This window comes from Pandoraea sp. NE5 (genome assembly GCF_024363545.1).
Taxonomy (GTDB): Bacteria; Pseudomonadota; Gammaproteobacteria; order Burkholderiales; family Burkholderiaceae; genus Pandoraea; species Pandoraea cepalis.
In genome coordinates, this window is the sequence record NZ_AP025517.1 from 3,998,917 (window position 1) to 4,056,587 (window position 57,671).

A 57,671-nucleotide genomic window follows, 5' to 3' on the forward strand; every position below is an offset into this window, starting at 1 on the left:
TGCCCCCAGGAAGGCCGATGCGTGCGTGCGGGCATCGGGGGCGTCAGCGACAGGAGCGTATCGGCCGGCCGTGTGAACGAAGCCGGCCTGGACAGACGAGCGGGGGCGGGGCTTAACTCAGCTTGCGGCTGTGTTGCAGGCGTTCGAGCACATGAATGCTCAACCGCGCCGTGTGGCTGCGCATGGCGTTATAGGCGGCTTCGGCGTCGGCCGCGAGCACGGCCTCGACGACGCGCTCGTGCTCGTCGAACGACACGGCGAAGCGCTCTTCGACATCGGCTTGCGCCGCGCGGAAGGGCGCCAGACGTTCACGATGACTGTCGATCAGCGCCATCAACGTCTTGTTCTGCGTGCCCGCGCTCAGCAACTGATGGAACTCGCGGTTGAGCGCGAGATAGCCGGCTTCGTCGCCCGCATCCATGCACTGCTTGCTCTGGATGTGAATCATCTCGAGCTGCTTCTTCTGCATCGCGCTCATGCGCTGGGCGCTCAGCCGGCAGCACAGGGCGTCGAGTTCGCACATCGCTTCGAGCATGTCGGACAGATCGTCGACGCTGATGCTCGCCACCACGCCGCCCTTGTGCGGGGTGAGTTCAATGAGGCCGCGTGCATTGAGTTCGCGCAGCGCTTCACGAATGGGCGTACGCGACGCCTTGAAGCGCTCGGCCAGCGCGACTTCCTCGAGCTTCTGTCCCGGCGGCAGGCGTCCGTCGATGATCTCGCCGGTCAACACCCGGCAGATTCGTGCGGCAATGGTTTCGGCCATGCTTGTCTATCTCGCTCCGTGGATGTGTCTTTTTGATGCGATTGTATACATGGAGATTATACGAGTATTCTCCTTCGCCACTATGTCTGGAGGCGTCATCAGGACGCCATTCCCGGATGGAAAGCGCAGCAGGGTGATCCAAGTGCATTCAAAAATACGTTTTTGGATGCAATATGCTGAGATAGTATACATGAACGTTTGCCGGGTGTTCCGGCACGCGTCGACACCTCAATTCGAAGGAGACATCTCATCATGGCCAAACTGCGTCACATTGCGCTTTCGGTGCCCGATCCGTGGAAGGCGGCAGCGTTCTATATGCAGGCATTCGACTTCAAGAAAGTGGGCGAGACGGACTCGTCGCTCGCTCGGGGCGTTTATCTGTCTGACGGCGTCATCAACCTGGCGTTGCTCAATTACAAGAACGACGAAGCCGCAGGCGATCGCGGCCGCGAGTATGTGGGGCTGCATCACATCGGGATCTGGGTCGAGGATGTCGAGGCCACGCGTACGAAAATCGAAGCTGCCGGGGGCCGCTACTACATGGGCGAAGTGCCGGTGAAGAGCAACATCTTTTATGAAGTGAAGTTCTTCGATCCGAATGGCGTGATCTTCGATGTCACTGCCCACGGCTGGGGCGGTGCGTCGAAGGACGGCACGGGCAAGAACAACGCGCCAGCGCTGCGTCACGAAGGGCTGCAAGCCGATCGCACGGGGCTCTGATAGCACGCCGTTCTCGCTCGGCGCCAGGGTTCGCAACACCTGCCTCTGCCCGCCGGACGCCACGCGCCGGCGGCGCTCAGCGACCAGCGCTCACGGGCAAGTGGCCATCCGGGGTGACCCGCTATAAAAAAATCGATCGTTTGTATAAACAAATAGCGGTAGAAATTCAATTTCTTTGCTATGTATAATAATTCGACTGATTGTATACATGTAGCGCGGGCGGCAGACACCCGGTCAGGGGCGCCGCGACAAAAACGAGAAAACTCAGGAGACAGCATGAAGAAGCGAGTGTTGTGTGCATTGTTGCTGGGCGCACTGCAGGGCGGTGCGTACGCGCAATCGACCGGGGGCGTGACGCTTTCGGGGTTCGTGGACCTGAACGTCGAGCAGTTGTGGGGATCGGGGGCCAATGGCGGCAAGGTCACGCGGGTCTCCAGCGGCGGGCTGAACAACTCTCGCTTCAATTTGAGCGGGTTCGAGGACTTGGGCGGCGGCAACCGCGCATTCTTCACGTATGAGCCCATGTTCTCTGCCGCGAACGGCACGCAATCGGCGCAGGCGCGCCAGTCGTTCGTTGGCCTGAAGGGGGCGTGGGGCGAAGTGTCGCTCGGCCGTCAGTTCACGCCGTCTTACTGGATCGCCGGTTACGCCGACCCGAGCTGGGCGGCGGACTTCAGTATGGTCAACAACATGGAGTTCTTCTACGCGTCGTACCGCGTCGACAACGCCATTCAGTACAACACGCCCCGCTGGCATGGGCTGATGGGCCGCTTCATGGCCACCACCGGTGTAGGCGACGGCACGCGCTCGGGCCGATTCTATTCGGCCGGCCTCGATTACCGCAACGGCGGCATCTTCCTGGGCGCCGTCAGCGAGTTGCAATATACGCGCGACATCTACTCGTCGAGCCAGATCCACTCGTCGCGCGACAACTACTTCTCGGCCACCTACAAGTTCGGCAGCGTCGAGCCGACCCTGATTTATCACACGTACAACGGCTACTACGCGTACCCGCCGTATGTCGCATTCAACGTGCGCGGCTGGGATATTCAGGCCGGTGTGCGGTATGCGCTGACCGACCGTCATCGCTTCTACGCGAGCTTTGTCCATCGCCAGGACGACGACAACAAGGCGCTCTCGAACGGCAACGGCTTCGTGATCGGCTACATGTACGGCTTGTCCAAACGCACCACGCTTTACGCCACCTATGCCCGTGTGCAGCACAGCAACGACACAACGGTGCATTACCCGGTGACGTTCCAGGTCACGCCGACCGGCACACAGAATCCGTCGGGCGTGCAGTTCGGCATCCGCCACGCGTTCTGACGCGTTCCGATCGGCGACATCACGCCGCCAGCGCCTGACTGACGCGCTGGCGAGAAGATTTTTGAGACGAAGGAGGAAGACATGTTTCGCAAGCCCACACTCGGCGTTTCGTTGACCGCGACGGCATTGCTCGCGGCGCTCACGATGACGCTCGCGGCCCACGCGTCGGCACCGGACAGCGCGCCGGCGGCGCCCGCTGCCACGCGGTCGGACACACAGCCCACCGGTACGCCCGGTATGCCGAACGTCAAGGATCCTTACCTGGCGGGATGGTTGCGCCTCACGCCGGATCGGGAGCCCAAGCCGCTCAAGGCGGGCGTCGATTACGGCATGGATCCGGCAACGGGCAAATTCATCTGGCCGAAGGCCACACCGGAAGTGCACACCGGTCAGCGCTTTCCGGGTGAACTGACGACGTGGGACAAGAAAAGCTACACCAAGAACGTGAAAGTCCTGGCGTTCTACCCGGGGGTCAATTCGCCGTTCCACGCATGGAACAACATCGCCGACTTCAACGGCAAGCGCTACCTCTATATTCACGATCGCGACTACCTGCGCATCATGGACGTGACCGATCCCGCGCATGGCAAGGTGGTGTATTCGACCGGCGGCGTGTGGGGCCCGAAGGGATCGAGCGAGAAGTTCGATCCGAACAATGTGCACGGCTATCTGGGCGGTGCCACCATCGTGTGGAACAAGACACGGCGCAAGCCGATTCTCGTGGCGTCGTTCGAAATCGGCCGTTACGGCCTGATGACCGACAAGTCGAAGCAACCGGACAAGGTGGCCGCGCAACGGCACTACAACTCGCTCAAGGGCTTCAAGGTCTTCGAGATGGATGGGCCGCTACCGTCCGACTGGAAGCTCATCGCCACGCGCACCACCGACTACCAGCATCCGGACGCGCCGGTCGGGCAGCAGCAGGGCTCGGGCTCACTCGATTCACCGGAGTTCTACGGCGGCAAGTACATGATTCTCTCGTCGGCGCCGGACGACAGCTACGCACTCACCGAGTACCCGAACTATCTCTACTCGCCGGGCTACCAGGTGTGGGATATGTCGGATCCGGCCAATCCGAAGTTCGTCTCGCAGATCTCGGTGCCGGGGCAGATTCTTGGCAATGCGGCGCACGAACAGGCCTATTTGCAGAATCCGCGGGCGGGTAATCGCACCTCGTGGATGGGCTCGCGCATGCCGATCTTCCTGCCCAAGCCGCTGGAGCAGGGCGGCAAGGTGGGCTTCGGCGCGATGGGGGGTCTGGGGCTGTGGTCGTTCGACTTGTCCGATCCGGCGCATCCGAAGGTACTGGGCAACGTGAATACGGCGCCGAGCTTCGCGGGCACCGAGTACGACAATGCGGACGTGAGTCAGTACGAACGCACGGGGTACGTGCTGACCAGCGGCTACCCCATGAACCGCGACTGCTATGAGCCGTACAAGGACATCTTCGTGGTCGATGCGCGCAACCCGGCCAAGATGAAGGTCGCGGCGAAGCTGCCCGAGCCCGACGTCCCCGAAGGGGCGCCGTTCACCAGCTTCTGCCAGCGCGGCGGCAACTTCGGTCCGAAGCGTTCGAATTCGATCGGCCAGCCGGGCGCGTGGCGCCAGGGCATCGTGCCGTACTCGTTCTACAACGCGGGGGTGCAGATATTCGACGTCAAGGATCCGGCCAAGCCGCGCATTGCGGGCTACTTCGTGCCGGGGCTGGCCGACGAGTCCGAGCTGCCCGTCTACACGCTGGGCAAGGGGGTGCTCGCGATGTACACCGAGTACGACCGCAACATCATGTGGGCCTTCACCGAGAACGGCGCCTACGCCCTGTCGAGCCCGTTGCTGGGTGAGCCCGTGATGGGCGCACCGGCAAAACCCTGGCCGGCACGGTAAGCACAGTGTCAAGGCGGCACGACGCGTCGTGCCGTCGCCGCGCACGACTTCACAGGGCCTCCAAAGCGTGAAGTGTTGAGGCGGGCAACCTCCGAAGGTCTCCTGGTTGCCCGCTTCTTTTTTCACCTGAACGCGTTATCGCGCGACATGCCGCGCCACCGCATTGACGGGGGACGCCAGCGGCGCGCCCGCGAGATGGGCGTGAAGGCTGGCGAGCAGCGCGTCGATCTGTGCGTGCAGGGCGGCCGGCGAGCGTCCCGAGACATGCGGCGTCAGCACAACGTTCTCCAGCATGCGCAATGCCGAAGGCACCTCGGGTTCGTGCTCAAACACGTCGAGCGCGGCCCCTGCAATCACGCCGTCGCACAGAGCTTCGATCAGGGCCACGGTATCGACGACGCTGCCGCGCGACACGTTCACGAGAAAGCCGTCGGCGCCGAGCCGCGCCAGCACGTCGGCGTTCACGAGGTGATGTGTCGCGGCACCGCCCGGGCAGGCTAGCACGAGAAAGTCGCTGGCGTCGGCCAGGGCGCCGACGTCAGCGACATGGTGCCAACGGCAGTCGCGGCGCGGTGTGCGCGTGTGATAGCGGATGGACATGCCGAAGCCTTCCGCGCGCGTCGCAATCGCGTGACCGATGTGACCCAGGCCGACGATGCCGAGTCGCGCGCCATGCAGCGTCGGGCGCGGTGCGCGGTGGTTCGCCCAGCCACCGGCCTTCACGGCGCGATCGAACGTGATGAGGCCGCGTGCGGTGGCGAGCATGAGGGCCAGGGCGTGATCGGCGACGGTCTCGCCGTTGGTGTTGGGCGCGTGCGCGACGGCGATGCCACGTGCGGTGGCGGCGGCGACGTCGATGTTCTCGTAGCCCGCCCCGAAGGCGCAGACGAGCTCGAGCTTCGGTAGCGCATCCATCTGCACGGCCGTGAGGCCTGTCGTGCCATTGGTGAGCACGAAGCGAACGTTGGACGCATTGGACATGAGGCGGATGACGTCGGCCCGATCGACGGCCTCGCAATCGGCGTCGATCTCGTGCAGACGCAGTCCCGCGGCGATCAGTCGCGCGCGGGTGATCGGCGCAAGCGGGATGAGGGAGAGGAGTGGCGAAGCATCGGTCATGGAGGCCTTCATCGTGAGGATCGTTTGGATAGGAAAATAAAATACAAATCAGTTGCTATGTATACACATGCTATGTATTGTATCTTCACATGGCAATCAAAAAAACGACCGATGCGCAACGCGCGACGTCGGTTCCCTGAGGGAAGACAAGGAGGAAGGTGTGACCTGGTTTGGACTTGCAACTTATGAATCGCTGGCGCCGGGCGCCGTTGCCGCGCGGCGTACGGCGCTCGTGCAACATGGGCATTTGTACGATCTGGAAGCCGTGCTGCGCCACATGGGCACGGACGTGGACGATGCGGTGCTGGCGGCGCACGATCTGACGGCGCTGCTCTCGGACTGGGATGTGCACGGCAAAGCGATCAACGCCGCCGTGCGCCGTGCGCTGGACGCGGGTGTGCCGGCGAAGGTCGGCGCGCTGGCGAGCGACGCCTATCGCCTGTGCGTGCCCTATCAGCCGGGCCGCATCTTTGCAACGGCCTCGAACTATTACGAGCACGCGGCCGAAATGGGTACAAAGCTCGCGCCGCGCAGCGAGAGTTCGCCGTACATGTTCATGAAGGCGGAGACGAGCGTGACGGCGACCGGCACGGACGTCGTGCTGCCGCCGCATGCGCAGCGCGTGGACTGGGAGGTCGAGCTGGCGGTGGTCATCGGCCGTCCGGGACGGCATATTCCGGTCGAGCAGGCGCATGAATGGATCGCGGGCTATACGGTCATCAACGATGTCAGCGCGCGCGACCTGAACCGCCGCACCGACTATCCGTTCACGCACGACTGGTTTCGCGGGAAGAGTTTCGATACCTTCGCCCCTCTGGGGCCGTGGTTTGTGCCGCGCGAGGTGATTCTCGATCCCCAGCAACTGCGCATGACGCTGTCGGTGAATGGCGAAATGATGCAAAACGACACGACGGCGGGGATGATCTTCAACATTGCGGAGCAGATCGCCTACCTGTCCGACATTCTCACGCTCAAGCCAGGCGATCTGATTGCCACGGGCACGCCGACCGGTGTGGGCATGGGACGCGGCGTCTATCTCAAGGCCGGCGACGTGATGGTGGCGGGCATCGAGGGCATTGGGGCCATCGAGAACCGCGTCGTGGCGCAGCAAAGATAACAACGGCCGCTCAGGTAGCGGCCAGGAGGAGGCGGCAATGGAGCAGTGGCAGTGGGCAAGGCGGTGGTGGACGGTGCTTGCGTGTGCCGGATCGATCGGTGCCATGGGAGCGATGGGGGCGATCGGCACGGTGAGTGCGATCGGTGCGGGCGCGCTGTGGCCGACGCCGGCCGTCGCACAGGAGAAGGTCAAGTTCAACCTCTCGTGGCTGCCACAGGGCAGCACCGGGGGGGTGCTCGTTGCCATTCACCAGGGCTTTTACCGCGAGGCAGGCCTCGAAGTGTCGGCGGTCGTTGGCCATGGCGGGCAGCGCACCGTCAATGAAGTCGATCAGGGCCTGTTCGAGTTCGGCTACGGCGATCCGATCAGCGTGATGCTCAACCGCGCGCAGGGCGGGAAGACGAAGATGGTTGGCGCGATCAATGCCGTCTGGCCCGGCGCGATCTGCTACCTCGTCAAACCGGGGCGGACCCTTGCGAAGCCCGCCGATCTCAAGGGGTTGTCGATGGGCGGCGGCGGGGCGTCGCCGTTACAGAACATCGTGCCGGCCTGGCTCAAGGCCAATGGCTTGCCGCCGACGGCGATCAAGCTGTTGCGGCTCGACCCGTCGACGATCAATCCGTCGTTTCTGCAAGGTCGCGTGGATCTCACCGAATGCTGGGAAGGCGCGAACCTGCCGGTGCTCAAGTCGCTCGCGGCGAAGCAGGGACGGGAGATCGGATCGCTGCGCTACCGAGATTTCGGGCTCGACATGGTCGGCAACGGCATCGTCACGACCGAGACGATGATTGCGAAGCAGCCTGACGTGGTGCGTCGCTTCGTGCAGGCCACCTATCGCGGCTATGCGTGGATGCGCGAGCATCCAGAGGCGTCGGCGGGTGTGATCGTGTCGCAGTACCCCATGCTCGACAAACAGGTCATGGTCGAACAGATTCGGCAGATCGGCGTGCTGGAGACCGACCGCGAAACGCAGGGGCACAAGGCGGGTTGGCTGCCGGTGGCGCGCATGGCGACGACCGCGCAGTTCGTGCGCGACGCCTTCAACCTGCCCCCCACACTGAAGGCCACCGACCTCTATACCAACCAGTTCGTCGAATGACGGTCGCGCAATCGCTGCAATGCAAGGAGTCGAGATGACAAGCGTCAAACCCAAGCTCAACCCGAAGCGCCTTGGTCACCTGGTGTTGGTGGTGCGTGATATCCAGAAGTCGGCGAAGTTCTACACCGAAGTGCTCGGATTGACCGTCTCCGACTGGATTGGCGACCAGATGGTGTTCCTGCGCGCGGGCACCGACCACCACGATCTGGCGCTCTCGCAGATTCCGAAGGATTCGCCGGACATCGACGATCTGCCGCGTTACGGCCGTCCCGGCATGGAGCACTTCTCCTACCTCGTCGACAGTGTCGAGGAGATGGAGCAAGCCGTGGCGGTGCTGCGTGCGCATGACGTCGAGATCGTGCGTGGGATCGGGCGTCACGGGCCGGGGGCGAATTATTTCCTCGTGTTCAAGGACCCGGATGGCAACAACGTCGAGTTGTATTGCGAAATGACGCAGATCGACGACGACCACCCGTACGAAGCGAAGGTGTGGGAGCGCTCTATCGAGAGCTTCGACCGGTTCCGCTTCGAACGCTTCGTCGTGCCGCCCCCGCCGGGCATGGTCAAGGACAAGTCGGGCGGAAAGACCTAGCCAGCCGAAATTCCGGAGGAGACATCGAATGAAACGCATCGCACAGACGATCGTATTTTGGGGCGTGCTGCTCGCCCTGTGGGAATTGGCCGTGACGTACTTCAAGGTGCAGTCGTACCTGATGCCGCCCCCGTCGGCGATCTTTCGCGCGGCCTGGGAAGTGCATCCGCAAATGCTGGAGGACACCTGGATCACAACGGTCGAAGTGTTGACCGGCTTCGTGGCGGCGGTGGCAGGTGGGCTCGTGATTGGCGTCGTCATCAGCTACAGCGCGTTTGCGCGTCGCACGTTGTACCCGCTTGTCACCGCCTTGCAGAGCATGCCGAAGATCGCGCTCGCGCCGCTGATGATCGTGTGGTTCGGGTATGGGTTTGCGTCGAAGCTGGCGTCGACCTTCCTGTTCGCGTTCTTCCCGGTCGTCGTGGCGACCATGGGCGGACTCGCCAGTGTCGCGCGCAACCTCGACGAGCACTTCCGCGCGTTGGGCGCGAGCCCGTGGGACACCTTCTGGCGGCTGTACCTGCCGGCGGCGCTGCCCGCGTTCGCCGATGGCCTGAAGATCGCCATGCCGCTCGCGGTGATCGGCGCCATCGTCGGCGAGTTCATCGGCTCGGAAGCGGGGCTGGGGCATCTGATCGTGTTCGCATCGGCGGCGGCGCGCACCGACGTCATGTTCGCGGCCATCCTCATGGTGACGCTGCTGGCGGTAGTGCTCTACTGGGTGATCGAGCGTCTGGCGCGCTTTGTCTGGTGGCGAGGGATCAACGTATGACGATCTCGACGACTACGGTGACGCCGTTCCCCGCGCCGTCGCGCCCCGCCGGCGACACGAAAGTGGCACCGGCGGGCGCCGCGCAGGTCCACGACGCCATGATCGAAGTGCGCCACATCGACAAGACCTTCGCCGCCAAGCAGCGCAAGGCCTCACCGGTGAAGATACTCGACGACGTATCGCTCTCGATTGCGGATCGCGAGTTCGTGTCGATTCTCGGCGCGAGCGGTTGCGGCAAGAGCACGCTGCTGCGCATCGTTGCCGGCCTTGTGCCGCACGATGGCGGCGAGGTGCGTGTGGCGGGCCAGCGCGTGACGCGGCCCGCCCCCGAGATTGGCGTGGTGTTCCAGACGAGCAATATGTTGCCGTGGCTCACGGTGCGGCAAAACCTGCTGCTCGGCACGCGTCTGCGCAAGATTCCGAAAGCCAAGAGCGAGCCGCGCGTGGCGGCGCTGCTGGAAATGCTGGGGCTCGCCCAGTTCGCCGATCATCATCCGCACGAATTGTCTGGCGGCATGCGCCAGCGCGCGTCGATCGGCCAGATCCTGGCGCTCGAACCGAAAGTGCTGCTCATGGACGAGCCGTTCGGTGCGCTCGACGCCCTCACGCGCGACAACCTGAACGTCGAACTGCTGCGCATCTGGCAGGAGCACCGGCAAACGGTGTTGCTCGTCACGCACAGCATCGAGGAGGCGGTGTTCCTGTCGGATCGCGTGATCGTGATGTCGGCGCGTCCGGGTAAGGTCCAGCAGGAGGTCGTGATCGATCTGCCGCGTCCGCGCTCGCCGCAGACGATCAAGCAGCACCCGCGATACGCCGGGTATGTCGCGCAGCTCTCGCAACTGATGGGGGTCTATTGATGACCGGACAGACGATTGCGGCGACGGCAGACGGGTGGGCCCGAGCGCGATCGCACATGCGCGCGCTCGGGCCGCGCTGGGCCGACGATATCGCTGCCGGACGGCGCCTCGTGCTGGAGACCTACACGCCGCTGCTCGCGCAAGCGTCGACCGACGCGTACACCGTCGTGCGTGATCTGGCCTATGGGCCGCATGCGCGGCATCGGCTTGACGTCTATCGGCCGGCGTCGCGTTTGCGCGAGCCTGCACCGGTCGTCATCTTCGTGCATGGCGGCGGGTTCGTTCGCGGCGACATGAACGCCAATGCGCAGATCTACGGCAACGTGCCCCGATACTTCGCGCGTCACGGTTGCGTGGCGGTCAACGTGGAGTATCGGCTCGCGCCCGAGGCGCCGTTCCCGGGCGGCGCACAGGACGTGGGCGCCGCGGTGCGCTGGGTGCGCGAGCATATCGGCGAGTATGCGGGCGAGGGTGGGGCCGACGTGAAGCGCATGCTGTTGATCGGCCATTCGGCCGGCGGCTCGCACGTGGCCAGCTATCTGTGCGACCCGCGGGTGCGGCCGGCGCAGCCCGAGGTGGCGGGGACCGTGCTTATCAGCGCGCGACTGCGTGCGGATGTGCTGCCCGACAATCCGAACGCGCCCGGTGTGGTGGCGTATTACGGCGACGCGCCTGCACGCCACGAGGCCGACGCGCCGATGGCGCATGCCGAAGCGATGCCGGTGCCCGTGATGACCGTCGTGGCGGAGTTCGAAAATCCCCATCTCGACACCTATGCGCTTGAGTTCTGTCACCGGCTGGCCAAGCGCGACGCCCGCGCGCCGCGCTGGCTACAGGTGCGCGACCACAACCATACGTCGGTGGTTGCGCATCTCGATTCCGGCGACGAGTCGCTCGGTCGCGAGATCCTGCACTTCCTGCACGACATCGACCCATCGCCCTGATGCGGTTCGCGCCTGCCTGCGCCGGTGAGCCATTGCGCCGTCGAACCCTTGAACCGTTGAACCGTTGATCGAATCGGCGGCGGTTCAGCGGCGGGTCAGCAGCGAACAGGCGGCTCTCGGTGCGGGCAGCGCCGTTCATCTCTCCCTCCCTTAAGGAACTGTCATGGTCGATCACGAATTGACCGGGGCGTTTGCGCCCGTCGTCACGCCGTTTCAGGCGGATATGACGCCGGATGCCCCCCGTTTTCTCGCGCATTGCGAATGGTTGCTCTCGCACGACGTGGGCCTGGCCCCGTTTGGTACGAACAGCGAAGCGAATTCTCTCGACGCCCGCGAACGCATGGCGTTGCTCGATCATCTGGTCGACAACGGTCTTGATGTGCGGCGCATGCTGCCCGGCACCGGCTGCTGCTCGTTGCCCGAGACCGTCACGCTCACGCGGCACGCGGTCGAGCGTGGCTGCGCGGGGGTGCTCATGCTGCCGCCGTTTTTCTACAAAGGCGTCACCGACGATGGCGTGTACGACTACTACGCCCGCGTGATCGATCAGGTGAACGATGCGCGTTTGCGTCTGTACCTCTATCACATCCCAGCGCTCTCGGGCGTGCCCATCACGCTACCGGTGATCGAGCGGCTCAGGCGCGACTTCCCGCGGACCGTGGTTGGCATCAAGGACAGCTCGGGTGACTGGACTCATCTGAGTGCGATGCTCGACGCCTTCCCCGGCTTCGGCATCTTCCCGGCATCGGAGTCGCTGGTGTCGCGCGCGTCGGCCAAGGGCGCGAAAGGCTGCATTTCCGCGACGGTCAACATCAATGCGCCCATGATCGGGCGGTTGTGTCGCGAGTGGGCGGACGATGCCGGTGCGGCGCTTCAGGCACAGGCCGACATCGTTCGCGGCATCGTGCAGTCGTTCCCGATGATTCCGGCGCTCAAGGCGGTGCTGGCCTCGCATCGTGACGATCCGGCGTGGGCGCGCGTGCGTGCGCCGCTTACGCAACTGACGAGCGACCAACACGTACGGCTGCACGCGCAGTTGGCCGCTTGCGGTTTCACGTTGGCAGGGTAAGCGGACATGCGCGGCACGTTGCGGTATCGAGGGATATGTCGTGGCTGGCTGTATGTCGGGACCACGCGGCACCTGACTGCGCGGGGGGCACGAGGCTGGCAGTGGCATGGGGCCTTGCGCTGGCGCTGGGTCCGGGCGCTTGCGAGGTGTCGCACGCTCAGGTGCAGGTCTACGGCCACCTCACGCCGATGACCGATTGGGTCAGTGTTAGCGGGCGTCAGGCGAGCGCGTCGGCGCCGCGTCCGACCCAGGCGCCGTCGGGGGCGATCAATGCGCCGACGGCGAGCGGTGCGCGCATGCTGTCGAGCATTTCGTACTTCGGCATGCGCGGCAAGGAAGATCTTGGCGACGGGTATGCCGCGATCTGGCAGATCGAGACACCTGTCGCGCTCGACGGCAAATCGACCGGCACCATCGCGGGACGCAATACGAATGTGGGCCTGACCGGGCCGTTCGGTACGGCGTTTCTGGGCAACTGGGACACGCCGTATCAATGGTCGACGCTCGCGGTCGGCTCGCCGGTGCGCAATCCATACACCGGCGACCTGAGTACGATCCTGAGCAATCCCGGATTCAATGTGCCGAACACGACGACGCAATCGGGGCGGGTGGGCAGTGCGGTCGATGCCACGTTCAACCGTCGGCAGGGCAACAGTCTTCAGTACTGGACACCGACGTGGGCCGGGTTGCAACTGCGGTTCTCGTACTCGCCGTCGAACAGCAAGGTCGTCACGCCGGCGGGCGAGATCTCGCCACAGGTGTTCGGGGCCGGACTGGAGTACCTGAACGGTCCGCTGCGCGTGCGTTACGCGTACGCGCTGCACAAGGACTACTTCGGGCTGGCATGGCTCGGCGCGCCGTCGTCCGCCAATCCGTCCAATGTCGGATCGCACGCCACGGGGTCGCGCGACGACGCGCACAAGGTGCTTGTGGTCTTTACCTATGCGCAAACCAAGTGGGTCGCGGGCTGGGATCGGCTGACCTACCGCACGGACGACGGCACTCTCGGCAATCTCAGCCGCTACCGGCGCGATGCGTTCTACGCCATGGTCCAGCACTGGTTTGGCGGCGGCCGTCACTCGGTCTGGCTCGGCGGCGGCTATGTGACGAACGGCGCGTGTTCCCGCTCGGGCGGTGCGTCGTGCAGTACCGACGGGCTTGGAGCCACGCAACTCAATCTTGGCTATCGCTACGACTTTTCACGGCGCACGGACGTGTACGTCGCGTACTACCAGGTCATCAATCGCGCTTGGGGTCGGTACGGCGTCTCGCCGCGTCCGACGCTCGGCGCGAACGGCGCAAGCGCACCGCCGGGCGCGCACTACCGGGGCATCGGTTTCGGCATCGAACACAGCTTTTGAACAACACCATCCGACTCACAGGAGACGAAATTGAAGACGACACAAGCGGGCTTCGACAGCATTGTCGAGCGAGAAAAGGGGCTGCATCGCGGCCTGAGCAGCGGGCAATTGTCGATGATTGCCATTGGCGGTGCGATTGGCACCGGCCTCTTTCTGGGCAGTGCGTTTGCCATTGGCTTTGCCGGGCCGAGCGTGCTGGTGAGCTATGCGATCGGTGGCCTGATTGCGCTGCTGTTGATGGGGTGTCTGGCGGAGATGACCGTGGCGCACCCGACCTCTGGGTCGTTCGGCGCCTATGCGGAGCACTATATCGGGCCGCTGGCGGGGTTTCTGGTGCGTTACGGCTACTGGTCGTCGATCGTGTTCGCGGTCGGCACCGAGGTGACGGCCATTGCCGTCTACATGAAATACTGGTTTCCGGCGGTGCCGGGGTGGTACTGGATCGTTGGCTTCTCGGCCGGCCTGATCGGCATCAACGCGGCGAGCGTGAAGGTGTTCGGCGCGGTCGAGTACGGATTTTCGATGCTCAAGATCGCGGCCATTGTCGTGTTCCTGATGCTCGGGGCCTATCTGGTGTTTCGGGCGCCGGTGGACAGCGGCATCGGAGTGGCCAACTACACGTCGCACGGCGGATTCTTCCCGAAGGGCGGATGGGGGATGTGGGTCGCGGTGATCGTGTCGATCTTCAGCTATCTGAGCATCGAGATGATTGCCGTGGCGGCCGGCGAGGCGCAGGATCCGCAGCGGGCGATCACGCGCGCCTTCCGGGCGACGATGTTCCGTCTGGTGTTCTTCTATCTGCTCACGCTCGCGTTGACGCTTGCCATCGTGCCGTGGAACGCGGCGGGTGAAGACGGCAGTCCGTTCGTCAAGGTGATGGCCGCGACGCATATCCCGGGCGCGGCGGGGGTGATCAACCTGGTGATTCTGGTGGCCGCGCTCTCCGCGATGAACAGTCAGCTCTACATCACCACGCGCATGATGTTCAGTCTGTCGCGGGCAGGGTACGCGCCGCGCCGGTTCGGCGAGGTCAGCCGCAACGGCGTACCGGTCGCGGCGCTCATGCTCTCGACCATCGGCATCGGGCTGGCGGTCGCGCTCAACGTGTTCGTGCCACAGGCGTCGTTCACGCTGATGATGTCCGTGTCGATGTTCGGTGCGATGTTCACGTGGCTGATGATCTTCGTCACGCACCTGTACTTCCGCCGTGCGCACGAAGCAGCGTCGCTGAGCTTTCGCATGTGGGGCTATCCGTATGCGAGTCTGGCGGGCGCGCTGCTCATGCTGGCGACACTGGTCACCACCTATTTCACCGACGAATTCCGCCTGACGCTGGTCTATGGCGTGCCGTTTGTCGTGGCGTTGTCGGTAATCTATGCGGTCTGGTATCGCCGGCATGCGGACGTGGCGGCGCAGTCGCAATAAGCCGCGCTCGCCGTTGCGCGTCGGCCTATCGTTCCCTTCCGGCGCGATGCTTCTGATAGTGAATCGCCGACAGGATCGCCACGCGTCGGATCGGCTCGGGCGGCAGCCACGTCGGCCGCTCGAACCCCAGCGCATCGGCCAGTTCGGGCGACTGCCGGCCGCAGGCCATCTCGCCGAGCAGCTTGCCGAACATGCTGCCCTTGAGCACTCCCGCGCCGTTGCAGCCGAGCGAGGCGAACAGGCCCTTGCGGATCTCGCCGAAGTAGAGCGCACCGTTGCGGGTGAGCGCCGTCACACCGCCCCAGACGAACGCGAACTTGTGCGAGTCCATTTGAGGATAGCGGCGCCGATACGCGTCCGTGAGCATGGCGCTCACCTCGGCCATCGGACGTTCCTTCTCGTACGAATAGGCGCTGCGCACGACAAACCGGCCGCCGTGGGTCTTGCGCAGCGTCGTGCCGAGACGATTGGCTGGAATCACGCCCCATTCGCGCGCGGGGCCGAGCTTGGCCAACTCGTCGGCCGGCAGCGCGTCGGTCATGGCCGCGTAAGTGTAGATCGTGAAGACGCGGTCGCGCGCCAGCCCGAGCTTGCGCGCGAACCCGTTGTTCGCCACGATGACTTGCGAGGCGCGCAGTTGCGTGCGCGCCGTCGTCACGGTGAAGGGTCCGGTGCCGTCGAGCGACAGGACCGGCTCGTTTTCCCACAGCCGGACGTTGGCGGGCAGGCTATCCGCCAGACCGCGCACGAGCGCGGCAGGCTGTACGAAGACGTTGTTCTCCGAGTGATAGCCGTAGCCGTAATAGTCGGTGCCGATCTCGCTTTGCAGGGCATCGCGCGACAGTTCCCGGTAAGTCACCCCCCATTCGCGATATTGCGCGAGCGTGTCGCGCAGGCGCTGCTCGCCATCGGGCGTGGCGGCCGCGTGGTACTTGCCGACCGGGTTCCAGTCGCAGTCGATGCCATGCGTGGTGACGAGGTCACGCAGCCACTTCAGGCCGATGTCGTAGAGCCGGATCTGCTTGCGCGCGACCTCCACCGGGCTGCCGTGCCCGCCCATGCCCGTGTTGTGCGGCAGGTTGATGAGAAAGCCCGAATTGCGGCCTGCGGAACCATTGCCGACCGTGGTGGCGTCGATCACAAGCACCGACGCATCAGGACGCAATTCCGCTACGCGCCGCGCGGCGGCCAGTCCGGTGAACCCCGCACCAATGACGATGACGTCGAAGCTGCGGGCCACAGGCGGCTGCGTGTGTGGCATGCGCGTCGGCAGCAGGGCGTTCCAGCCGGCCCCCGCCTGATACGCGGGGAAAGTGTCCCGCGCGCTGCGGGAGGGAGTGACTTGATTGGGCATGACGATAGAAGGACGGGGGCTCGCCGAACGTTATGCAGACTGGCTTTCCAGGCTGCGCATGACTTCGGTCTGCACGGTGTTCCAGATTTGCGACTTGAGTTCGTTGTAGCGCGGCGAGAGCTGAACCTGGGCGTCGCGCGGCATCGGTAGATCGTTCGGCAGGTCGCAGGCCACGCGCCCGGGTCGCGCGCTCATGATCACCATGCGCGTCGACAACATCAGGGCTTCGTCGATGGAGTGCGTGATAAAGACGATGGTCTTGCCGCTCTTCTGATAGATCTGGAGCAACTCCTCCTGCAACACCTGACGCGTCATCGCATCGAGTGCGGCAAACGGTTCGTCGAGCAGAATCACGTCCGGGTCGTTCGCGAGCACACGGGCGATCGACACACGTTGGCGCATGCCGCCCGAGAGCGCCTTCGGATACCGATCCTCGAAGCCCCTGAGGCCAACCATGTCGATGTAGCGTCGTGCCGTGGCGTAGCGGGACGCCTTGTCGACGCCCTTCATCTTCAGGCCGAACGCCACGTTATCGAGCACGCTCAGCCACGGGAACAGCGCGTACTGCTGGAAAACCATGCCGCAATGCGGGTCGATGCCCTTGACCTCGCGGCCGTTCACGCGGATGCGCCCGGTGGTCGGGGCATCGAAGCCCGTGATGAGGTTCAGCAGCGTCGACTTGCCGCAGCCCGATGCCCCGAGCAACACCACAAACTCGCCGCGTGCGATATTCATGTCCACACGCTCGAGTGCCTGAAAATCGCCGTAACGCTTCGACACGCCATCGATGGCGATCATAGTTTCCGCGGGGCTTGCAGACGCGGCACCCGACGCGTGCACAGCGCCCACGTGGGAATCGATTCGATCGTTCATGCCTGCCACCTCAACACCTTGCGCTCGATGGCGCGAAAAACGATATCCGTCACCAGCACGGTGACACTGATCATCACCATGCCGAGCACGACGACTTCCGTCTGGAAAAACTCCTTGCCGTTCATGATGAGAAAGCCCAAGCCCTCGCGCGCAGCGACCAGCTCGGCGGAGATCACGCACGTCCACGACAGGCCGAGAATGATCTTCATCCCGCTCAGAATCTGCGGCAGACTTGCGGGCAGGATGACCTCTCGCATGACTTGCGCGTTGCTCGCCCCCAGGTTCTTCGCGGCGCGGATGAGCAGTGGGTCGACATTGCGCGTGGCTTCGATAACGTAGACGAGCGCCGGGGCGAACGTTCCCATGAACACGATGCTGTACTTCTGCGTCTCCGAGATGCCGAACCACAACAGGGAGAGCGGAATCCAGCTCATCGAAGGCAGCGGTCGCAGGAACGACAGAATCGGGTCGAACGCCGCACGGGCGTAGCTCGACGTGCCGAGCACGATCCCCAGCGGAATGGCCACGGCGGTCGCGGCAATGAAGCCCGTCATCACGCGGCGCGTCGAGGCGAGCACGTTCGCGAGCAGCGTGCCGTCGGACAGCATCGAAACGATGCGTTCGCCGACGGCCGACGGGGGTGGCAGGAACAAGGGATCGACGATCCCGGTGCGGCACGCCGCTTCCCACGCGAGCAGGAACACGACCACGGACACAAAGCCCACACCCAGCAGCGTGGCGCGGGACGGTTGATGATGACTCACAATCAGACTCCTCGAGCGTGCGCCGGCACCGCGATGGACCGGCCCCGGCGCACTGATCCAGCCGCAGGACTTACAGATACGACGTGTTGATCCACTGACGCACGGCCGGCGCCTTGTCGATCTGCTTGTACGTGACGAGCATTTCCGCCAGACGTTGCAGGCCGTCGACATAGCTCCCCGGCGCCTTGAGCAACTGCGTTTGCTGGGCGAGGCCGTACCACTCCGCGCCCTTGATCGTCTCGACCTGATCGAGCGCCGACATGCCGGTCAGCGCGATCAGCGCGATCAGCGAGCGTGCCGCGTCGTCCGGCTTCTCGCGCAACATCTGGCAGGTATCGAAATACACCTTGAGGTACTTGCGAACCGCGTCGGCGTTCTTCTCGGCCCACGCATTGCGCACAATGAGCACATCGGGGCCCGGCGTGACGTTGTACTTCTTGTAAAGCGAGAACTGCGTATCGTCGGCCAGCAGCTTCATACCCGACATGGCGCGGATGCGATTGAACTGCGGCGTCCAAGCGGCGGCGGCATCGATCTGGCCCGATTGAATTGCGCCGGGTAACTCGGGGGCGGGCACATTGAGCACCGTGACGTCGTTTGACAGGCCGGCGTTGCCGAGCAGATCGAGCACGAGCAGGTGCGCGCTCGAGGCGAACGTGACGCCCAGCTTCTTGCCCTTGAGATCCTGCAACGAATTCACACCATCGCGCACGAACAACCCCTCGACGCGGCCGAAGCTCTCCGGCACCGCGACGATCGAGAAGTGCTTGGAACCGCGCGCCATCAGCGCGAGCGCCGACACGATACCGGTACAGGCGATATCGATGCCGCCCGAGAGCACAGCGCTCATGCGCGCCGACGACGTGCCGAACGACTGCCATTGCTGGTCGATGCCGGCGCTGGCGAGCGCCCCCGACTTCATGGCGAGGTAGGCCGGGTAGTGACCGAGCCATGCCGAGCCGCCGTACTGAACAGGCGTCGCGTTCGTCGCGCGGGCGATACCCGAGAGGGACAGAGTGCCGGCGGCAGCGGCGGCCGACAGGGCGGCACTGGAGTGAAGGAAATTGCGTCGTGACAGGTTCATGCGTGTCTCCTTGGTAGGTTATGTGTTATTCGCGTTGAACGATGGGCGCGCTTCAGGTGAAATTCATCTGGCCCGGCGCCTGGGGCGGTGGCTGACCATCGTTGGCCGGGCTCAGCAAAGCGCCAGCCGTTCCCCCAGCCAGGGCATGACGCGGCGCAGTTCTGGAAAGGCTTCCTGCGCGAGGGCCATGCGCCCGGCGAGAAAGCACTGCGAGGCCATCTCCGACACTTCGCCCTCGCGCGATACCTGATAGATCGTGCGAGACAGGGCGGGGCCCGGCAGTGGCAGTGCGGCCACCTGCGGCAGCGAAGCACGGCCTTGCAACACGCACAGCGGCGTGGCAATCGTGAAGCCCAGGTCGGCGGCAACCATCGACATCACGACATCCGACGTATCGATTTCGAGATGCATGCGAGGCGAATGGCCGGTGCGGCGCAAATGTCGTTCGATCACGGCGCCGAAGTGCGAACGGCCCGAAAAGCGAATCAAGGGCAGCGTGCGGATCAGTTCGCTCAAATCGGCCTGTGCAAGATCGGCCTCGCGGGCCTTGGGCACGACGACGATAAACGGCTCCGTGAAGATCGGGCGGCGCACGAGGCGCTCCATGTCATGCATCGGATCGCTGGTTACGATCAGATCGAGCTGGCGGGCGAGCAACGCCTGCGCGTGGCCGTTGGCAAGGCCCGACCAGAGCAGCAACTCGCTGGTGCTGTCCGACATCTGACGTACGATGGACGGGCCAACCGTCGCGGCGAAGGAATCGATCATGCCCACGCGCACTGCGGCACGGCTGGCGACGTCGGCGTCCTGCACCTGAGCGATAAGCCGGTCCATGTCGTCCACAATCTGACGCGCGTGGCGTGAGAGCGCGAGTCCGGCCGGGGTGAGCTTGAGTGGGCGGCGCGACCGATCGAGCACGCGTGTGCCGACGGTCTGTTCGATTTGCGCGATGGCTTGGGAGATAGCGGATTGCGTGACGCCCAGGGCATCGGCGGCGATAGAGAGACTGCCTGCCGACGCGACGGCCTCGAAAATCCGAAGTGATCTGACATCGAGGTCTGCGCGCTTTTTCATCGGCGTGTCTCCGGTTCGGGCGACGCGTCTTAGCGGGCGGAAATGGCCTTGCTGGCGCGTCGCGATGAATCGATATAAGAATTTTTAAGAATTGTATGGATTGAAGGGCATAAAACAAAATCAACATAAGAAAAACTAATACTTTGTATTAGGGCGAGGGAATTTTGGGCGAGCAGTGGCGACGGGAGCGGGACGTTCGTCTCGGTCGGTGAAAGCGGGGGCATCAGACGGAGGAGGTATCGGAGGAGGGCGTGGGGCGAGGCGGTGCGGGGAGGTGGTGAGGGGCGGTGGTGCGGGCAGGGTGGTGAGGGGCGGTGAGAGAGACGGACCGGGGCCCCTTTCTGCAGCGAGTTGGGTTTATGTCTGAGAGGCGGAAAGGGGCCCCGGTCCGTCTGACTGTGGGAGAGTGAAGCGGGTGGGGCGTGTGAAGCGTGTGAAGCGTGTGAAGCGGACGCGACGCCACCGGGACGCACCCGACGTACCGGCGGCTACGTGGGGCAGACGTTAGAGCAGACGATAAGCGAGGCGGGCGGCGACGCGAGCCCCTGCGCCTTGCGGGTCAAAGCGCGGGTTGTATTCGGCCAGGTCGGCCACGCGCAGTTTGCCTGATCGGCGTACGTCCGTGACGATGGCTTCGACGACGGACATTGGCACGCCATACGCGGCGGGGGCGGATACCCCTGGCATGACTGGCGCCGGAAGCACATCGAGATCGATCGTCAGATAGACATGTGAGACGTCGGCAATCAAAGCGTCAATCTGTGCGAGACGCGCGTCCAGATGCCGCTCTTGCATTTCGGTGTCTTCCACGTGGATCACGTTCAACTCGCGCGCGCGGTCGAACAGCGATGCCGTATTGCTCAACCGGCTGACACCCAGACATGCGTAGTCGAACGGAAGTCCGGCCGCTTCGCAGGCCTGCGCGATCTGATCGAACGGTGTGCCCGACGTGCCTGGGCGCGCCGTGCGCAGATCGAAATGGGCGTCGAGATTCAGGATCAACACGCGCGAGCGGTCGCCAGTCGCATCGAGATGCGCGCGGAGTCCTTGCCACGTGCCCCACGCCATTTCGTGACCGCCGCCCAGCACCACCGGTTGCGCCCCGGCATCGAGCTGATGGCGTACCGCGTCGGCCAGTGCTGCTTGCGCCGCCTCGAGATCATCGCCGTCACAGGTGATATCGCCGGCATCGAACAGGCACGCGATGTCGTGGGCGGGCAGGTTCGCCAGCGCCCGACGGATCGCTTGCGGACCCTCACCGGCGCCAACGCGTCCCTGGTTGCGTTTGACGCCCGCATCGCAGGCGAAGCCGAGCAGCACGGGCGCGCCGCCCGCCGCCGCATCAGTGCGCGCATCGATCTCGCGCACGACGTTGAACAGCCGGCGCGTGTCGCCACGCTCGCCGGTATCCGTGCGCCCGCGCCAGATCGGGGGATCGCCCGGCACCGATTGCCAATGCATTGCCATGCAAGTCTCCTGTGCGCCGTGCGAGATCAAACCGAGGTCAGGTCGCGCCACTCGCCGTGGCGTACGGTCCGAGACGGCAACTCGCCGCCCAGCCAGTAGGCCAGTTCCGCGGGTCGATCGATTTCCCACGCCACGAAGTCCGCCGTCTTCCCGGCTTCGATCGTGCCGTGCGTGCCGAGCATGCCCAGGGCTTTGGCCGCATTGCGCGTGACGCCCGCCAGTGCTTCTTCCGGGGTCAGACCGAACAGCGTGCAGGCCATGTTGAGCATCAAGCGTAGCGAGAGGGCGGGCGACGTGCCCGGGTTCAGATCCGACGCCACCGCGATGTCGACGCCGTGACGACGCAGCAGATCCACCGGTGGGCGACGCGTCTCCTGCAACATGTGGAACGCGCCCGGCAGCAGAACGGCAACCGTGCCCGCGCGTCCCATCGCGGCGGCATCGTCAGCGCTCATATATTCGAGATGATCCGCCGACAGGGCACCCATCTCGGCCGCAAGACTTGCGCCGCCGAGCGGCGAGAGTTGCTCGGCGTGCAGCTTCACCGGCAGCTTCAGTTTCTGCGCGCGCAGCAGCACGCGCATCACCTGCGACGGTGAAAAGGCAATGGTCTCGCAAAAGGCATCGACCGCATCGACCAGATGCTCCTCCGCGAGCTTGGGCAGGATGTCATTGCAGACGTAATTCACATACTCGTCCGCCTTGCCCGCGAATTCCGAAGGCACCGTGTGCGCAGCCAGGCACGTGGTCTTCACCGTGACCGGCAACGCCTCGCCCAGGCGACGTGCCACGCGCAGCATCTTGCGCTCGCTGTTCAGATCGAGGCCGTAACCCGACTTGATCTCGACCGTGGTGACGCCGTCGCGCATCAAGGCAAGCAACCGTTTGCGCGCCGATTCGAAGAGCGCATCCTCGGTGGCGTCGCGTGTGTGCCGCACCGTGTGCTTGATGCCGCCGCCGGCGGCCGAGATGTCCGCGTAGCTCACCCCCTGCAACCGTTGCTCGAATTCGAGGCTGCGGTTGCCACCGAACACCAGATGCGTATGGCAATCGATCAGGCCGGGCGTGACCCACGCCCCTTGCAGATCGACGCATGCGTCGGTGCCCGAGGCGGAGCGCTCGCTGCGCGCGCCGACCCACTCGATATGCTTGCCGCATGTGACGATCGCGGCATCTTCGATGGCGTGGTAACGGCCGTCGCGCATCGTCGCGACGTGACAGTGTTTCCAGTAGGTCCGTTTCATGAGAGGCTCATTCCAGGCTCATTGGGCCGCGCACCTGCGCTTCCTTGGGTTTCACGCCGAACTGATAGGCCACCGACATCAGTACGATCCAGCCGGCACCGACATACAACGCGACACGGGTGTCCTCCATGAAGCCGAGCACCCCGATCACAAACAGCATGAACGCGATGGCCAGCGCCGGACCGACCGGCCATAGCGGCACCTTGAACTTGAGCGCGGCGACCTCCGTGGCAGAAAGGCGACGGCGCATCGCCACCTGCGAGAGCAGGATCATCAGCCACACCCACACCGTGGCAAACGTGGCAATGGACGCGATGATCAGGAACACGCCTTCCGGGATCAGGTAGTTGAGCACCACGCCGCCGAGCAGCGCGGCCGTCATCACCAGCACCGTGACCCACGGCACCCCATGGCGAGACATCGCCGAGAACGCGGCAGGCGCCTGACCCTGTTCGGCCATGCCGAACATCATGCGACCCGCGCCGAAAATGTTGCTGTTGATGGCCGAGATGGCGGCGGAAATCACGATCACGTTGAGGATGGCTGCGGCGGACTTGATGCCCAGCCCCGAGAAGATCTGCACGAACGGACTGCCCTGGCTGCCGATGCCCGTCCACGGGAAGATCGCCATGAGCACACACATCGTCAACACATAGAACAGCAGAATGCGCATCGGCACGGCGTTGATGGCGCGCGGGATCACGGTTTCGGGACTCTTGGCCTCCCCGCCGGTAATGCCGATGATCTCGATCCCGCCGTAGGCGAACATCACCACAGCCAGCGACGCCACGAGTCCGCCCCAGCCATTGGGCAGGAAACCGCCGTGCGACCAGAGATTGCTTACCGCAGGGGCATGCTCGCTATGGAGTTGCACGCCCGCAAACAGAATCACACCGCCCCCCACGATCATCGCGACGATGGCGAGAATCTTCACCAGCGCCAGCCAGAATTCCATCTCCCCGTACACCTTCACGTTGCACAGGTTGAGCCCGCAGATCAGCATCACGATGCCAAGCACCCAGATCCATTGCGGCACGTCCGGGAACCAGAAGCCCATATAGATGCCGAACGCGGTCACGTCCGCCAGGCAGACGATGACCATCTCCAGAATGTAGGTCCAGCCCGTGAGAAACCCGGCCAGGGGGCCAAGGTTGTCGCTCGCATAGCGACCGAACGAGCCGGAGACGGGCTGGCGCACGACCATCTCGCCCAGCGCGCGCATCACCATGTACACGGCGGCGCCGCCCAGAATATAGGCCAGGATGACGGCCGGACCGGCCAGTTGGATGGCGGACGCCGAACCGTAGAACAGGCCCGTGCCGATGGCGGAGCCGAGCGCCAGAAAGCGGATGTGCCGCGCGCTCAGATTGCGTTGCAGGTTTTTCAAGCTGTCTCCTGAATGCGTGATGAGCCAGCCCGCGATCGCGGGCGGCAAGGGAATGCGGGGGAACGGGCAACCCAGTCCCCAACCGCCGGTGGCGCGAATCGCAGTTCGCTTCGCCCCGGCGGGGGAAGAGGCCTGTGCGATTTAAGCGACTGGCGCGCTAGGCAACGTGCCTGAGGGCACCAGCGCACTGAGCTGGCGCTGGGCGATCAACGCGCTTGCGCCCTCGATGTCGGGCGCAAAATAGCGGTCCTTATCGTAGAACGGAACCGACTGGCGCAGGAGCGCGCGGGCGCGCTCAAGTGCCGGGGTCGACTTGACCCCCTCGCGGAAGTCCAGCCCCTGGCAGGCGCCAAGCCATTCGATCGCGATAATCCCCTTGACGTTATCGGCCATCTCCCAAAGCCGCTTGCCGGCGTTGGGGGCCATCGACACATGATCTTCCTGGTTGGCCGAGGTCGGCAGACTGTCGACACTGGCTGGATGCGCCAATGCCTTGTTCTCGGAGGCGAGTGCGGCGGCCGTCACCTGCGCGATCATGAAACCGGAGTTCACGCCGCCGTTGGCCACGAGAAACGCGGGCAATTGCGACATGTGCTTGTCCATCATCAGGGAGATGCGACGCTCGCTCAGCGCGCCGATTTCGGCCAGCGCGAGCGCGAGGTTGTCCGCCGCCATGGCGACCGGCTCGGCGTGGAAGTTGCCGCCGGAGATCACGTCGCCTTGTTCCCAGAACACGAGCGGGTTATCCGATACCGCATTCGCTTCGACGGCGAGCACCTCGGCCGCCTGACGGATCTGCGTGAGACACGCGCCCATGACTTGCGGCTGGCAGCGCAGCGAGTAGGGGTCTTGCACCTTATCGCAGTGCGCGTGGGACTCACCCACCTCGCTCGTCTCGCCCAGCAGGTGGCGGTACAGCGCGGCGGCATCGATCTGGCCACGCTGGCCGCGCGCGGCGTGAATGCGGGCGTCGAACGGGGCGCGCGAACCGAGCATGGCTTCCACGGTCAAGGCGCCGCAGACGCTGGCGGCGGCGAACATGTCCTCAGCTTCGAACAGACCCCGCAGGGCATAGGCCGTCGAGACTTGCGTGCCGTTGAGCAGCGCCAGGCCTTCCTTGGCGGCGAGCGTGAGCGGTTCGAGTCCGGCCACGGCGAGGGCTTCGCGGGCGTTCATCCACTGACCGCGATAACGTGCCTGACCTTCGCCCAGCAACAGCAGCGACATGTGGGCGAGCGGGGCGAGATCGCCGGAGGCGCCGACCGAGCCCTTGAGCGGGATGCACGGGTAGACCTCGGCGTTCACCAGCGTGATGAGGGCATCGATGACCTTGCGGCGAATCCCCGAATAGCCGCGCGCCAGACTGTTGATCTTGAGCACCATGATGAGGCGCACGAGCGCGTCATCAAGCGGTGCGCCCACGCCGGCGGCGTGCGAGAGCACGAGTGAGCGTTGCAGGTTCTCGAGATCGTCTTTGGCGATGCGCGTCGTGGCGAGCAGTCCGAAGCCAGTATTGATGCCATAAGCCGTGCGGCCTTCGGCGACGATGTTTTCCACGCAGGCCACGCTCTGGTCGATGGCCGCGTAGGCGGTCTCGTCGAGCGTGAGGGTGGTCGGGTGTTGAAAGACGTCGCGCAGTTGCGCGAGCGTGAGCGCGCCGGGCGTCACAAACAGGTGTGCCATGGACGGATTTCCTTGATTCGACAGATTTTGGAGTATCTCGCTTACTTCGCGTCGCCCAGCATGGGCAGGTTCAGGCCATGTTCGCGCGCGCAGTCGACGGCGATGTCATAGCCGGCATCGGCGTGGCGCATGACGCCCGTCGCCGGATCGTTGTTCAGTACACGGGCGATGCGCGCGGCCGCCGCGTCGGTGCCGTCGCACACGATCACCACGCCCGAATGCTGCGAGAAGCCCATGCCGACGCCGCCACCGTGATGCAACGACACCCAGGTCGCGCCGCTCGCCGTGTTGAGCAGCGCGTTGAGCAGCGGCCAGTCGGAGACGGCGTCCGAGCCGTCACGCATGGCTTCCGTTTCGCGGTTCGGGCTGGCGACCGATCCTGAATCCAGGTGGTCGCGGCCGATCACGACCGGTGCCGAGAGTTCTCCTGAGCGTACCATTTCATTGAAGGCCAGTCCGAGCTTCGCGCGCAAGCCCAGCCCGACCCAGCAGATCCGCGCGGGCAGGCCCTGGAAGCTGATGCGCTCACGCGCCATGTCGAGCCAGCGGTGCAGGTGCGCGTCGTCGGGAATCAACGCCTTGACCTTTGCGTCGGTCTTGTAGATATCTTCCGGATCGCCCGACAGCGCCACCCAGCGGAACGGCCCGACGCCACGGCAGAAGAGCGGACGGATATAGGCGGGCACGAAGCCGGGGAAATCGAAGGCGTTCTCGACGCCTTCTTCCTCGGCCATCTGGCGGATGTTGTTGCCGTAGTCGAAGGTCGGCACGCCCATCGCCTGGAAGTCGAGCATGGCCTTGACGTGGACCGCCATCGACTGCTTCGCGGCCTTGACGACTTCGGCGGGCCTGGCGCGGGCGCGTTCGCGGTAGTCGTCCCAGGTCCAGCCGATCGGCAGATAGCCGTTGAGTGGATCGTGGGCGCTGGTCTGGTCGGTGACCATGTCCGGGCGCACGCCACGGCGCACCAGTTCCGGCAGAATTTCGGCCGCATTGCCGCACAGGGCGATGGACACGGCCTGACCGGCCGCAGTGTATTTGGCGATGCGCGCGAGGGCGTCGTCGAGATCCTTGGCTTGCTCGTCGACGTAGCGCGTGCGCAAACGGAAGTCGATGCTGGTCTGCTGGCACTCGATGTTCAGCGAGCAGGCGCCGGCCAGCGTAGCGGCCAGCGGCTGCGCGCCGCCCATGCCGCCCAGGCCGGCAGTGAGCACCCAGCGGCCCTTCAGATTGCCGTCGTAGTGCTGGCGGCCGGCTTCGACAAAGGTCTCGTAAGTGCCTTGCACGATGCCCTGACTGCCGATGTAGATCCACGAGCCGGCGGTCATCTGGCCGTACATGGCCAGCCCCTTGGCGTCGAGTTCGTTGAAATGTTCCCAGGTCGCCCAGTGCGGTACCAGATTCGAGTTGGCGATGAGCACGCGCGGCGCGTCGGCATGCGTCTTGAACACGCCCACCGGCTTGCCCGACTGTACGAGCAGCGTCTCATCGTCACCCAGTGTCTTGAGCGTTTCGACGATCTTGTCGTAGCACTCCCAGTTGCGGGCGGCGCGGCCGATGCCGCCGTACACAACGAGCGCGTTCGGGTTCTCGGCGACGTCCGGGTCCAGGTTGTTCATGAGCATGCGCAGCGGGGCTTCGGTAAGCCAGCTACGGGCATTGAGCTGCGTGCCGCGCGGGGCGCGGATCGTGACATCGCGGTATCGGGTGACTTGGCTCACAACGTGTTCCTCTAATTCGGAGCGGAGAATGGCTTGTACAGTATTGTATATACAAGTTGTCGTGAACTAGGGTTTTTACGTACGTCAGTGAGCCGAGGGGACGGCGTTACAGGGGATGGCCGGCGCTGGCTTATCGGTGCCTGATCGTTGGCTTGCCGGGGCTTATTCTGGCGCGCCGAAGCGGCCTTCGAGGCGGTGGCGAGAACCGGGGTGCAGCAGCCGGGCAACCGAGACCACGCGTTTGCCCGTCCACGTGCGCCGACGGATGAGCAGGCACGGTTCCGTGCGTGCGATGTGCAGCAGTTGCGCTTCTTCGGGGGTGGCCGTCACGGCTTCGACCACATGCTCGCCCGATGTGAGCGGCGAGAGCCGCTGCAGATAGGCGTTGGGCGTCAGTTGGGTGAAGTCTTGTTCGAGGTAGTGTGGCGCGAGCGTGGGATTGACGCAGCGATCCTCGATCTGCACCGGCACGTTGTCCTGGTAGTGAACGATCACCGAGTGGAACAGCGTTTCGCGCTCCTGCAGGTCCATCGCAAGCGCGCGTTCGGGGCCGGCGAGTTCTTCGCGCAGCAGCTTCACTTCGGCGCGATGGCGATGGCCATGCTCGGCGATCTCGTCCGCGATATTGTTGACGGCCAGCAGCGGGGAGTGCGATTTCGGCTCGGCTACGAACGTGCCGACGCCCTGCATGCGTACGAGACGTCCCTCGACGGTGAGTTCTCGCAGCGCGCGATTGACCGTCATGCGACTCACGCCCGAGAACTCGACCAGCTCGTTTTCCGAGGGGATGCGGTGATGCGGCGGCCAGGCGCCACTGTCGATCTGACGGCAAATGAACTGCTTGAGTTGCAGGTAGCGCGGTGCCGGCCCTTGTTCGTTGAGCGTTTCGACAGTCGGTTGGGCAGATTGACGTGGCACCTTGATGGCTTCTCCGGTCACTGACGTGCGGGTGGGAAAGCCTGAAGCATAAGCCAATCGCTCACTGCGGAGGAGAAAAAACGCGACCCGCTGCGCACGGCATCGGTCAAGGCGAAGCCGCGCCAAAGGTGCACTGCGGCGCGCCGCGAAGCGAGCCGAATCCGCTCACCAACCGTGCAATCTCGACCAGACCGCCAGCTCGCGATCTGGAGCGATGGCGTGGTATTCGGGGAATTGCGCGCCGGTGGCACAGGCGTGATTCGGCAGTATGCGCAACAGCGTGCCGATTGGGAATCGCGCGACGATGTCGAGGTCCGGCTCACCTTCGTGCGACAGAATGCCGTGTTCCTGATTGGCGCCGCTCAACTGGTACCCAGGCAGGAGGCTGCCGTCGATGCGGCACACTTGTCCGTAGCCGAAATCGCGTTTCTGCTTTTGTGTGCCGCGGTCGCGGCTCATGGCCATCCAGCCGGCGTCGACAATGGCCCAGCCCTTCTCGGGCTGATGCCCGATCACGGTCGTGAGCACGCTCAATGCCAGTTCGTCGGTCGTACACACGCCGATGTTATGCATGACGAGATCGAAGAACACGTATACGCCCGCGCGCACTTCGGTGACGCCATCTAAATGCGGTGCGGTGAGGGCAGTGGGCGTCGAGCCGACGCTGACCACCGGGCACGGCAGTCCGGCATCGCGCAAACGGGTGGCGGCGCGCACGCAGCCGGCGCGCTCCTGTTCCGCGATGGCGGCGAGCGCTTCGGGCGTGTCGACGTCATAGCTGGAGCCGGCATGGGTCATCACGCCGCCCAGCGTCGCACCGCCCTCATGCAGCACGCGCGCCACGTCGAGCAGCGCATCATCTTCAGGCGCAATACCCGAGCGGTGGCCATCGGTGTCGATCTCGATCCACACGTTGAATGTCTCGCCGAACTCGGCGCCGAATGCCACGATGGCCTGCGCGGAGGCGATGCTGTCCGTGAGAATCTTCAGGTCGCAGCCGCGGCGTCGCAACGCGAGGGCCGCCGGCAGTTTGCTCGCAACCATCCCCACGGCATAGAGGATGTCGGTCACGCCATCGTCGAAGAAGCGGGCGGCTTCCTTCAGGGTGGAGACGGTGATGCCGGCGGCTCCCGCTTCGATCTGAGCGCGTGCCACTTCCACGCACTTGCTGGTCTTGACGTGGGGACGAAAGCGCACACCCAGGGCGTCCATGCGGGACTGCATCCGGCGAATGTTGTGCTGCATGCGCGGCACGTCGATCACGGCGGCCGGCGTGTCGAGTGTCGGCAATGAGGGCGGGGGAAGGGGCGGCTTGGCGGTCATGGTGCGATGTCTCGGACGGTGGGGAGGGACATGGGCGCTGGCCACCGCCGTTGCGCATTCGCGGGATGGCAGGGCACAGCGCCGTCGTCGAAGGAGGCAGTGTAGGAACGATAGGGGGCCTCGTGGTTAAACGTCGCAACATCAAACATTAAGCGTCGGTGAATGATACCGATTGAGACCCTGCGTCGGGTCGAGCCGCCGGCGCAATCGGCGCCGCTCAGTGCGGCGTCACGCCGTCAGGCGAGTCGACGCGCGCCTTCGGCAGTTCGGGTTCGTGCGCCGTTCGCCAACAGACTGCAGGCAAGGAGCAACACTGCCGTCATGAAAAACACCGACGGCAGCCCGAACGCGACGGCAATCTGGCCGCCGACGACGGGCCCGATCACCTGGCCGCTGAATTGTGCCGACTGAAGGTAGCCGAGCATCTTGCCGGTATTGCGCTCGCCGACCGAGTGACGGGCGAGTTTGCCGATGGCGGGCAGCAGCCCCGCGAGCGTCATGCCCATGAGCACACGCAGGGCGGCCAATTGCCACCATGCGGTGACAAACGCTTGCGGCACCATGACCAGTGCCGTCGCGACAAGGCAACCGACGATAACGCGCCAACTCCCGACACGATCCGCGAGCGCACCCAAGCGGGCTGCGGTGAGCATGCTGCCCAGCGCCGAGCTGGCCATGACGACGCCGGCGACGCGCGTGAGGTGCGCGCTGTCAACGCCCAATTGCCCGATGTAGACGGTAATGATCGGTTCGATGGACATGTTCGCCAGCAATACCATCATGGCCGTGGCCAGAATGGCCGCGATGCTGCCGGCGTGCGGCGAGTGATCGTCGGTCGGCGTTACCGATGGGGCGTGGCGTTTCCCATCGCGCGACGCATCGAAGTCTTCGCGAACCCCGAAGATCGTGAGCAGTGCCGTGACCGCAATCATCGCACCGCCGGCGAAGAAGGTGCCACGAATCCCGAGCAACGGTGGCAGCAATCCGCCGACCAGCGGCCCGACCAGACTGCCCGCGAGGGCGCCCGTCGACAGCACACCCAGTGCCCAACCCGCGCGTTCACGCGGTGCCTGTGTGCCCACCATCACCGTCGACGCAGACGCATAACCCCCGACCAGACCGGCAATCAGACGCAACCCCACGAGTTGGTAGACATTGTGCGCGACGCCGATGAGTGACATCACGATGGCCATGCCGACGGCCGCGCGGATGAGCATTGGCTTGCGGCCGAAACGGTCCGCGAGGTGGCCCCAGAGGGGCGCGGTGACGGCGGTGCCGAGAAACGTCGCACTGAACGCTACGCCTGACCATTGAATGACGGCCGCCTCCGATGCAACGCCAAGCTGCTGGACGTAGAGCGGCAGGAATGGCAGCAACAGGCTCAGGCTGACCAACGTAGTAAACGATCCGAACACAGCAATAGTCAGATTACGGCGCCAGTACCGAATGTTGCGCTCGGCATAACTGGCGCCATCGGCTGCGTGGGCGGCATCGGCCGAGGCGAATTGGGACACGTCGACGGGGGGCTTCACAGGAACCTCAGCATTGCGCAAGGAATTGGCGTGGACCGTGGGAGCGGGCTACGACCGAGTCTAGTCCGAGCGCCGGGGGGCGGGAATGGCCGCCGCGCGGAAGTCAGTGTTGCGAAGCGCGGACGAATGCCCCAACGTTTGCAGCAAGTATTCGACAAAGACTCGGGCGCGAGACGGCAACGTCTTGCCGTGCGGGTACATCAGACTCACCGGGCGCGAGCGTCCCCCATAAGCGGCCAGCACCTCGACCAGACGCGCGGCGGCCAGATCTTCCTCAACGATGAAGCGGTAAGTCTGGAACAGCCCGGCACCGGCCTTCGCGAGTGTGACGCCCGAGAGCACGTCGTCACTGCAACGAAAGTGGCCATTCACGACATGCTCGATGTCGCGGCCCGCCTCGCGGAACAGCCACGGTATCGCTCGCCCCGTGCTCGGCAGGTCAAATTCGATGCAGTCGTGCTCGGCCAAGTCGTCAAGGGTTCGGGGTGTTCCCACGCGATTCAGGTAATCCGGGTGGGCGACGACCACGAGTGCGGCGTCTTCGAGCGGGCGCGCCACCATACTCGACTCGGGCTGGGCGCGAAAGCGGATGGCGAAGTCGAAGCGTTCCTCATGAAGGTCGACGTTGCGGTTGCTCACATGCACGTGCACCTTGATGCGCGGATATTGCGCCTGGAACGCGGGCAACAGCGGCAGCAGTCGATAGTGCGCGTAGGTCGTCGGCACACTGATACGCAGGGTGCCGGACGGCTGCGACTGGGCGCCTGAGACACGATGCTCAGCTTCGGAGAGCATGCCAAGGGCGGATCGGCATTCGTCGTAGTACGTGCTACCGCTTTCGGTCAGACGGATGCGCCGTGTCGAGCGGACAAAGAGACGTACCCCGAGGCGTTGCTCGAGCCGGGCGATCGACCGGCTGACGGCGGCCGGCGTCACCCCCGCCAGGTTCGCGGCCGCCGTGAAGCTGCCCGCTTCCGCTGCCAGGCAGAACAACTCGATGCTGCCGAGCAGGATGTCGCCGAATTGCCGCTGCATATCGATTCTTTACATCATGTAAAAAGACAAGTGTATTCGTATGTGTTTTTCGCGTCATCATTCACGAATAGAGTGGTGCTCAACCCGCGGGGCGTGTGGATGATCCGCCGTCCCGGCAGGCCACTTCAAGTCGAGGATAGACATCATGAACCATTCGGAACGCACGGCCATTATCACGGGTGCCTCAAGTGGCATCGGACTCGGGTTGGCGGAAGCTTTCCTGAAGGCGGGTTTCAACGTCGTGGGGACCGGGCGGAGCAGCGCTCGGCTCGACGCGGCGCGCACGGCGCTGGGGATGGGCGAGCGATTCCTGCCGGTCGCGGGCGATGTGGGTGACCCCAGGGTGGCCGAAGCGGCCTTCGCGCGCGCCATCGAGGCGTTCGGTCATGTCGATGTACTCGTCAATAACGCAGGCATCTTCACGGCGAAGCCGTTTGTCGATTTCACACCGGACGAGATCGACGAGCAGATCGCCACGAACCTGAAGGGCGCGTTGTACTTTTCACAAGTGGCGGCGCGCCACATGAGCGAGCGCCGTCGCGGCGCGATCGTCAACGTGACCGCGTCGATCGCGTTGCAGGCGCATTCGAGTGTTCCCGCCTTGATGGCGGCCGCGCTCAAGGGAGGCCTCAATCAGGCGACACGCGCACTGGCGCTGGAGTTGGCGCCGTACGGTGTAACGGTCAACGCGGTAGCCCCCGGGGTCGTGGACACGCCGATGCATGCCCCTGAAACGCACGACGCGCTGGGGCAGATGCATCCGCTCGGACGCATTGCCGATGTATCGGACATCGCGCGGGCGGTGCAGTACCTCGTGCAGAGCGAATATGTGACGGGGACGATTCTTCCGGTGGACGGCGGTTTCAGCGCCGGACGCTGATCGACACGGCGTTTCGCCTTGGTTTTCCATGGAACGGCGGTCCGGCGAGTTCGCCGGCCGCGCCACGTTGAGGAGTCAGTCATGCCGTTCGTCAGCATTCGTATCACCCGGGAAGGGAATACCGCCGAGCAGAAAGCACAGGTGATCCGCGAAGTCACCGAAACGCTGGAGCGCGTGTTGCACAAGCCGCCGCACCTTACCCATATCGTGATCGAAGAGATCGACACGGACAACTGGGGTTATGCGGGACAAACCACGACGGTGGTCCGCCGTCAGTCGTCGCAGGGGTGAGTGGGAGCCAGGCGACGGGCTCGACCTTACAGCGACCGTTCGATGGCTTGACCGAGCAGCGAAAGCCCGAGGTCGACCTCTGCCTCGCTGACGGTCAGCGGCGGCGCGATGCGGAACACGCCGCCCATGCCCGGCAGTTGCACGATGTTCATGCTCAGGCCGAGGTTCATGCACTCGCGTGTGATCTTCGCGCCGAGTCCGTCGGCCGGCGCTTTGGTGTGACGATCCTTGACGATTTCCATGCCGAGCAGCAGGCCGCGTCCGCGCACATCGCCCACGCATTCGAAGCGCTCCATCAGCCCCAGCAATCCGTTGCGCAGACGTTCGCCCATGGCATTGGCGCGCGCGACAAGCCCATCGCGCGCGACGACGTCGAGCACGCGCAAGCCGACGGCGGCGGGCAGTGGATCGGAGACGTGGGTGGTGTAGAAGAGGTAGCCGCGTTCGTGGGCGCGTTCCTCGATCTCGGCGGACGTCACGATGGCGGCGAGCGGCAGTCCGGCGCCGAGGGTTTTCGAGAGCGTCAGGATGTCGGGAGTGACCCCGTGGCGCTCGAACGCGAACATCGTGCCGGTGCGGCCGATGCCGGTCTGCGCTTCATCGAGAATGAGCAACATGCCGCGTTCTTCGCACTTGCGCTTGAGGGCTGCGAGATAGCCCGGCGGCAGTTCGATGATGCCACCCGAGCTGAGGATGGGTTCCGCGATGAAGGCCGCGAGGTTGCCGCTGGACTGGCGATCGATCAGGTCGAACGCGTAGTCGAGTTCGGCGAGGTAGTCGTACTGACCGGCCGGGCCGAAGCGGGGACGGTAGGTAAACGGCGCGGGAATTGCAAACGAACCGACGGCGGCCGGCCCGACGCCTTTGCGTCCCGCGCTGTAGGTCGCTGCGGCGGCGCCACCGGTCATGCCGTGCCACGATTGGGCGAACCCGACGATTTCGAATTTTCCGGTGACGAGCTTGGCCATGCGAATGGCGGCTTCGTTCGATTCGGCGCCGGTGCTCAGCAGCATGACCCGGTCGAGGCCTTCGGGGGTGATGTCGGCGAGCCGCGTGGCGAGATCGACGACGGGCCGGGAGAGCATGCCGCTGAACAGGTGGTCGAGGGTACCGATAGACTCAGTGACGACGGCGACGATGTCCGGATGGCAATGGCCAAGCACGGCGCTCATCTGTCCGGAGGTGAAGTCGAGAATGGCGCGGCCGTCGGCGTCGTAGACAAAGCTGCCTTGCGCCCGCTCGATGATCATCGGCTCGAAGGTGCCGCCGTAACGGATCAGATGTTGCCGGGCGTTGCGCCAGAAGTCGGCGTCTTGGTTCTTGGACATGCAGGTGTCTCCGATGGGCAACGGCGATGGGGCGGGGCATTTACCGCTTGCAGTCTAGGCAGCGCTCTGATTTCATGGAAGCGAATAGTGCTAATGGAAGATAGAAGTGAGTCTAATATCTTGAGCCTGTCCCTGGAAATCGATTTGCTGCGTTCGTTCGTCGCCATTGCGCAGGCGGGTTCGCTCAGCCGTGCGGCGCAGCGCATCGCGCGAACGCAATCGGCGCTGAGCCAGCAGATGAAGCGTCTGGAAGCGATCGTCGATCAGCCGTTGTTGCAGCGCACGGGCCGCGGTGTGGCGTTGACGAGCCCTGGCGAGCGTTTGCTAGGGCATGCCCAGCGGATTCTGCGGGTACACGACGAGGCCATGGCGGAGATGTCGGGCCGGGGGTTGAGCGGCACGATTCGATTCGGGTGTCCGGACGATTACGCTGCCGCGTTTCTGCCCCATCTGTTGCGTGAGTTTGCGGTGGCGCATCCGCACGCGTTGGTGGAGGTGATTTGCGAGCCGACACCGCGCTTGATGGAGCAACTGTCGCGCCATACGTTGGATCTGGCGCTGATTTCGGTGCCGGACGGCGTGGACGATGAGGGCGTCATCCGACGGGAACCGTTGGTCTGGATCGGGAATCCGGGCCTGGAGGCGGTGCTTTCGAATCCCGACGTGGCGCTGCCGCTGGCATTGTCCGACCCGGATACGCTGGATCATATGGCGGCATGCGAGGCGTTGACGCGCGCGGGCAGGGCGTATCGCATTGCCTACGCGAGCAGCAATCTGGCGGGATTGACGGCGCTGGCACGCTCGGGGCAGGCGTTCGCGGTGATGACGCAAACGGCGGTGCCCCAGGATTTACGCATTGTTACAGGTGATACGTTGCCGCCATTGCCGTCGGTCGGGATTACGGTAAAGTTCGATCGCGCGCGTCCGAATCACTTGAGCGTGGCGTTTGCCGATCACATTCGGCGAACGCTGGCGGTGTTGTAGGGCGGGGACGTGGGGTTTTCATGTTTGCCCCTGTTCAGGTGAATTTGACGCACAATTGCGCATCGTTTTGAGGCGGGGGTAGTCGCTTCCCTGCTCATCAACAAGAAGCCGGGTTCCGGGCCCTGGGAGGCTCCGAGGGGGCCGGAAACTCGTGGTTATTACGTTTTTTGTATCGAGGTCGATATGTTGGCGCGTATTTTGGCGGTTTTCCTGGTGGTCGGTTCGCTGCTCTCGTTGGCAGGCTGCAATACGGTCGACGGCGTCGGGCAGGATATTTCAGGCGCGGCGCGCACCGTCAAGCGGGCCCTGTAAGGGGCTGGTCCGGGCGAAGGGGACGTTTGCGCCTTCGCCAAAATCGATCAGCATGCCGCGTCCACTCGGTTCAACGCCGGATCGCCCCACTGCGATCTGTAGGGAACGTTGAGGTGTCGGAATTGACGCTTCATACCTGGTATCTCCGCTTCTTCCCACGCGATGTACGCAACGATCGTCTGCCACTCGGCGCGTCCGTTGCGATGGTTGTCCGCCTCGTTGGCGCCTCTTTGACGCGTTTTGACGCTTTCCACACCTGCCCCCCAGACGGACCGGGGCCCCTTTCCGCCTCTCAAACATAAACCCAACTCGCTGCAGAAAGGGGCCCCGGTCCGTCTCCCCTCCACGCCCCCAGTCCCTCCACCCAACGACCCAAGCCCGGCACCGCCCAAATAAACCACTTCACCACTGGTGCTTTGGAAACCCGTTATCCTTCTTTGGTCTGTGCGCTTTCCAGCACTCCGTTTTCTTTCGCTTTTCGGCGACGACACCGTCCCCGGCACCCGCTTTTCAGGAGTTCCCCCTCGTGGCCGCTTTCGACATCGACGATATCGTCTCCTCCCTGCACTCGGCTCGCCTGCGCTGGCGCGACGGCCAACGCCGCCTGCTCGAATCCGGTGGGCGCGATCTGCCCTCCCGTGAACACCTCGCCGCCATCATCGGCGCCCTCAAAGGCGTGCTCTTCCCCATGCGCCTCGGCCCGCCAGACCTGCACCAGCAAGGCGAGAACTATTTCGTCGGTCACACGCTGACCAGCGTGCTCAACGGTCTCGCCGAACAAGCCCGCATGGAATGGCGCCATAAAGCCCGCCACGACGCCAACCTCACGCCCGCACGCATCGAGGAACGCGCCCACGCCACCATCCAGCAATTCGCCCAACGGCTCCCGACAATCCGCGAATTGCTCGACCGTGACGTGCTCGCCGCCTATCAAGGCGATCCGGCCGCCGGCAGCGTCGACGAGGTGCTGATCTGCTACCCAGGCATTCACGCGATGATTCACCACCGCGTCGCCCACGAACTCTATCGACTGGAATTGCCTCTGCTCGCCCGTATCATCGCCGAGCAAGCCCATTCGGAAACAGGGATCGATATTCACCCAGGCGCCCAGATCGGTGCCGGCTTCTTCATCGATCACGGGACAGGGGTGGTCATCGGGGAAACCGCGATTCTCGGCGAGCGCGTGCGCGTCTACCAAGCCGTCACGCTTGGCGCCAAGCGCTTCCCGGCCGACGACGACGGCAATCCGCGCAAAGGCCTACCGCGTCACCCGATCGTGGAAGACAACGTGGTCATTTACGCCGGCGCAACGATCCTCGGTCGCGTCACTATCGGACAAGGCTCGGTGATCGGCGGCAACGTCTGGCTCACGCAAGACGTCCCGCCGTTCAGCAACATCACGCAAGCAAGATCGCGCACGGAAGCCGGCTCGCCCCCGGTGTCCGGCTGCGATAACGAATCGTCCTGACGCATCCCGCCTGGCCCACGCCGCGCTCGGATCGGTCAGGCGGTATTCAACATCGAGGCCCCTCAAGCCCGTCAGGCAAGCCCCGCCGCGCCGGCGACAGCGCATAGCGCAACCACGGCAAGCGGCGGCGCTTTCCACCGCGTCAACAGCACGAACGCAATCGCGGCTACCGCGAAATCGGCGGCGCTGTGCACGGCGCTCGTCCACACCGGGGAGTACAACGCCGAGGCCAATATGCCCACGACGGCCGCATTCACCCCGGCAAGCATGGCCGCCGTCGATGCACGCTCACGCAGCGCCTGCCAATGCGGCAGCGCAGCCACGACGAGCAACAGCCCGGGAAGAAAGATCGCCGCCGTCGCAAGCACGGCGCCAAGCCACGGATGCAGCGGGCTCCCCGAGCGCCACCCAAGGTAGGTCGCGAACGTGAAGAGCGGGCCCGGCACCGCCTGCGCCGCACCATACCCCGCCAGGAAGTCGCTGTTCGACACCCATCCCGTCGCCACCGTCTGCTCTTGAAGCAGCGGCAGCACCACATGGCCACCGCCGAACACCAACGCGCCGGATCGGTAGAAGCCGTCGAATATGGCCACGGACCGCTCGTCGGTGAGATGGCGCAGGAACGGCAACCCGGCCAGCAGCACGCAGAAGAGGATCAGCGCCACAGCGCCCGCTGTACGTGAGATTCGGAATCGCGCGGGCGAGGGCAACGGCGGTGCCGCCATCGCGTGGCCCGAGCGCAGCAGCAGAACCCCAAGCCCCGCGCCCAGCACGATCACGATGAGCTGCGCAAACTGGGTGGTCGTCAACGCGAGCACAGTCATGGCGGCCAACGCGATCCCCGCGCGGCGCGTGTCGGGACATAATCGTCTCGCCATGTCCCATACGGCCTGCGCCACGACGGCGACCGCCACCAGCTTCAAGCCATGCAGCACGCCATCGCCGACCGGACCGCCCAGGTGCGGTGCCACGACGGCAAAGACCAGAAGCAGCAGCACCGACGGCAGCGTGAACCCGCACCACGCGGCGATGCCGCCCAACCATCCGGCCCGCCGAAGGCCGATGGAAAACCCAACCTGGCTGCTCGCCGGTCCGGGCAGAAACTGACACAACCCCACCAGATCGATGAAGCTCGCGTCGTCGAGCCAGCGACGCCGCTCCACGAATTCACGCCGGAAATAGCCGATGTGGGCGACCGGTCCGCCGAAGCTGGTCAGGCCCAGCAGGAGAAACGTGCGGAGCACTTCGAGGGCGGCGCGCGCATGCGTCGTGGCGGGACCCGGGACGGTCTCGATCTCGGTTTTCAAGGGTTCCAACTTACGTTATCCAGCAACACAAAGTTCGCCATCATAGCGCTGACGCGGTGACCTCAGCATGACGTCTGCATGACGCGAGCACACTGGGGGCATCGCAAGCTTACGCCACGCCAGCCGTAGACGCTGTCGGTCAGCGTCGTGCATGGCAGGACCGCCATTCTCGGCACGGACGGCGATTTCCGAATTTCTCCCTAGCGGCGGTGGCAGCAGTGAAGACTGCCACAATCGCCGGTTCGTTTCAGCAATCGCTTCTGCGCGGGCCGCGTTAGCGTTCTCCCCCTCGCTGCGGATGTTGTCCTTCGCAATCTCGCGATCGTACAACGCCGCCGAATTCACGGAGAAACGCTGAATGACTCGATTGCATTACGCCATGCCGCACCACGCGCATCGACCGACCGCCAATGCGCACCATACAAGACGGGGCATCGCTCGCCCCGCATTCGTTGACGACTGGCGGGCCGGTCTGTCGGTGCCCCGTCGTCGCGCCGTCCAGACGCAGGCGCCTCCGCGTTCGGCCCCGCCACCGCTGTTGACCGAGCCCGTCGCTCGCGCAGCGGTTGGCGCAACGGGCCGTGAGGCCCCCAATGCGGCCTTCGCGCTGGGCTTGTTGGCGGTGGTCTGTACGACAGGCGTAGCGGTCGCGGCCGTCGCCCCGCGGGCACCGGTTGCCGGGCCGCGGTCGATCGGCCGTAGAGAGGTTCGTATCGAACCGGGTCCAACCACGGCGCCGATGGCGTTGCCGCATTCTGACGCGGTGTCCGGCGTTCACGCGTTGCTGCGCGTGTGGCCTTACCGCCCCGACGGCGGTGGCGTGATGGCGCAGTGCCTGCCGGCGCCGCACGCCAGGTCGCTCGGTCGGCCGCCAGCGCCAGCCGACAGCCGCGAGGCCCTGAGAGCGGGGCTCGAAGCGTACCGAGGGGATATCCAGTGCGCTATCGTCGCGTTGATTCGGGAATCCGTCGCCGTATCGGACGCGCAAACGCGTGCGGCGTTTGCCGATGCCGAGGTCCTGCGCCCAACCCATTGGCCTCTCGCCTGACGATGTCCGGGCTTGAATGTCTGGCCGCCATGGTGCGCGCCGATACGCTCCACCAGGATGCCATCGCGCTGCTCCAGCACCTTTGGCCGGACAACCCCATAGAAGCCTCTACTCATGCCACGCCGACGCCGACGCCACCGCCGTTGCCGAGATTTATCAAACACGAGCCATTCTCCGGTCCGCTGGGCCGAGGCGTGCAATGGTCGTTGCCGCCGGATGTCTACGTGGAGTACCTCCCGGACCTGACGCAGAACGGCGTAAAGGTGTTCGACATCGACGGTGTCCTGTACGGCGCGACCGTGGCGCACTCGCGCAAACACGCGTCAGACCTCCGGCCACTTGAGGACATCCGTCGCGAGCGTGGGCCGGAGTCGCTGTGCCGCATCTCGCGGGGAACGGGGATCGACATCGACGGCATGTGTCTCGAATGCCACTCCGAGCGACCCGACGAGGTCACGGTCACGGAGCAGGGCGCAACGCTTACGCAGCATCAGCCAATGAACGCGTCGCCACTCGCTCGCCTGCGTGTCGCCGTCTATTCCCGTTTGTCTCGAGCGGAGGACGGTAGCCACGTGTTCTTTGCCTTTGGGCGTATGGGGCGTCTGGACGAGCATCGCGTGCCGCACGTCTCGCCGGACTCGCCACTCGTCGATCCGTCGGTGTATGCGCCGGAGCTGGACGGCGAATTGTCCTTCTATGAGCAGTCGACGACGGAGGGGCCGGTCGGTGGGCGTCGCGTGCGTCTCACGCTTGGCGACATGCGCATCGCGGCGCCATTCGGAACGTATCGGGACACGGATGGCGCGCTGCATGGTGTGGTGCAACTGACGAGCGACGTTTATTACCGCTTCGGGTTGCCCGACAGCGACGAGGGCGAATCGTCACGTTCGTCACGTCGGGTGCGCCTGCACTTGCGCGCGGCGAAGCACCGCGACATTCGCGCGTACCGCACGGCGCAGCACCATCGCGCGGCCGCCGAGAACGCGACGGTGCTGCCGACGATCGCCTACGGCGATGCGCGCACGTTTCTGCAGTTGTATCTCAAGCTCTGGCAGCAGGCGCCGTCTCCGGGGGACGTCTGGCGCGGGCTTGAGGACGTTTCACTGTCGGTGATCGAGGCGCGGCAAGCGGTTCGGGACCTGACGCAAGCGATCGAACACCGGGTAGCCGCCGCCAGAACACCGCCGGCGTCGCCCGGCGCCAGCGGCTTTTCTCCGCCCCCGGCATCGATGCGTCGTTGATGCCGATGTTCAACCGACTGTGGAGCCACTGGCAACACTATCCGGCGCAAGCCGAAGCGTTCATCAATGCGATCGCGAGGGACTTTGTCTCGCGTCCCGCCCCGTTGGCCGTATGGTCGCAGTTGCCCTTCGTCGGCGACGTGGAAACGACACGCGATGTGCTGTCGATCTTCGAGACGCTGTTTCCCGGCATGTCGGGGATCCAGGCGCTGGTCGGCGGCACAGCGCGCGCGGCACGCGATGTCGGCGACCGGATGCGCGCGGTCTCGCGCAACGCGAATATCGCGGTGGCGGAAGTGACGCTCGTCGACGGCACGAGAACGATTTACTACTGCCTGTCGGGACTCCAGCGCACTACGCTGCGTACGAACACGCCGAGCGTGCGCATCGTGGACGCGGGCCGGGCGTATGCGCGGCGGGACCACAATGTCATCGCCCAACGCCGCACAGCAGCCCGCTCGGGAGAGGAGGTCATTTTCACCGAGCCGCCCGAACTGCGTCTGGCAATGGCCGACGCGGACCTGCCGACGTTCAACGCCGCCACGGGCGGGGTGCGGTCCCGCACGCTCGATACGGAGCGGATGATTCTGGCGCAGATCTATGCGGATAACCCGGTGGGCGAGAACGTCGTTCGCTCGATCGTGCTGTGCTCGCGTCTGCCGTTCTGCGACTCGTGTGCCGTCAATCTCGCCATGGTGCCGTACCACTATCCCGACGCTGAGCTGCGCTTCTACTATGTGGCCCCATCGCCGCGCGATCGCCGAACACAACCCGATGCCACGCCGGCGCCCCTTGCGGTGACGGTGTCGGCCGCGCTGGCCGGGCAGGCGAGAACCCACGCACACGCGCGCGACCCGGATGATCGGCACGCGCATTCCAGCCTGTAAGCGCGACGCTTGATCGATTTTCCAATATATTGACCGCTCGCGACGCCGCTTTTGGCGCCACTTCTGGCACCCTTTGCGGCGCCTGACGACTTCCCGGTTCGCCGTCCGCCCGTCGAGGGGCATGCGGACCGGGGGCTGAGCCTAACGGCAAAGGAACGATGCACGCATGACGGTGCCCGACGCTCCAGCACAAGCGCCCGCCATCGGGTTGGGCGGTGCGGCGCGAGATCTCTACCGCGCGCTCTGGCGTCACGCCCACGGCGTGCGGCTGCATTTGCTCGGCGCCGCCGGCCTGTTGTCGGCTGCACAGTTGTTGCGTCTGACCATGCCGTGGCTGGCGGCACAGGCGATTAATGCGCTGCAACAAGGCGACATGACGACGGCGGGCCGCTGGATCGTCTATCTGGTCGGCGTCTATCTGGTGTCGTGGCTGCTCCACGGCCCGGGCCGGATACTCGAGCGCAACGTCGGGGTTCGCGTGCGTGTCCGGCTGGCCGATCAACTGTATGCACGGATCGCCACCGCACCGCTCGCATGGCGCGATGGCCGCCACTCGGGCGAGTTGCAGCACCGCGTCGTGCAATCCAGTCGCGCCCTGTCCGACTTCGCCCAGAATCAATTCGGCTATCTACAAAGCGCCTTCAATTTCGTCGGGCCGCTGGTGGCGCTCGCATTGCTGTCTCGCACCAGCGGTGTGATTGCCGTGACGGGCTATGTCGTCGTGGCGCTCATCATCCTGCGGTTCGACCGTGTTCTGATGCAGCTCGCGCGCGCAGAGAACGACGCCGAACGGCGCTACGCCGCCGCATTGCTCGACTTCGTCGGCAATGCGGGCACGGTGATCGGCCTGCGCCTGCAGGCAGCGTCTCGCAAAGTGCTGGGGCGTCGCATGGAGACGGTGATGGCGCCGCTGCGTCGCGCCGTCGTGGTGAACGAGGGCAAATGGTTCGCCGTCGATATTCTCGGCATGGGGCTGACTTGGATCCTGGTCATCGTCTACGTGTTGCAGTCGCGCCAGCCGGGGCAGGCGGTGTTGCTCGGCACGGTATTCATGATCTACCAATACGCACAGCAGGCGGCGACGGTGGTCGGCGCGATGGCGTCGAACTTCCAGAGCTTCGCCCGCATGCACACGGATTTCGGCAGCGCCGCGCCGATCTGGGCGGCACCGGGCGAGCCCGACGCGATCGCCCCCGCTGTCGTGCCTGATGCGCCGTGGGCGATGCTGACACTGCGCGGCGTGTCGTGGCATTACGCCGACGATACGCGTGGCGGACTTCATAGCGTTGACCTCGTGCTCCGGCGCGGCTCCCGCGTGGCGCTCGTTGGCCCCAGCGGTGGCGGCAAGAGCACACTGTTGCGCACGCTCGCCGGACTCTATCTCCCGCAGCACGGCCAATTGCTGCGCGACGGCGCGTCAACGCCGTGGGCCGATCTGCGCACGCTGGCCACACTGATTCCGCAGGAAGCCGAAGTGTTCGAGGCGAGCGTGGAGGAGAACCTGACGTTTGGGGAACCGGCCGACGCGCAGTCCGTGCAGGCCGCCGTGCATGCGGGGGCATTCGACGACGTCCTCCAGCATCTTCCTGAGGGCCTGGCCAGCACGCTCAACGAGCGCGGCGGCAACCTTTCTGGCGGTCAGCGACAACGGCTCGCGCTCGCGCGGGGCGCGCTGGCAGCGCGAGGGAGTTCGCTATTGCTGCTCGACGAACCGACCAGCGCGCTCGACCCGCTAGCCGAGGCACGGGTATTCGATCGCCTGTATGAAGCGTTCCCGAACGCCTGCATCGTCGCGTCGGTGCACCGGCCGAGTCTGCTCGATCGATTCGACACCCTCGTGGTCATGGACGAGGGACGCGTTGTCGACGCCGGCCCGCGCGACGAGGTGCTGGCCCGACGGACCTAGTCCAAAGCGCTATATCAGCAAGGATATAGCGCTTTGCGCCGCCATCCGGGCGGGCAACGTCAAGCAGAAACGGGGCACGGCTTATATAGCACTACAAGAAATATCGACACGTGTTGAGCCAACGCAAACCTTCGATGCGACGCGCTTTACATGACGCAGGCGAAGGAGAATAATCGCCTCGTATTCGAAGACCCGACTGCGCAGTCGTTGCCTTAAGCCGGCGGGAACCGCCCCCCAACACTTCGGAATCGTGTGGCGTTCCCGCTTTCGCTCGCCTGTCGGCGCAGTCTTGCGCCGACTCATGCCAGGGAAACGCCATGAGTCATTTCGTTGACCGTCTTCGTTTTTTCACGTCTTCACGTCCCCAGTTCTCCGAGGGGCACGGCGCCACGACCGATGAAGACCGCCACTGGGAAGACGCTTACCGTCAACGCTGGCAATTCGACAAGATCGTGCGCTCGACGCACGGGGTCAATTGCACCGGGTCCTGCTCCTGGAAGGTGTATGTCAAAGGCGGCATCGTCACTTGGGAAACGCAGCAGACCGATTACCCCCGCACACGCCCTGACATGCCGAACCATGAGCCACGTGGCTGCTCGCGCGGCGCATCGTACTCCTGGTATCTCTACAGCGCCAATCGTCTCAAGTATCCGCTCGTGCGCAGCGCACTCGTGTCGCGCTGGCGCGACGCGCGCAAGTCGCTCGCGCCGGTCGAGGCGTGGGCCTCCATCGTGGAAAACGAGGCGTCACGCCGTGCCTATCAGGCCCGTCGCGGCCTCGGTGGCTTTGTGCGTGCCTCGTGGGACGAGGTCAATGAGATCGTTGCCGCCGCCAATGTCTACACGGTCAAGCGCTATGGCCCGGATCGCGTCACCGGCTTTTCGCCGATTCCGGCGATGTCGATGGTGTCGTATGCCGCGGGCGCGCGTTATCTGTCGCTGATTGGCGGCGTCTGCCTGAGCTTCTACGACTGGTACTGCGATCTGCCGCCGGCCTCGCCGCAAACGTGGGGCGAGCAGACGGACGTGCCTGAGTCGGCCGACTGGTACAACTCGACGTTCATTGTGATGTGGGGCTCGAACGTGCCGCAGACGCGCACGCCGGACGCCCACTTCATGACCGAGGTGCGCTACAAGGGCACCAAGATCGTGTCGATTTTCCCCGACTACGCGGAAGGGGCGAAGTTCGGTGACCTGTGGCTGCATCCGAAGCAGGGCACCGATGCCGCGCTGGCGCTCGCCATGGGACACGTGATCCTCAACGAGTTTCATCTGGCCGGCAAGAGCGATTACTTCATCGACTACTGCCGACGCTTCACGGACATGCCGTGTCTCGTTCGGATGGTCAAGCAGGGCGACGGCTACGTGCCGGAGCGCCAACTGCGCGCGGCCGACTTCGACGGCGCGCTGGGCCAACCGCACAACGCCGACTGGAAGACGGTCGTGATCGATGAGCTGGGCGGTGATTTCGTCGCGCCGGTCGGCTCGATCGGTTATCGCTGGGCACAGGGCGACGACGCCAACCAGGGGAAGTGGAACCTGCGCGAAGAGGGCCCCGATGGCAAGCCCATCCAGCCGTGCCTCACGCTGGTGAAGGGCCACGACGAGGTCGTGCCCGTGCTCTTTCCCTATTTCGGCAACCAGCCTCATGCGCATTTCACCTGCACGTCGCACGCCTCCGTGCAGCGCCGCAATGTCGGTGTGCGCCGCATCCAGACCACCGAAGGCGAAGTGCTGGTGGCAACCGTCTACGACCTGTTCATCGCGAACTACGGGCTCGATCAGGGCCTCGGCGGCGAACACATCGCCCACACCTACGACGACGATGTGCCCTACACCCCGGCGTGGCAGGAAGCGATCACCGGCGTCAAGCGGGAAGACGTGATTTCGGTGGCCCGCCAGTTCGCCGAGAACGCGCACAAGACGCAGGGCAAGTCGATGGTCATCATCGGGGCCGGTATCAATCACTGGTTCCACATGGATATGTCGTACCGCGCGATCATCAATATGCTGGTGATGTGCGGATGCATCGGGAAATCCGGCGGCGGCTGGTCGCACTATGTCGGCCAGGAAAAGCTCCGCCCGCAAACGGGCTGGACGCCGCTTGCGTTCGGGCTCGACTGGCACCGCCCGCCGCGCCAGATGAACGCAACGTCGTACTTCTATGCGCACACGGACCAGTGGCGTTACGACAACAGCGATCCGTCGGGTCTGCTCTCGCCGCTGGCGGACAAGACCCCGTTCCACGGACGCCCCATCGATTACAACGTGCGCGCCGAGCGCATGGGCTGGCTGCCGACGGCGCCTCAACTGCAGACCAATCCGCTCGATGTCGGCCGCTCGCTGCCCGACCCGTCGAAGGCGGGCCAGTATGTGGCGAACGCCCTCAAGGACGGCACGCTGCGCATGGCGTGTACCGACCCGGATCACCCCGACAACTTCCCGCGCAATCTGTTCGTGTGGCGCTCGAATCTGCTCGGGTCGTCAGGCAAGGGGCATGAGTACTTCCTGAAGCACCTGCTGGGCACCACGCACGGCGTGCAGGGCGAAGACATCGGCAAGAGCCACGGTGCCCGTCCGGAAGAAGTCAAATGGCGCGACGAAGCGCCCAAGGGAAAGCTTGACCTGCTCGTGACGCTGGACTTCCGGATGTCCACCACATGCATGTATTCCGACATCGTGCTGCCCACCGCCACGTGGTACGAGAAGGACGATCTGAACACGTCCGACATGCATCCGTTCATTCACCCGCTCTCGGCCGCCGTCGATCCGGCGTGGCAGGCGCGCAGCGACTGGGAGATCTTCAAGGGCATCGCGAAGCGCTTCTCCGAATTGTGCGACGGCCATCTCGGCAACGAGACGGACGTGGTGCTCGCGCCCATTGCGCACGATGCCCCCGGCGAACTCGCGCAGCCGTATGAGGTGAAGGACTGGGGCGCGGGGCAGTGTGACCCGGTGCCGGGCAAGACCGCGCAAGGCGTGGTCGTCGTCAAGCGCGACTATCCGAACACCTACCGTAAATTCACGTCGCTCGGCCCGTTGATGGATTCGCTCGGCAACGGCGGCAAGGGCATTCAGTGGGAGACGCACGAGGAGATCGACCTGCTCGGGCAGCTCAATTACAAGGTCTCGGAGGCCGGGGTGTCGAACGGCAGGCCGCGCATCGAGTCGGCGCTCGACGCCGCCGAGGTCATTCTCACGCTGGCGCCCGAGACCAATGGCGAGGTGGCCGTGCGGGCTTGGCAGGCACTCACGAAAGTTACCGGCCTGTCGCACAAGCATCTCGCCGAAGCCCGCGCCGACGAGAAGATCCGCTTCCGCGATATTCAGGCCCAGCCACGCAAGATCATTTCGTCGCCCACCTGGAGCGGGATCGAATCGGAGCACGTGTCGTATAACGCCGGTTACGTCAATGTCCATGAACTCGTGCCTTGGCGCACGTTGAGCGGACGTCAGCAGCTCTACCAGGACCATCCGTGGATGCGGGCGTTCGGCGAATCGCTGTGCGTCTACAAGCCGCCCATCGACACGGGCAGCTATGCGCACATGCTCGGCCAGCGCAGCAACGGCAATCCCGAAAAGGTGCTCAACTTCCTCACGCCGCACCAGAAGTGGGGCATCCACAGCACCTACACCGACAACTTGCTGATGCTGACCATGTCGCGCGGCGGACCGATCGTATGGATGTCGGAGGCCGACGCGCGCGAGTTGGACATCGTGGACAACGACTGGATCGAGTGCTTCAACGCGAACGGGGCGTTGTGCGCCCGTGCCGTGGTGAGTCAGCGGATTCCAAGCGGGGCCGTGATGATGTACCACGCGCAGGAGAAGATCGTGAATACGCCGGGCTCGGAGATCACCGGCACGCGCGGCGGCATTCACAATTCGGTCACGCGCATCAGCGTCAAGCCGACCCATATGATCGGCGGGTACGCCCAGCTTTCGTACGGCTTCAACTACTACGGCACTGTCGGCTCGAACCGCGACGAATTCCTGGTAGTGCGCAAGATGAATCGTATCGACTGGCTCGACGATACCGCCGACCAGGTGCTCGTGCCCCCGACCGGAGAACGCCAATGAAAGTGCGTGCGCAGATTGCCATGGTGCTCAATCTGGACAAGTGCATCGGCTGCCATACCTGTTCGATTACGTGCAAGAACGTCTGGACGAGCCGCGAAGGCATGGAATACGCCTGGTTCAACAACGTCGAGACCAAGCCGGGCATCGGCTATCCGAAAGACTGGGAGAACCAGAAACGCTGGCGCGGCGGCTGGACGCGCAAGGCCAACGGCAAGCTCGAACCTCTGCAGGGTGGCAAGCTCAAGCTGCTCGCCAGCATTTTCGCCAATCCGCATCTGCCGGAGATCGACGATTACTACGAGCCGTTCACATTCGACTACGGTCATCTGCAGACCGCCTCGGATGCGAAAGCCATGCCGGTGGCGCGGCCGCGCTCACTGGTCACCGGCGAGCGCATGGAAAAGATCGAGTGGGGACCGAACTGGGAAGAGATTCTCGGCGGCGAGTTCGCCAAACGCTCGCAGGACTACAACTTCGAAGCAGTGCAGAAGGACATCTACGGCCAGTTCGAGAACACCTTCATGATGTACCTGCCGCGCCTGTGCGAACACTGCCTGAACCCGGCGTGTGTCGCATCGTGCCCCTCGGGCTCGATCTACAAGCGCGAGGAGGACGGTATCGTGCTCGTCGATCAGGACAAGTGCCGCGGCTGGCGCATGTGCGTGTCGGGTTGCCCGTACAAGAAGATCTACTACAACTGGCACAGCGGCAAGGCCGAGAAGTGCATCTTCTGCTACCCGCGCATCGAAGCGGGGCAGCCGACCGTCTGCTCGGAGACGTGCGTGGGCCGCATTCGCTATCTCGGTGTGCTGCTCTATGACGCCGACCGCATCAGCGAGGCGGCGGGTGTTGCCGACGAGAAAGACCTGTACGAGTCGCAATTGTCGGTCTTCCTGGACCCCAACGATCCGGCGGTGATCGCGCAGGCCAGGCTCGACGGCGTGCCCGACGCGTGGATCGAAGGCGCCAAGGCGTCACCGGTCTACAAGATGGCGGTCGACTGGCGCATCGCGTTCCCGCTGCACCCGGAATATCGCACCCTGCCGATGGTCTGGTACGTGCCGCCGCTCTCGCCGATCAACGCCGCGGCCAACAGCGGCGATCTCGGCATGAACGGCGCGCTGCCCGACGTGGCGTCGCTGCGCATTCCGCTGCGCTATCTCGCGAATTTGCTGACCGCCGGCGACGAAGCCCCGGTGAAGCTAGCCCTTGAGCGCCTGCTCGCCATGCGCGCGTTCATGCGCGCACGGCACGTCGACGGCGTTCAGGCCGACGACGTGCTGGCCCAGGCGGGTCTCTCCGTCGCTCAGGTGGAGTCGATGTACCGGTATCTGGCGATTGCCAACTACGAAGACCGGTTCGTGATTCCGACGGCCCATCGCGAATACGCCGAGAACACGTTCGACATGCATGGCGAATGCGGTTTTTCGTTCGGCAACGGATGCTCGTCGGGCAACGACACAGGCAACCTGTTCAACCCGGTCAAGAAGAACAAGCGGACCATCCCGATTCAGGAGATTTGAAATGTCCGCCTCCGATACCCCCCTCGGCTTGCAGTGCCGCCTGCTCGGCGCACTGCTGCATTACCCGGACGACGAAGTGGCTCTCGCATTGCCCGAGATCGAGCAGACGCTGCTGGGCAGTCCGCGCATTGGCGGCGCCGCGCGGCGTGAGCTCGACGCGTTCTTTGCCTACTGGCGCGAGCGCGATTTGCTCACGTTGCAGGAGAACTACGTGGCGCAGTTCGACCGTGGCCGCGTGACGTCGCTCTACCTGTTCGAACACGTCTACGGCGAGTCGCGCGATCGCGGGCAGGCGATGGTCGACCTCATGCAGACCTACGAGCGCAGCGGCATCTATCTGGCGCCCGGCGAACTGCCCGACTATCTGCCCGCGTTTCTCGAATACGTCGGGGTCCTGCCGGAGTCGGAAGGCTTGGCGCGTCTGAAGGACATCGAGCATCTCCTGCAGGCCATCGATGCCGGGCTCGCCAAACGCGGATCGCCCTATGCCGGACTCACGCGCGCGCTGCTCTGGCTGAGCGGTGCAACCACGGTGCAGCGCGAGACGCAGACGCCGCCCGAACACGTCGACGATGCGTCGCATATTCCGCGTGCGGCGGACTACGATGCCATCGACGCCAGCTATCAGGATGCCCCGGTGCGCTTCATGGGCGCGGGCCATCCGAGCGGGCAGGGCAATACCGTCGGTGAACCGATTCAGTTCCATGCGCGCCGTCCCGGGCGCTGAGTTCGGAAAGCAAGGAGTGTGACCATGCAAGCTTTCTTTCATCAGTTTCTGTTTGGCATCTATCCGTACATTTGCCTGACGGTGCTGCTCATCGGCAGCCTGATCCGCTTCGACCGCGAGCAGTATTCGTGGAAGAGCGATTCGTCGCAATTGCTCAAGCACGGCATGCTGCGCCTGGGCAGCAATATGTTTCACTGGGGCGTGCTGGTCGTCGTGGCCGGGCATTTCGCCGGATTCCTGGCGCCGCACTGGCTCGTTTCGCCGTTCCTGAACGCGTCGCAGCACCAGTTGATCGCGATGGTGGGTGGCGGAGCCGCGGGCGTGGTGGCCATCATCGGCCTGACGATCCTCATCGCCCGTCGCATCGGCACGCCGCGCGTGCGTGCCACGAGCCGCACGTGGGACATTGTCATCGTGTTCATGCTCTGGATTCAGCTCGCGCTCGGACTCGGCACGGTGTTGCTCTCCATGCGGCACATGGACGGCGCGATGTTCGAGCAACTGACCGATTACGTGAAAGGCATCGTGACATTCCAGCCGGGCGTGGCGACCTTGCTTGAAGGCGTGCCGCTGACCTATCGCGCGCATATCGCGCTCGGCTTCACGATCTTCCTCGTATCGCCGTTCACGCGCATGGTGCACATCTGGAGCGGTCTGGCGTCCGTGGTCTATTTGATCCGCCCGTATCAATTGGTGCGCAAGCGCTGAGGCGCGGCGTTAATGGTTGCACCTGAACGTCGATAAGCGTCGAATAACGTCCCTACGGCCAAGGACCCTCAACATGCAAACCTTGTTGGCAGATGCCCGCGCGCCGCTGCGCGTGAACGGTGTCGAGATCCCCACGAGCGCCATCGACGAGGCGGCGGCAGAACTTGCCGACGCGCCGATCGCCGGCGCCGATCCGACGGCCGATGCCGAGACGATGGCCCGCTACGCGCTCGCGATCCGCGAGTTGGTGCGCCAGCGTGCCGTCGAGTTGGGGCTGCCCATCGACGCCGACCGGCCCGATGCGATGGCCGATGCGGTGTTCGCGAAGGAAGTCGCGACGCCCGTGGCCACCGCCGAGGAATCGCATCGTTATTACGAGCAGCATCGCGATCGCTTCACCAGCGGCGAACTGGTGCACGCCAGCCATATTCTGTTCGGTGTGACCGGTCGGGCACCGCTCGCGCTGGTGCGCGCCAAGGCGGAAGATACGCTCAACGCGATCCTGCAAGCGCCCGACCAGTTCGAAACGATGGCGGCGGAGCGGTCGAACTGTCCGTCCGCGCAGGTGGGCGGCAGCCTTGGCCAGCTCGAGCGCACTAGCTGCGTGCCGGAGTTCGCGCAAGGCATTTTCGGTTCGGACGAGATCGGCGTTCTGCCGCGGCTGATCAAAACCCGCTTCGGCTTTCATCTGGTGCGAATCGATCACCGGGTGCCGGGTGCGCTGATTCCGTTCGAAGCCGTCCAGGACGACATCGCCACGATGCTAACGGCGCAGGTGCGCCTGCGCGCCACGCGTCAGTACGTGCAACTGCTGGCCGCGCAAGCCGACCTGGAAGGCGTGACGTTTGCGAGCGCCGACGGGCCGCTGGTCCAATAAAGGAGAAGGGATGGATATCGCACGCGTTGCCGCATCGCCATCGGTTGCCGGCAATCTGCCCGCGCCGGGCGCCAAGGCGTACTCGGTGTTGTTCGCGAGTACGTTCGCATTTCTCGTCTGTTTCGTGGTCTGGATGATGTTCGGCGTGCTGGGCATCCAGTTGCGCGAGGACCTTGGCCTGAACAGCACAGAATTCGGTCTGCTCACGGCGACGCCGGTGCTGACTGGCGCAGTGATGCGCCTGCCGCTCGGGATCTGGACGGACCGCTTTGGCGGGCGCCTCGTGATGACCGTGTTGCTGGTGACGTGCGCGATTCCCGTGTATGTCGTCAGCTACGCGACGCAGTTGTGGCAATTCCTCGTTATCGGGCTATTTCTTGGGTGCGTGGGCGCGTCGTTCGCCGTCGGTACACCCTATGTCGCGCGCTTCTTCCCGCCGGACAGGCGCGGATTCGCGATGGGCTTTTTCGGGGCAGGCACGGCGGGGGCGGCCGTCAACCTGTTCATCACGCCGAGCTTGGAGGCGGCGTACGGCTGGCGTGCGGTCCCACGCATCTATGCGGTCGTGCTGCTCGTCACGGCAGTGATCTTCTGGCTGGCGTCCGCGCCAGACCCGGGCGCGGGGAAGAAGGGCGGTTCGATCCTGGCGTCGTTCAAGGTTCTGAGCAATGCACGCGTATGGCGGTTGTGTCAGTACTACTCGATCACCTTCGGCGGGTTCACGGCGTTGTCGCTGTGGATTCCCCAGTATCTCAAGGCCGAATACGGCATGACAGTGGTGATGGCCGCGGCGGTGGCGGCCGGTTTTTCGCTGCCCGGCTCGGTGCTGCGCGCGGTCGGTGGCGTGCTCGCCGACAAGTTCGGCGCGCACGCGGTCACGTGGTGGTGCCTGTGGGTGGCTTGGATCTGCCTGTTCCTCCTGTCGTATCCGAAGACCGATTTCGTGATCTACACGATCCAGGGACCGCAAACGTTCCACATCAGCGTATCCGTGGTGGGCTTCGTGATGCTCGCGTTCGTGCTGGGTGCCGTGTTCGCTTTCGGGATGGCCTCGACGTTCAAGTACGTGGCGGACGAGTTTCCCGAGAACATGGGCGTCGTGACCGGTATCGTGGGGTTGGCGGGTGGCCTGGGCGGGTTCCTGCTGCCGATCCTGTTCGGCGCGCTGCTCGACATCGTCAAGATTCGCTCGAGTTGTTTCATGCTCCTTTATGGCGTCGTTTGGGTCTCGCTGATCCTGATTTATATCTCTGAAGTGCGACGCGCGAGGGTGATGTAGGCGGGCAGGGGTGGCGTTCGTGGGCGACGGGAGCGGCTATCTATACAATTCACCTCCATAAGAAGATGAGAGGTATGGAGCGATGGATAGTGTAGAGAACGTGCGAGCGTTCCTCGCGGTGGCCGACATGGGCAGCTTCACCGCGGCCGCGCGCAGGCTCGACGTGTCGGCGCCGGTGGTGACCAAGCGGGTCAGTGCGCTGGAAAAAGAGCTCAAGGTGCTGCTTTTCCAGCGCACCACCCGCAGCCTCGCCCTGACGGCCTCGGGACGCGACATGCTGGGCGCAGCGCGCGAATTCCTGGCCGCCTACGAGCGACTGTCCGAACGCGCCGTGGTCGATGAGCTCTCGCTTGGCGGGCGTTTGCGCGTCAAGGCGCCTGCATCGTTTACTAACCACTTCCTCGGCAGGCTGCTCAACGCGTTCTTCCTGTCTCATCCCAAAGCCAGCATCGAGCTGCAACTGGCCAACCGCGCCGTCGACCCCGTGCTCGAGAACTTCGATTTCGTGATCACGGGCCTGCCCGTGACCTACGAGGGCGTCGAAGCATTCCCCTTGTGTCCGTTCAAGCGTCACGTCTACGCGTCGCCCGATTATCTGGCGCACCAAGGCACCCCCGAGCATCCGTCCGACTTGCCCGGCCATCGCTGCCTGCTCTACTCGTATCAGAACACCGTGCGCACGTGGACGTTTACCGATGCGCGTGCCGGCGACATCCAGGTCACTGTCGACGGTGGCTTCGCGACCAACGACATCGACGCCATGCACAATGCCTGCGTCGACGGCATGGGCGTGGCGATCCTGCCGCGCTATCGGGCGCGCGACAGCGTTCTGGCGGGTCGGCTGGTGCAGATTCTTCCGGGGTTCGGACTGCCCGACTACTGGATCAAGGTGTTGCGTCCAGCGAACCATCACAATCCCAAACTGTTCCATGCGCTGCTGGATTTTCTCGTCGAAGGACTGGCGAGGCTGAAGGCGCAAGGGACCGACCTGTGAGCCCCGCCGCCGTGTCGCTTGCCTCGCCCTGAGGGCGCTGCGCGATTATTTCCAAATCGCGTGTTCTGAACTTCCACTCCGCTGCTATGTCTGCGCGCCCCGTTCGGCCATGATCTGGCCGACCGGTGTACGGCATGCCCGATGCCCGGCGACATCCGACAGAAAATAAGAGATATAGGAGACAACCTTGAAGCACTGGATCGCTTGTCTGCCGCTCGCGGCATGCTCGCTGAGCGCGTTTGCGCAAAGCAACGTCACACTCTATGGCGCGGTCGACGCCGCCATGACCTACGTGAACAACACTGGCGGCAGCTCGGCCTGGCAGGCCGCGAGTGGCGGGCGCGCCGGTGACAAGTTTGGCTTGCGGGGTGTCGAAAATCTCGGGGGTGGCCTGTCGGCCATCTTCACGCTCGAAGCCGGCTTCAACATCATGAACGGCACCGCGCAACCGGCCAACACGTTGTTCGGGCGTCAGGCGTTCGTCGGTCTGTCCGACGCGCGACTCGGTACGCTGACCATCGGTCATCAGTACTCGATGACCAACGACTACTTCGTACCGCTGTCCACCTCGTTCATGTTTGCCGGGGGACTTGGCGCGACGTTGGGCGACATCGACGGCTCGTGGAATTACAACAAGATCAATAACGTCGTCAAATACGAGAGTCAGACCTACGGCGGTCTGAAATTCAGCACGATGTTCTCGTTCGGGAATGCGGCGGGCGATTTTGCCAAAGACCGGACGTACGGCGCCGGCGCTTCGTACACGAACGGTGGCCTGTTGATCAGCGGTGCGTACATGAACATGCGCACCCCCGGCACGTCGATCTTCGGCGCGACGAGTGCGGCACAGCCCGGTGCCGCCTATAGCAACCCGGTCACCAACCCGATCTTCCAGAACTACGTCACGGCCACGAGCCAGCAGGTCGTCGGCGGTGGGGCGAAATACACGTGGGGTCGTTCGCAGGTCTCGGCCATGTACGAGAACGTGCGCTTTCTCGACATCGTGCGCACTGCGGCCAACCCATCGGCACCGCCCAACGCTGTCTTCAACAACTATCAGATCAACTACGGCTACAACCTCTCGGCGAACACAATGGCTGGCGTCGGTTACCAGTACAGCTTCGCGCCGGGTGGGCATTATCAGTCCGTCGAAGGCGGGGCCGCCTACAATTTCTCCAAGACCACCTACGTTTACGGAATTCTCGTCTGGCAGCACGCAAGCGGGCACGATTCAACGGGCAAGGCCGCCGTGGCCGACATCTTCGGGTTGAACGCGTCGACAACCCCCAACCAATTGGCCGTGCGCGTCGGATTGCGCAAGCTGTTCTGACGATATCGAAGGGGCCTGAACTCGCATGTCAAAGACTACTCACCTTCCGAACGCCCATTCGCCGCTCGATCTTCAGTCGTTCCTCGATGGACGCCGAATGTCGCGGCTGCAGTGGCGCGTCGTCGCCCTGTGCTTTCTGATTGTCGCCATTGACGGCATCGACATCGGACTGGCGGCGTACATCGCGCCTTCGGTGCGGCGCGAATGGGGCCTGTCGGTCGCGCAACTCTCACCGATCTTTCTGTCGGCGCTGCTCGGCATGATGGCCGGCTCACTGGTGTTCGGACCGCTAGCCGACCGGCGCGGTCGCCGGCTCGTGTTGCTCGCGTCGGTCGCCACCTTCGGCCTGGCGACGTTGGCGACACTGTTCGCAACGAACGTTACCGAACTGTCGATCCTGCGCTTCGTCGCCGGCGCGGGCATCGGGGGAGCTTCGCCTGCTGCCGTCACGCTCACGGCCGAGTACGCGTCGGGCAAGCGCAAGCTGTCCATCATCACCCTGATGATGTGCGGCAACTCGATGGGGTCCGCCTTCGGCGGCGTGGTGGCCTCGCAGATCATCGATCGGCACGGCTGGCATGCCATGGTGCTCGTGGGTGGCGTGTTGCCGCTGTTGTTGTTGCCGGTCTTGTGGGCGCTGCTGCCCGAGTCGATGCGTTTTCTCGCACTGCGCCGCCCGCATGAGCAGGAGCGCCTCCGCGCGCTTGGACGCCGAATCGCGCCCGATGACGTGACGTTGCAGACGACCTTCGTTGCCCTTGAGACGAAGCCGAGCCGCTCGCCGGTGCGCGAGTTGCTGGTGGCGCCTTATGCGCGCGGCACGTTGCTGTTGTGGGCGACCTTCTTCATGGGACTGTCCGTGCTGTACTTGATGGCAAGCTGGCTGCCGACCATCATCACCAACGCCGGTGGCTCCATGCGCAACGCGGCACTCATCACCGCGCTGTGGTCCATCGGCGGTACGACCGGCGGTTTGCTGCTGGGACGCGTCATGGACAGTGCCAAGCCGACACGCGTACTGGGCGTGGCCTATGCCGTGGCCTTCGTCACCGTGATTTGTGTCGGCCAGACATTCGGCAAAGTTGCCGTGCTCGCGCCGCTCGTATACCTGGCGGGTGTTTGCATCAGCGGCACGCAGGTTGGCCTCAACGGCCTCGCGGCGACGTATTACCCGACGGCGAACCGCGCCACGGGCGTGGCCTGGGCGACGGGCATCGGTCGCTTCGGCTCGATGCTGGGCTCCAGCATCGGCGGCGTATTGCTCGGTTCAGGCATGGCGTATCCCGTGCTGTTCCTGATCGTCGGTATTCCCGCCTTGCTTGCCGCCTGCTGCATGTTTGCGATGCCACCGCTCCGGCGCGAGCCGGTACCGGTGCTGACGCCCGTGACGCGCTGAACGCGCGGCCCCTTTATCGACAACTGGACAAACGACTCATGGTATTTCCCGGCCCGGCGTTTCTGGCGCTCTGGAATGACGTTGCGCCCCAGCATGCGCAGGAATACAACCGCTGGCACATGCGCGAGCATGTGCCGGAACGCGTCGGCATCGACGGCTTCATCGAAGGGCGACGCTACCGGCACGCGGCGTCGGGGCAACGGGAATACTTCACCGCCTATGGCGTGACGGCTCCCGAAGTGTTCGCGTCGCAAGCCTATCTGAACGTGATCGATGCGCCGACACCGTGGTCTGCCAATATGCGCGACACGTTGACGCACGTTCTGCGGGCGCCGTGCCGCACACTCGGCTCGGCAGGGCGCGGCACAGGGGGCGCGCTCGCGTGCGTCCGAATTCGCGCCGCAGCGCCGGCGGCACCCGCCGTAGCCGAGTTGATTACCGCCTGCGCCGCGCTCGACGGCGCAGTCGCCGCCCACCTGGGGGCGGTCTTCCCCGCGCAGCCGAATGCGTTCGCTCGCTGGACCGTGGTCGAGATGCCTACGCACGTCCTGCTCATCGAGACGGAAGACCTGCAGGCCGCCGGCACCTTGGGC

49 protein-coding genes (1 of these 49 running past the window's edge) are annotated in these 57,671 nt (G+C 64.5%); 31 read left to right on the forward strand and 18 right to left on the reverse strand.

Annotated elements, in window-relative coordinates; translation table 11 throughout:
• Positions 1 to 112 precede the first annotated feature (112 nt).
• Positions 113 to 766 carry a GntR family transcriptional regulator gene (locus tag PanNE5_RS18185; RefSeq protein WP_017232170.1) on the reverse strand — a complete coding sequence of 218 codons (654 nt, stop codon included), beginning with the start codon at positions 764 to 766 and terminating at the stop codon, positions 113 to 115.
• 252 nt (positions 767 to 1,018) lie between these two features.
• On the opposite strand from PanNE5_RS18185, the gene PanNE5_RS18190 reads away from it, so the two are divergent.
• The 3 genes from PanNE5_RS18190 to PanNE5_RS18200 all read left to right on the forward strand — a co-directional run bounded on the left by PanNE5_RS18190 (position 1,019) and on the right by PanNE5_RS18200 (position 4,696).
• Complete coding sequence (locus PanNE5_RS18190) at positions 1,019 to 1,486, forward strand: VOC family protein (RefSeq protein ID WP_261938537.1); 468 nt, start codon at positions 1,019 to 1,021, stop codon at positions 1,484 to 1,486.
• Between the two features lie 276 nt (positions 1,487 to 1,762).
• Positions 1,763 to 2,812, forward strand: coding sequence for a porin (locus PanNE5_RS18195; RefSeq protein ID WP_261938538.1), 1,050 nt, complete (start codon positions 1,763 to 1,765; stop codon positions 2,810 to 2,812).
• Positions 2,813 to 2,893: 81 nt separating this feature from the next.
• Positions 2,894 to 4,696, forward strand: coding sequence for a hypothetical protein (locus PanNE5_RS18200; RefSeq protein WP_261938539.1), 1,803 nt, complete (start codon positions 2,894 to 2,896; stop codon positions 4,694 to 4,696).
• 135 nt (positions 4,697 to 4,831) lie between these two features.
• Here the strand turns inward: PanNE5_RS18200 and PanNE5_RS18205 are convergent, their stop codons facing one another.
• Entirely contained in the window at positions 4,832 to 5,815 is a 984-nt protein-coding gene (locus PanNE5_RS18205) for a 2-hydroxyacid dehydrogenase (RefSeq protein ID WP_261938540.1), read from the reverse strand.
• A gap of 160 nt (positions 5,816 to 5,975) precedes the next feature.
• On the opposite strand from PanNE5_RS18205, the gene PanNE5_RS18210 reads away from it, so the two are divergent.
• From PanNE5_RS18210 to PanNE5_RS18250, 9 genes are all read left to right on the forward strand, one after another.
• Complete coding sequence (locus tag PanNE5_RS18210; protein WP_261938541.1) at positions 5,976 to 6,932, forward strand: fumarylacetoacetate hydrolase family protein; 957 nt, start codon at positions 5,976 to 5,978, stop codon at positions 6,930 to 6,932.
• Between the two features lie 37 nt (positions 6,933 to 6,969).
• Positions 6,970 to 8,031 carry an ABC transporter substrate-binding protein gene (locus PanNE5_RS18215; RefSeq protein WP_261938542.1) on the forward strand — a complete coding sequence of 354 codons (1,062 nt, stop codon included), beginning with the start codon at positions 6,970 to 6,972 and terminating at the stop codon, positions 8,029 to 8,031.
• Between the two features lie 34 nt (positions 8,032 to 8,065).
• Positions 8,066 to 8,623: a VOC family protein gene (locus PanNE5_RS18220; RefSeq protein ID WP_261938543.1), complete on the forward strand. Its 558-nt coding sequence runs from the start codon at positions 8,066 to 8,068 to the stop codon at positions 8,621 to 8,623.
• A gap of 28 nt (positions 8,624 to 8,651) precedes the next feature.
• On the forward strand, positions 8,652 to 9,395 hold the full coding sequence (locus tag PanNE5_RS18225) for an ABC transporter permease (RefSeq protein WP_017232162.1): 744 nt from the start codon (positions 8,652 to 8,654) through the stop codon (positions 9,393 to 9,395).
• Entirely contained in the window at positions 9,392 to 10,255 is an 864-nt protein-coding gene (locus PanNE5_RS18230) for an ABC transporter ATP-binding protein (protein WP_017232161.1), read from the forward strand. The genes PanNE5_RS18225 and PanNE5_RS18230 overlap by 4 nt, the downstream gene beginning before the upstream one ends.
• 56 nt (positions 10,256 to 10,311) lie before the next feature.
• Positions 10,312 to 11,199, forward strand: a complete 888-nt coding sequence (locus PanNE5_RS18235; protein WP_232424514.1) for an alpha/beta hydrolase — start codon at positions 10,312 to 10,314, stop codon at positions 11,197 to 11,199.
• Positions 11,200 to 11,362: 163 nt separating this feature from the next.
• Entirely contained in the window at positions 11,363 to 12,268 is a 906-nt protein-coding gene (locus PanNE5_RS18240; protein ID WP_017232159.1) for a dihydrodipicolinate synthase family protein, read from the forward strand.
• Between the two features lie 101 nt (positions 12,269 to 12,369).
• Positions 12,370 to 13,629, forward strand: a complete 1,260-nt coding sequence (locus PanNE5_RS18245) for a porin (RefSeq protein WP_261938544.1) — start codon at positions 12,370 to 12,372, stop codon at positions 13,627 to 13,629.
• 30 nt (positions 13,630 to 13,659) lie between these two features.
• Positions 13,660 to 15,054 (forward strand): amino acid permease, encoded by a 1,395-nt coding sequence (locus tag PanNE5_RS18250; RefSeq protein WP_261938545.1) that lies wholly within the window; start codon positions 13,660 to 13,662, stop codon positions 15,052 to 15,054.
• Positions 15,055 to 15,079: 25 nt separating this feature from the next.
• On the opposite strand, the gene PanNE5_RS18255 is transcribed toward PanNE5_RS18250, so the two are convergent.
• The 14 genes from PanNE5_RS18255 to PanNE5_RS18320 form a co-directional block, all read right to left on the reverse strand.
• Positions 15,080 to 16,408: an NAD(P)/FAD-dependent oxidoreductase gene (locus PanNE5_RS18255; RefSeq protein ID WP_261938546.1), complete on the reverse strand. Its 1,329-nt coding sequence runs from the start codon at positions 16,406 to 16,408 to the stop codon at positions 15,080 to 15,082.
• Between the two features lie 30 nt (positions 16,409 to 16,438).
• Positions 16,439 to 17,206, reverse strand: coding sequence for an ABC transporter ATP-binding protein (locus PanNE5_RS18260; RefSeq protein WP_261938547.1), 768 nt, complete (start codon positions 17,204 to 17,206; stop codon positions 16,439 to 16,441).
• Between the two features lie 71 nt (positions 17,207 to 17,277).
• On the reverse strand, positions 17,278 to 18,048 hold the full coding sequence (locus PanNE5_RS18265; protein WP_026131638.1) for an ABC transporter permease: 771 nt from the start codon (positions 18,046 to 18,048) through the stop codon (positions 17,278 to 17,280).
• A gap of 67 nt (positions 18,049 to 18,115) precedes the next feature.
• Positions 18,116 to 19,129, reverse strand: coding sequence for an ABC transporter substrate-binding protein (locus PanNE5_RS18270; protein ID WP_261938548.1), 1,014 nt, complete (start codon positions 19,127 to 19,129; stop codon positions 18,116 to 18,118).
• A 111-nt stretch (positions 19,130 to 19,240) separates the two neighbouring features.
• Entirely contained in the window at positions 19,241 to 20,203 is a 963-nt protein-coding gene (locus PanNE5_RS18275; RefSeq protein WP_017232152.1) for a LysR family transcriptional regulator, read from the reverse strand.
• A gap of 504 nt (positions 20,204 to 20,707) precedes the next feature.
• Entirely contained in the window at positions 20,708 to 21,670 is a 963-nt protein-coding gene (hutG, locus tag PanNE5_RS18280; protein ID WP_261938549.1) for a formimidoylglutamase, read from the reverse strand.
• 26 nt (positions 21,671 to 21,696) lie between these two features.
• Complete coding sequence (gene hutI, locus PanNE5_RS18285; RefSeq protein WP_261938550.1) at positions 21,697 to 22,914, reverse strand: imidazolonepropionase; 1,218 nt, start codon at positions 22,912 to 22,914, stop codon at positions 21,697 to 21,699.
• 7 nt (positions 22,915 to 22,921) lie between these two features.
• Entirely contained in the window at positions 22,922 to 24,301 is a 1,380-nt protein-coding gene (locus PanNE5_RS18290) for an amino acid permease (protein ID WP_017232149.1), read from the reverse strand.
• 141 nt (positions 24,302 to 24,442) lie between these two features.
• Positions 24,443 to 25,984 carry a histidine ammonia-lyase gene (gene hutH / locus PanNE5_RS18295; protein WP_017232148.1) on the reverse strand — a complete coding sequence of 514 codons (1,542 nt, stop codon included), beginning with the start codon at positions 25,982 to 25,984 and terminating at the stop codon, positions 24,443 to 24,445.
• Positions 25,985 to 26,025: 41 nt separating this feature from the next.
• Positions 26,026 to 27,705: a urocanate hydratase gene (gene hutU / locus PanNE5_RS18300; protein ID WP_261938551.1), complete on the reverse strand. Its 1,680-nt coding sequence runs from the start codon at positions 27,703 to 27,705 to the stop codon at positions 26,026 to 26,028.
• A gap of 162 nt (positions 27,706 to 27,867) precedes the next feature.
• The gene (hutC, locus tag PanNE5_RS18305; RefSeq protein ID WP_026131635.1) at positions 27,868 to 28,623 is read right to left on the reverse strand and encodes a histidine utilization repressor; all 756 of its coding nucleotides are present in this window, start codon (positions 28,621 to 28,623) and stop codon (positions 27,868 to 27,870) included.
• A 165-nt stretch (positions 28,624 to 28,788) separates the two neighbouring features.
• Positions 28,789 to 29,946: a DSD1 family PLP-dependent enzyme gene (locus PanNE5_RS18310; RefSeq protein ID WP_017232145.1), complete on the reverse strand. Its 1,158-nt coding sequence runs from the start codon at positions 29,944 to 29,946 to the stop codon at positions 28,789 to 28,791.
• Between the two features lie 236 nt (positions 29,947 to 30,182).
• Entirely contained in the window at positions 30,183 to 31,460 is a 1,278-nt protein-coding gene (locus tag PanNE5_RS18315; protein WP_051060065.1) for an MFS transporter, read from the reverse strand.
• 78 nt (positions 31,461 to 31,538) lie between these two features.
• On the reverse strand, positions 31,539 to 32,513 hold the full coding sequence (locus tag PanNE5_RS18320; RefSeq protein WP_017232143.1) for a LysR family transcriptional regulator: 975 nt from the start codon (positions 32,511 to 32,513) through the stop codon (positions 31,539 to 31,541).
• 145 nt (positions 32,514 to 32,658) lie between these two features.
• Here PanNE5_RS18320 and PanNE5_RS18325 point away from each other — a divergent pair, with 145 nt between their 5' ends.
• Positions 32,659 to 33,393: an SDR family NAD(P)-dependent oxidoreductase gene (locus PanNE5_RS18325; protein ID WP_017232142.1), complete on the forward strand. Its 735-nt coding sequence runs from the start codon at positions 32,659 to 32,661 to the stop codon at positions 33,391 to 33,393.
• An 81-nt stretch (positions 33,394 to 33,474) separates the two neighbouring features.
• Positions 33,475 to 33,684 carry a tautomerase family protein gene (locus PanNE5_RS18330; RefSeq protein ID WP_017232141.1) on the forward strand — a complete coding sequence of 70 codons (210 nt, stop codon included), beginning with the start codon at positions 33,475 to 33,477 and terminating at the stop codon, positions 33,682 to 33,684.
• 26 nt (positions 33,685 to 33,710) lie between these two features.
• On the opposite strand, the gene PanNE5_RS18335 is transcribed toward PanNE5_RS18330, so the two are convergent.
• Positions 33,711 to 35,012, reverse strand: a complete 1,302-nt coding sequence (locus PanNE5_RS18335) for an aspartate aminotransferase family protein (RefSeq protein ID WP_261938552.1) — start codon at positions 35,010 to 35,012, stop codon at positions 33,711 to 33,713.
• 93 nt (positions 35,013 to 35,105) lie between these two features.
• On the opposite strand from PanNE5_RS18335, the gene PanNE5_RS18340 reads away from it, so the two are divergent.
• From PanNE5_RS18340 to epsC, 3 genes are all read left to right on the forward strand, one after another.
• A complete protein-coding gene (locus PanNE5_RS18340) occupies positions 35,106 to 35,996 on the forward strand; it encodes a LysR substrate-binding domain-containing protein (protein WP_026131634.1) in 891 nt (296 codons plus the stop codon).
• A 183-nt stretch (positions 35,997 to 36,179) separates the two neighbouring features.
• The gene (locus tag PanNE5_RS18345; RefSeq protein WP_017232138.1) at positions 36,180 to 36,308 is read left to right on the forward strand and encodes a hypothetical protein; all 129 of its coding nucleotides are present in this window, start codon (positions 36,180 to 36,182) and stop codon (positions 36,306 to 36,308) included.
• 526 nt (positions 36,309 to 36,834) lie between these two features.
• On the forward strand, positions 36,835 to 37,776 hold the full coding sequence (gene epsC / locus PanNE5_RS18350; protein ID WP_261938553.1) for a serine O-acetyltransferase EpsC: 942 nt from the start codon (positions 36,835 to 36,837) through the stop codon (positions 37,774 to 37,776).
• A gap of 71 nt (positions 37,777 to 37,847) precedes the next feature.
• Here epsC and chrA read toward each other — a convergent pair whose 3' ends face one another.
• Positions 37,848 to 39,083: a chromate efflux transporter gene (chrA, locus tag PanNE5_RS18355; protein ID WP_157211351.1), complete on the reverse strand. Its 1,236-nt coding sequence runs from the start codon at positions 39,081 to 39,083 to the stop codon at positions 37,848 to 37,850.
• A gap of 358 nt (positions 39,084 to 39,441) precedes the next feature.
• Here chrA and PanNE5_RS18360 point away from each other — a divergent pair, with 358 nt between their 5' ends.
• The 14 genes from PanNE5_RS18360 to PanNE5_RS18425 form a co-directional block, all read left to right on the forward strand.
• Positions 39,442 to 40,131 carry a hypothetical protein gene (locus tag PanNE5_RS18360; protein WP_261938554.1) on the forward strand — a complete coding sequence of 230 codons (690 nt, stop codon included), beginning with the start codon at positions 39,442 to 39,444 and terminating at the stop codon, positions 40,129 to 40,131.
• Between the two features lie 2 nt (positions 40,132 to 40,133).
• Complete coding sequence (locus PanNE5_RS18365) at positions 40,134 to 41,372, forward strand: hypothetical protein (RefSeq protein WP_261938555.1); 1,239 nt, start codon at positions 40,134 to 40,136, stop codon at positions 41,370 to 41,372.
• Positions 41,372 to 42,259 (forward strand): deaminase domain-containing protein, encoded by an 888-nt coding sequence (locus tag PanNE5_RS18370; protein ID WP_261938556.1) that lies wholly within the window; start codon positions 41,372 to 41,374, stop codon positions 42,257 to 42,259. Before PanNE5_RS18365 ends, PanNE5_RS18370 begins: the two co-directional genes overlap by 1 nt.
• Positions 42,260 to 42,425: 166 nt before the next feature.
• Positions 42,426 to 44,165 carry an ATP-binding cassette domain-containing protein gene (locus tag PanNE5_RS18375; protein WP_261938557.1) on the forward strand — a complete coding sequence of 580 codons (1,740 nt, stop codon included), beginning with the start codon at positions 42,426 to 42,428 and terminating at the stop codon, positions 44,163 to 44,165.
• A gap of 317 nt (positions 44,166 to 44,482) precedes the next feature.
• Positions 44,483 to 48,244 carry a nitrate reductase subunit alpha gene (locus PanNE5_RS18380; RefSeq protein WP_261938558.1) on the forward strand — a complete coding sequence of 1,254 codons (3,762 nt, stop codon included), beginning with the start codon at positions 44,483 to 44,485 and terminating at the stop codon, positions 48,242 to 48,244.
• A complete protein-coding gene (gene narH, locus PanNE5_RS18385; protein ID WP_017234418.1) occupies positions 48,241 to 49,767 on the forward strand; it encodes a nitrate reductase subunit beta in 1,527 nt (508 codons plus the stop codon). Before PanNE5_RS18380 ends, narH begins: the two co-directional genes overlap by 4 nt.
• 1 nt (position 49,768) lies before the next feature.
• Positions 49,769 to 50,494 carry a nitrate reductase molybdenum cofactor assembly chaperone gene (narJ, locus tag PanNE5_RS18390; RefSeq protein ID WP_261938559.1) on the forward strand — a complete coding sequence of 242 codons (726 nt, stop codon included), beginning with the start codon at positions 49,769 to 49,771 and terminating at the stop codon, positions 50,492 to 50,494.
• 24 nt (positions 50,495 to 50,518) lie between these two features.
• Positions 50,519 to 51,202: a respiratory nitrate reductase subunit gamma gene (narI, locus tag PanNE5_RS18395; protein ID WP_017234420.1), complete on the forward strand. Its 684-nt coding sequence runs from the start codon at positions 50,519 to 50,521 to the stop codon at positions 51,200 to 51,202.
• A 73-nt stretch (positions 51,203 to 51,275) separates the two neighbouring features.
• Positions 51,276 to 52,079 (forward strand): peptidylprolyl isomerase, encoded by an 804-nt coding sequence (locus PanNE5_RS18400; protein WP_261938560.1) that lies wholly within the window; start codon positions 51,276 to 51,278, stop codon positions 52,077 to 52,079.
• A gap of 10 nt (positions 52,080 to 52,089) precedes the next feature.
• Positions 52,090 to 53,358: an MFS transporter gene (locus tag PanNE5_RS18405; RefSeq protein WP_017234422.1), complete on the forward strand. Its 1,269-nt coding sequence runs from the start codon at positions 52,090 to 52,092 to the stop codon at positions 53,356 to 53,358.
• 82 nt (positions 53,359 to 53,440) lie between these two features.
• A complete protein-coding gene (locus PanNE5_RS18410) occupies positions 53,441 to 54,352 on the forward strand; it encodes a LysR family transcriptional regulator (protein ID WP_261938561.1) in 912 nt (303 codons plus the stop codon).
• A 187-nt stretch (positions 54,353 to 54,539) separates the two neighbouring features.
• Entirely contained in the window at positions 54,540 to 55,682 is a 1,143-nt protein-coding gene (locus PanNE5_RS18415; protein WP_261938562.1) for a porin, read from the forward strand.
• A gap of 25 nt (positions 55,683 to 55,707) precedes the next feature.
• Complete coding sequence (locus PanNE5_RS18420; protein ID WP_261938563.1) at positions 55,708 to 57,078, forward strand: MFS transporter; 1,371 nt, start codon at positions 55,708 to 55,710, stop codon at positions 57,076 to 57,078.
• Between the two features lie 38 nt (positions 57,079 to 57,116).
• Positions 57,117 to 57,671, forward strand: partial view of a DUF4286 family protein gene (locus tag PanNE5_RS18425; RefSeq protein ID WP_261938564.1) — the 5' portion only. Its footprint extends 126 nt past the window's final position; 555 of the gene's 681 nt are visible here — the first part of the coding sequence; its start codon is at positions 57,117 to 57,119; its stop codon lies off the right edge, out of view.

What these genes read in the sequence shown, in the direction of transcription:
- PanNE5_RS18320 (WP_017232143.1), bottom strand. Translation starts at nt 32,513, where the DNA reads ATGCAGCGGCAATTCGGCGACATCCTGCTCGGCAGCATCGAGTTGTTC.
- PanNE5_RS18235 (WP_232424514.1), top strand. Translation starts at nt 10,312, where the DNA reads ATGCGCGCGCTCGGGCCGCGCTGGGCCGACGATATCGCTGCCGGACGG.
- PanNE5_RS18190 (WP_261938537.1), top strand. Translation starts at nt 1,019, where the DNA reads ATGGCCAAACTGCGTCACATTGCGCTTTCGGTGCCCGATCCGTGGAAG.
- PanNE5_RS18255 (WP_261938546.1), bottom strand. Translation starts at nt 16,408, where the DNA reads ATGCCCAATCAAGTCACTCCCTCCCGCAGCGCGCGGGACACTTTCCCC.
- PanNE5_RS18215 (WP_261938542.1), top strand. Translation starts at nt 6,970, where the DNA reads ATGGAGCAGTGGCAGTGGGCAAGGCGGTGGTGGACGGTGCTTGCGTGT.
- PanNE5_RS18400 (WP_261938560.1), top strand. Translation starts at nt 51,276, where the DNA reads ATGCAAACCTTGTTGGCAGATGCCCGCGCGCCGCTGCGCGTGAACGGT.
- PanNE5_RS18335 (WP_261938552.1), bottom strand. Translation starts at nt 35,012, where the DNA reads ATGTCCAAGAACCAAGACGCCGACTTCTGGCGCAACGCCCGGCAACAT.
- narJ (WP_261938559.1), top strand. Translation starts at nt 49,769, where the DNA reads ATGTCCGCCTCCGATACCCCCCTCGGCTTGCAGTGCCGCCTGCTCGGC.
- narI (WP_017234420.1), top strand. Translation starts at nt 50,519, where the DNA reads ATGCAAGCTTTCTTTCATCAGTTTCTGTTTGGCATCTATCCGTACATT.
- PanNE5_RS18205 (WP_261938540.1), bottom strand. Translation starts at nt 5,815, where the DNA reads ATGACCGATGCTTCGCCACTCCTCTCCCTCATCCCGCTTGCGCCGATC.
- PanNE5_RS18230 (WP_017232161.1), top strand. Translation starts at nt 9,392, where the DNA reads ATGACGATCTCGACGACTACGGTGACGCCGTTCCCCGCGCCGTCGCGC.
- narH (WP_017234418.1), top strand. Translation starts at nt 48,241, where the DNA reads ATGAAAGTGCGTGCGCAGATTGCCATGGTGCTCAATCTGGACAAGTGC.
- PanNE5_RS18365 (WP_261938555.1), top strand. Translation starts at nt 40,134, where the DNA reads ATGTCCGGGCTTGAATGTCTGGCCGCCATGGTGCGCGCCGATACGCTC.
- PanNE5_RS18225 (WP_017232162.1), top strand. Translation starts at nt 8,652, where the DNA reads ATGAAACGCATCGCACAGACGATCGTATTTTGGGGCGTGCTGCTCGCC.
- PanNE5_RS18200 (WP_261938539.1), top strand. Translation starts at nt 2,894, where the DNA reads ATGTTTCGCAAGCCCACACTCGGCGTTTCGTTGACCGCGACGGCATTG.
- PanNE5_RS18375 (WP_261938557.1), top strand. Translation starts at nt 42,426, where the DNA reads ATGACGGTGCCCGACGCTCCAGCACAAGCGCCCGCCATCGGGTTGGGC.
- hutH (WP_017232148.1), bottom strand. Translation starts at nt 25,984, where the DNA reads ATGGCACACCTGTTTGTGACGCCCGGCGCGCTCACGCTCGCGCAACTG.
- hutG (WP_261938549.1), bottom strand. Translation starts at nt 21,670, where the DNA reads ATGGCAATGCATTGGCAATCGGTGCCGGGCGATCCCCCGATCTGGCGC.
- PanNE5_RS18240 (WP_017232159.1), top strand. Translation starts at nt 11,363, where the DNA reads ATGGTCGATCACGAATTGACCGGGGCGTTTGCGCCCGTCGTCACGCCG.
- PanNE5_RS18345 (WP_017232138.1), top strand. Translation starts at nt 36,180, where the DNA reads ATGTTGGCGCGTATTTTGGCGGTTTTCCTGGTGGTCGGTTCGCTGCTC.
- PanNE5_RS18270 (WP_261938548.1), bottom strand. Translation starts at nt 19,129, where the DNA reads ATGAACCTGTCACGACGCAATTTCCTTCACTCCAGTGCCGCCCTGTCG.
- PanNE5_RS18410 (WP_261938561.1), top strand. Translation starts at nt 53,441, where the DNA reads ATGGATAGTGTAGAGAACGTGCGAGCGTTCCTCGCGGTGGCCGACATG.
- PanNE5_RS18340 (WP_026131634.1), top strand. Translation starts at nt 35,106, where the DNA reads ATGGAAGATAGAAGTGAGTCTAATATCTTGAGCCTGTCCCTGGAAATC.
- PanNE5_RS18330 (WP_017232141.1), top strand. Translation starts at nt 33,475, where the DNA reads ATGCCGTTCGTCAGCATTCGTATCACCCGGGAAGGGAATACCGCCGAG.
- PanNE5_RS18325 (WP_017232142.1), top strand. Translation starts at nt 32,659, where the DNA reads ATGAACCATTCGGAACGCACGGCCATTATCACGGGTGCCTCAAGTGGC.
- PanNE5_RS18380 (WP_261938558.1), top strand. Translation starts at nt 44,483, where the DNA reads ATGAGTCATTTCGTTGACCGTCTTCGTTTTTTCACGTCTTCACGTCCC.
- PanNE5_RS18370 (WP_261938556.1), top strand. Translation starts at nt 41,372, where the DNA reads ATGCCGATGTTCAACCGACTGTGGAGCCACTGGCAACACTATCCGGCG.
- PanNE5_RS18405 (WP_017234422.1), top strand. Translation starts at nt 52,090, where the DNA reads ATGGATATCGCACGCGTTGCCGCATCGCCATCGGTTGCCGGCAATCTG.
- PanNE5_RS18420 (WP_261938563.1), top strand. Translation starts at nt 55,708, where the DNA reads ATGTCAAAGACTACTCACCTTCCGAACGCCCATTCGCCGCTCGATCTT.
- hutI (WP_261938550.1), bottom strand. Translation starts at nt 22,914, where the DNA reads ATGAAACGGACCTACTGGAAACACTGTCACGTCGCGACGATGCGCGAC.
- PanNE5_RS18275 (WP_017232152.1), bottom strand. Translation starts at nt 20,203, where the DNA reads ATGAAAAAGCGCGCAGACCTCGATGTCAGATCACTTCGGATTTTCGAG.
- PanNE5_RS18260 (WP_261938547.1), bottom strand. Translation starts at nt 17,206, where the DNA reads ATGATCGCCATCGATGGCGTGTCGAAGCGTTACGGCGATTTTCAGGCA.
- PanNE5_RS18195 (WP_261938538.1), top strand. Translation starts at nt 1,763, where the DNA reads ATGAAGAAGCGAGTGTTGTGTGCATTGTTGCTGGGCGCACTGCAGGGC.
- PanNE5_RS18360 (WP_261938554.1), top strand. Translation starts at nt 39,442, where the DNA reads ATGACTCGATTGCATTACGCCATGCCGCACCACGCGCATCGACCGACC.
- PanNE5_RS18185 (WP_017232170.1), bottom strand. Translation starts at nt 766, where the DNA reads ATGGCCGAAACCATTGCCGCACGAATCTGCCGGGTGTTGACCGGCGAG.
- PanNE5_RS18220 (WP_261938543.1), top strand. Translation starts at nt 8,066, where the DNA reads ATGACAAGCGTCAAACCCAAGCTCAACCCGAAGCGCCTTGGTCACCTG.
- PanNE5_RS18310 (WP_017232145.1), bottom strand. Translation starts at nt 29,946, where the DNA reads ATGACCGCCAAGCCGCCCCTTCCCCCGCCCTCATTGCCGACACTCGAC.